57 protein-coding genes, 1 tRNA gene and 1 pseudogene (1 of these 59 running past the window's edge) are annotated in these 54,692 nt (G+C 69.9%); 21 read left to right on the forward strand and 38 right to left on the reverse strand.

Going from position 1 to position 54,692, the window contains the following annotated elements; translation table 11 throughout:
- The first annotated feature begins 50 nt into the window (after positions 1–50).
- The gene (locus ACF1AJ_RS07750; protein ID WP_391506810.1) at positions 51–2,612 is read left to right on the forward strand and encodes a DUF4062 domain-containing protein; all 2,562 of its coding nucleotides are present in this window, start codon (positions 51–53) and stop codon (positions 2,610–2,612) included.
- A 102-nt stretch (positions 2,613–2,714) separates the two neighbouring features.
- Here ACF1AJ_RS07750 and ACF1AJ_RS07755 read toward each other — a convergent pair whose 3' ends face one another.
- Positions 2,715–2,972: a hypothetical protein gene (locus tag ACF1AJ_RS07755; protein WP_391506811.1), complete on the reverse strand. Its 258-nt coding sequence runs from the start codon at positions 2,970–2,972 to the stop codon at positions 2,715–2,717.
- Positions 2,973–3,110: 138 nt separating this feature from the next.
- On the reverse strand, positions 3,111–3,425 hold the full coding sequence (locus ACF1AJ_RS07760) for a hypothetical protein (RefSeq protein WP_089875077.1): 315 nt from the start codon (positions 3,423–3,425) through the stop codon (positions 3,111–3,113).
- Positions 3,426–3,550: 125 nt separating this feature from the next.
- Between ACF1AJ_RS07760 and ACF1AJ_RS07765 the strand changes: the two genes are divergently transcribed.
- On the forward strand, positions 3,551–3,808 hold the full coding sequence (locus ACF1AJ_RS07765) for a hypothetical protein (RefSeq protein WP_018190251.1): 258 nt from the start codon (positions 3,551–3,553) through the stop codon (positions 3,806–3,808).
- A 95-nt stretch (positions 3,809–3,903) separates the two neighbouring features.
- Here the strand turns inward: ACF1AJ_RS07765 and ACF1AJ_RS07770 are convergent, their stop codons facing one another.
- From ACF1AJ_RS07770 to ACF1AJ_RS07785, 4 genes are all read right to left on the reverse strand, one after another.
- On the reverse strand, positions 3,904–4,686 hold the full coding sequence (locus ACF1AJ_RS07770; protein WP_391506812.1) for an EAL domain-containing protein: 783 nt from the start codon (positions 4,684–4,686) through the stop codon (positions 3,904–3,906).
- Positions 4,687–4,742: 56 nt separating this feature from the next.
- Positions 4,743–4,946, reverse strand: coding sequence for a hypothetical protein (locus ACF1AJ_RS07775; RefSeq protein ID WP_391506813.1), 204 nt, complete (start codon positions 4,944–4,946; stop codon positions 4,743–4,745).
- A gap of 87 nt (positions 4,947–5,033) precedes the next feature.
- Positions 5,034–6,377, reverse strand: coding sequence for an MFS transporter (locus ACF1AJ_RS07780; RefSeq protein WP_391506814.1), 1,344 nt, complete (start codon positions 6,375–6,377; stop codon positions 5,034–5,036).
- Between the two features lie 120 nt (positions 6,378–6,497).
- On the reverse strand, positions 6,498–7,361 hold the full coding sequence (locus ACF1AJ_RS07785; protein ID WP_391506815.1) for an SDR family NAD(P)-dependent oxidoreductase: 864 nt from the start codon (positions 7,359–7,361) through the stop codon (positions 6,498–6,500).
- Between the two features lie 59 nt (positions 7,362–7,420).
- Here ACF1AJ_RS07785 and ACF1AJ_RS07790 point away from each other — a divergent pair, with 59 nt between their 5' ends.
- From ACF1AJ_RS07790 to ACF1AJ_RS07805, 4 genes are all read left to right on the forward strand, one after another.
- Complete coding sequence (locus ACF1AJ_RS07790) at positions 7,421–8,086, forward strand: TetR/AcrR family transcriptional regulator (protein WP_391506816.1); 666 nt, start codon at positions 7,421–7,423, stop codon at positions 8,084–8,086.
- 20 nt (positions 8,087–8,106) lie between these two features.
- Complete coding sequence (locus ACF1AJ_RS07795) at positions 8,107–9,621, forward strand: MFS transporter (protein ID WP_391506817.1); 1,515 nt, start codon at positions 8,107–8,109, stop codon at positions 9,619–9,621.
- Positions 9,622–9,748: 127 nt separating this feature from the next.
- Positions 9,749–10,267, forward strand: a complete 519-nt coding sequence (locus ACF1AJ_RS07800; protein WP_391506818.1) for a hypothetical protein — start codon at positions 9,749–9,751, stop codon at positions 10,265–10,267.
- A gap of 1 nt (position 10,268) precedes the next feature.
- Positions 10,269–10,985 carry a hypothetical protein gene (locus tag ACF1AJ_RS07805; RefSeq protein WP_391506819.1) on the forward strand — a complete coding sequence of 239 codons (717 nt, stop codon included), beginning with the start codon at positions 10,269–10,271 and terminating at the stop codon, positions 10,983–10,985.
- Between the two features lie 27 nt (positions 10,986–11,012).
- On the opposite strand, the gene ACF1AJ_RS07810 is transcribed toward ACF1AJ_RS07805, so the two are convergent.
- From ACF1AJ_RS07810 to ACF1AJ_RS07840, 7 genes are all read right to left on the reverse strand, one after another.
- Positions 11,013–12,053 carry a cupin domain-containing protein gene (locus ACF1AJ_RS07810; RefSeq protein ID WP_391506820.1) on the reverse strand — a complete coding sequence of 347 codons (1,041 nt, stop codon included), beginning with the start codon at positions 12,051–12,053 and terminating at the stop codon, positions 11,013–11,015.
- Between the two features lie 82 nt (positions 12,054–12,135).
- On the reverse strand, positions 12,136–12,732 hold the full coding sequence (locus ACF1AJ_RS07815; protein WP_391506821.1) for a YdeI family protein: 597 nt from the start codon (positions 12,730–12,732) through the stop codon (positions 12,136–12,138).
- Positions 12,733–12,969: 237 nt separating this feature from the next.
- Positions 12,970–14,862, reverse strand: a complete 1,893-nt coding sequence (gene nhaA / locus ACF1AJ_RS07820) for a Na+/H+ antiporter NhaA (protein ID WP_391506822.1) — start codon at positions 14,860–14,862, stop codon at positions 12,970–12,972.
- Between the two features lie 79 nt (positions 14,863–14,941).
- Positions 14,942–15,235: a hypothetical protein gene (locus ACF1AJ_RS07825; protein ID WP_391506823.1), complete on the reverse strand. Its 294-nt coding sequence runs from the start codon at positions 15,233–15,235 to the stop codon at positions 14,942–14,944.
- Positions 15,236–15,310: 75 nt separating this feature from the next.
- Positions 15,311–16,486 carry an alcohol dehydrogenase catalytic domain-containing protein gene (locus ACF1AJ_RS07830; RefSeq protein ID WP_391506824.1) on the reverse strand — a complete coding sequence of 392 codons (1,176 nt, stop codon included), beginning with the start codon at positions 16,484–16,486 and terminating at the stop codon, positions 15,311–15,313.
- 81 nt (positions 16,487–16,567) lie between these two features.
- Positions 16,568–17,476, reverse strand: a complete 909-nt coding sequence (locus tag ACF1AJ_RS07835) for an SRPBCC family protein (RefSeq protein ID WP_391506825.1) — start codon at positions 17,474–17,476, stop codon at positions 16,568–16,570.
- The gene (locus tag ACF1AJ_RS07840; RefSeq protein ID WP_391506826.1) at positions 17,476–17,844 is read right to left on the reverse strand and encodes an ArsR/SmtB family transcription factor; all 369 of its coding nucleotides are present in this window, start codon (positions 17,842–17,844) and stop codon (positions 17,476–17,478) included. Before ACF1AJ_RS07840 ends, ACF1AJ_RS07835 begins: the two co-directional genes overlap by 1 nt.
- A 102-nt stretch (positions 17,845–17,946) precedes the next feature.
- On the opposite strand from ACF1AJ_RS07840, the gene ACF1AJ_RS07845 reads away from it, so the two are divergent.
- Both ACF1AJ_RS07845 and treS read left to right on the forward strand, forming a co-directional pair.
- Positions 17,947–18,378, forward strand: a complete 432-nt coding sequence (locus ACF1AJ_RS07845) for a Rho termination factor N-terminal domain-containing protein (RefSeq protein ID WP_391506827.1) — start codon at positions 17,947–17,949, stop codon at positions 18,376–18,378.
- 78 nt (positions 18,379–18,456) lie between these two features.
- Positions 18,457–20,736 carry a maltose alpha-D-glucosyltransferase gene (gene treS / locus ACF1AJ_RS07850; protein WP_391506828.1) on the forward strand — a complete coding sequence of 760 codons (2,280 nt, stop codon included), beginning with the start codon at positions 18,457–18,459 and terminating at the stop codon, positions 20,734–20,736.
- A 108-nt stretch (positions 20,737–20,844) separates the two neighbouring features.
- On the opposite strand, the gene ACF1AJ_RS07855 is transcribed toward treS, so the two are convergent.
- The 4 genes from ACF1AJ_RS07855 to ACF1AJ_RS07870 all read right to left on the reverse strand — a co-directional run bounded on the left by ACF1AJ_RS07855 (position 20,845) and on the right by ACF1AJ_RS07870 (position 23,903).
- Positions 20,845–21,504 carry a hypothetical protein gene (locus ACF1AJ_RS07855; protein ID WP_391506829.1) on the reverse strand — a complete coding sequence of 220 codons (660 nt, stop codon included), beginning with the start codon at positions 21,502–21,504 and terminating at the stop codon, positions 20,845–20,847.
- 134 nt (positions 21,505–21,638) lie between these two features.
- A complete protein-coding gene (locus tag ACF1AJ_RS07860) occupies positions 21,639–22,685 on the reverse strand; it encodes an LLM class flavin-dependent oxidoreductase (protein ID WP_391506830.1) in 1,047 nt (348 codons plus the stop codon).
- Positions 22,686–22,737: 52 nt separating this feature from the next.
- Complete coding sequence (locus ACF1AJ_RS07865) at positions 22,738–23,424, reverse strand: NADPH-dependent F420 reductase (RefSeq protein WP_391506831.1); 687 nt, start codon at positions 23,422–23,424, stop codon at positions 22,738–22,740.
- A complete protein-coding gene (locus tag ACF1AJ_RS07870) occupies positions 23,421–23,903 on the reverse strand; it encodes a MarR family winged helix-turn-helix transcriptional regulator (protein ID WP_391506832.1) in 483 nt (160 codons plus the stop codon). The genes ACF1AJ_RS07865 and ACF1AJ_RS07870 overlap by 4 nt, the downstream gene beginning before the upstream one ends.
- A 104-nt stretch (positions 23,904–24,007) precedes the next feature.
- Here ACF1AJ_RS07870 and ACF1AJ_RS07875 point away from each other — a divergent pair, with 104 nt between their 5' ends.
- Positions 24,008–24,301: a hypothetical protein gene (locus tag ACF1AJ_RS07875; protein WP_391506833.1), complete on the forward strand. Its 294-nt coding sequence runs from the start codon at positions 24,008–24,010 to the stop codon at positions 24,299–24,301.
- Positions 24,302–24,513: 212 nt separating this feature from the next.
- Here the strand turns inward: ACF1AJ_RS07875 and ACF1AJ_RS07880 are convergent.
- Together ACF1AJ_RS07880 and ACF1AJ_RS07885 are read right to left on the reverse strand one after the other, a co-directional pair.
- A pseudogene (locus ACF1AJ_RS07880) lies at positions 24,514–24,783 on the reverse strand (alpha-hydroxy-acid oxidizing protein); the annotation flags it as partial.
- A gap of 203 nt (positions 24,784–24,986) precedes the next feature.
- Positions 24,987–25,649 (reverse strand): ABC transporter substrate-binding protein, encoded by a 663-nt coding sequence (locus ACF1AJ_RS07885; RefSeq protein WP_391506834.1) that lies wholly within the window; start codon positions 25,647–25,649, stop codon positions 24,987–24,989.
- A gap of 199 nt (positions 25,650–25,848) precedes the next feature.
- On the opposite strand from ACF1AJ_RS07885, the gene ACF1AJ_RS07890 reads away from it, so the two are divergent.
- The 4 genes from ACF1AJ_RS07890 to ACF1AJ_RS07905 all read left to right on the forward strand — a co-directional run bounded on the left by ACF1AJ_RS07890 (position 25,849) and on the right by ACF1AJ_RS07905 (position 28,396).
- A complete protein-coding gene (locus ACF1AJ_RS07890) occupies positions 25,849–26,868 on the forward strand; it encodes a LacI family DNA-binding transcriptional regulator (protein WP_391506835.1) in 1,020 nt (339 codons plus the stop codon).
- Between the two features lie 82 nt (positions 26,869–26,950).
- Positions 26,951–27,259 carry a hypothetical protein gene (locus ACF1AJ_RS07895; RefSeq protein ID WP_391506836.1) on the forward strand — a complete coding sequence of 103 codons (309 nt, stop codon included), beginning with the start codon at positions 26,951–26,953 and terminating at the stop codon, positions 27,257–27,259.
- Position 27,260: 1 nt separating this feature from the next.
- The gene (locus tag ACF1AJ_RS07900) at positions 27,261–27,416 is read left to right on the forward strand and encodes a hypothetical protein (protein WP_391506837.1); all 156 of its coding nucleotides are present in this window, start codon (positions 27,261–27,263) and stop codon (positions 27,414–27,416) included.
- Positions 27,413–28,396, forward strand: a complete 984-nt coding sequence (locus tag ACF1AJ_RS07905; protein ID WP_391506838.1) for a hypothetical protein — start codon at positions 27,413–27,415, stop codon at positions 28,394–28,396. The genes ACF1AJ_RS07900 and ACF1AJ_RS07905 overlap by 4 nt, the downstream gene beginning before the upstream one ends.
- 272 nt (positions 28,397–28,668) lie before the next feature.
- Here the strand turns inward: ACF1AJ_RS07905 and trxA are convergent, their stop codons facing one another.
- The 4 genes from trxA to ACF1AJ_RS07925 form a co-directional block, all read right to left on the reverse strand.
- Positions 28,669–29,043 carry a thioredoxin gene (trxA, locus tag ACF1AJ_RS07910; RefSeq protein ID WP_391506839.1) on the reverse strand — a complete coding sequence of 125 codons (375 nt, stop codon included), beginning with the start codon at positions 29,041–29,043 and terminating at the stop codon, positions 28,669–28,671.
- 38 nt (positions 29,044–29,081) lie between these two features.
- A complete protein-coding gene (locus ACF1AJ_RS07915) occupies positions 29,082–30,800 on the reverse strand; it encodes an ABC1 kinase family protein (RefSeq protein WP_391506840.1) in 1,719 nt (572 codons plus the stop codon).
- Positions 30,801–30,805: 5 nt separating this feature from the next.
- Positions 30,806–31,363, reverse strand: coding sequence for a PadR family transcriptional regulator (locus ACF1AJ_RS07920; protein WP_391506841.1), 558 nt, complete (start codon positions 31,361–31,363; stop codon positions 30,806–30,808).
- Positions 31,364–31,473: 110 nt separating this feature from the next.
- Positions 31,474–31,923 carry a GNAT family N-acetyltransferase gene (locus tag ACF1AJ_RS07925; RefSeq protein WP_391506842.1) on the reverse strand — a complete coding sequence of 150 codons (450 nt, stop codon included), beginning with the start codon at positions 31,921–31,923 and terminating at the stop codon, positions 31,474–31,476.
- A 102-nt stretch (positions 31,924–32,025) separates the two neighbouring features.
- On the opposite strand from ACF1AJ_RS07925, the gene ACF1AJ_RS07930 reads away from it, so the two are divergent.
- Positions 32,026–32,244, forward strand: a complete 219-nt coding sequence (locus ACF1AJ_RS07930; RefSeq protein ID WP_391506843.1) for a hypothetical protein — start codon at positions 32,026–32,028, stop codon at positions 32,242–32,244.
- 30 nt (positions 32,245–32,274) lie between these two features.
- On the opposite strand, the gene ACF1AJ_RS07935 is transcribed toward ACF1AJ_RS07930, so the two are convergent.
- The gene (locus ACF1AJ_RS07935) at positions 32,275–32,865 is read right to left on the reverse strand and encodes a TetR/AcrR family transcriptional regulator (RefSeq protein ID WP_391506844.1); all 591 of its coding nucleotides are present in this window, start codon (positions 32,863–32,865) and stop codon (positions 32,275–32,277) included.
- 85 nt (positions 32,866–32,950) lie between these two features.
- Between ACF1AJ_RS07935 and ACF1AJ_RS07940 the strand changes: the two genes are divergently transcribed.
- From ACF1AJ_RS07940 to ACF1AJ_RS07960, 5 genes are all read left to right on the forward strand, one after another.
- Positions 32,951–33,874 carry a ketopantoate reductase family protein gene (locus ACF1AJ_RS07940; protein WP_391506845.1) on the forward strand — a complete coding sequence of 308 codons (924 nt, stop codon included), beginning with the start codon at positions 32,951–32,953 and terminating at the stop codon, positions 33,872–33,874.
- Between the two features lie 178 nt (positions 33,875–34,052).
- Positions 34,053–34,334, forward strand: coding sequence for a DUF4242 domain-containing protein (locus ACF1AJ_RS07945; RefSeq protein WP_391506846.1), 282 nt, complete (start codon positions 34,053–34,055; stop codon positions 34,332–34,334).
- An 8-nt stretch (positions 34,335–34,342) separates the two neighbouring features.
- Positions 34,343–34,576, forward strand: coding sequence for a hypothetical protein (locus ACF1AJ_RS07950; RefSeq protein ID WP_391506847.1), 234 nt, complete (start codon positions 34,343–34,345; stop codon positions 34,574–34,576).
- Positions 34,577–34,671: 95 nt separating this feature from the next.
- Positions 34,672–37,275: a LuxR C-terminal-related transcriptional regulator gene (locus tag ACF1AJ_RS07955; RefSeq protein WP_391506848.1), complete on the forward strand. Its 2,604-nt coding sequence runs from the start codon at positions 34,672–34,674 to the stop codon at positions 37,273–37,275.
- 382 nt (positions 37,276–37,657) lie between these two features.
- The gene (locus tag ACF1AJ_RS07960; RefSeq protein WP_391506849.1) at positions 37,658–38,251 is read left to right on the forward strand and encodes a hypothetical protein; all 594 of its coding nucleotides are present in this window, start codon (positions 37,658–37,660) and stop codon (positions 38,249–38,251) included.
- 514 nt (positions 38,252–38,765) lie between these two features.
- Here ACF1AJ_RS07960 and ACF1AJ_RS07965 read toward each other — a convergent pair.
- From ACF1AJ_RS07965 to ACF1AJ_RS07980, 4 genes are all read right to left on the reverse strand, one after another.
- Positions 38,766–38,839 (reverse strand) — tRNA-Pro (locus ACF1AJ_RS07965).
- A gap of 81 nt (positions 38,840–38,920) precedes the next feature.
- Entirely contained in the window at positions 38,921–39,094 is a 174-nt protein-coding gene (locus ACF1AJ_RS07970) for a hypothetical protein (protein ID WP_391506850.1), read from the reverse strand.
- A 208-nt stretch (positions 39,095–39,302) separates the two neighbouring features.
- Positions 39,303–40,913: a chitinase gene (locus tag ACF1AJ_RS07975; RefSeq protein ID WP_391506851.1), complete on the reverse strand. Its 1,611-nt coding sequence runs from the start codon at positions 40,911–40,913 to the stop codon at positions 39,303–39,305.
- Positions 40,913–43,354 (reverse strand): glycosyltransferase family 2 protein, encoded by a 2,442-nt coding sequence (locus ACF1AJ_RS07980; RefSeq protein ID WP_391506852.1) that lies wholly within the window; start codon positions 43,352–43,354, stop codon positions 40,913–40,915. Before ACF1AJ_RS07980 ends, ACF1AJ_RS07975 begins: the two co-directional genes overlap by 1 nt.
- A 252-nt stretch (positions 43,355–43,606) precedes the next feature.
- On the opposite strand from ACF1AJ_RS07980, the gene ACF1AJ_RS07985 reads away from it, so the two are divergent.
- Positions 43,607–45,532, forward strand: coding sequence for a hypothetical protein (locus ACF1AJ_RS07985; RefSeq protein ID WP_391506853.1), 1,926 nt, complete (start codon positions 43,607–43,609; stop codon positions 45,530–45,532).
- 125 nt (positions 45,533–45,657) lie between these two features.
- On the opposite strand, the gene der is transcribed toward ACF1AJ_RS07985, so the two are convergent.
- From der to ACF1AJ_RS08020, 7 genes are all read right to left on the reverse strand, one after another.
- On the reverse strand, positions 45,658–47,163 hold the full coding sequence (der, locus tag ACF1AJ_RS07990; protein ID WP_309857501.1) for a ribosome biogenesis GTPase Der: 1,506 nt from the start codon (positions 47,161–47,163) through the stop codon (positions 45,658–45,660).
- Positions 47,156–47,827: a (d)CMP kinase gene (gene cmk, locus ACF1AJ_RS07995; RefSeq protein WP_391506854.1), complete on the reverse strand. Its 672-nt coding sequence runs from the start codon at positions 47,825–47,827 to the stop codon at positions 47,156–47,158. The genes der and cmk overlap by 8 nt, the downstream gene beginning before the upstream one ends.
- Positions 47,824–48,912 carry a prephenate dehydrogenase gene (locus tag ACF1AJ_RS08000; RefSeq protein WP_089874980.1) on the reverse strand — a complete coding sequence of 363 codons (1,089 nt, stop codon included), beginning with the start codon at positions 48,910–48,912 and terminating at the stop codon, positions 47,824–47,826. The genes cmk and ACF1AJ_RS08000 overlap by 4 nt, the downstream gene beginning before the upstream one ends.
- Positions 48,913–49,192: 280 nt before the next feature.
- On the reverse strand, positions 49,193–49,945 hold the full coding sequence (locus tag ACF1AJ_RS08005) for a pseudouridine synthase (protein WP_309857492.1): 753 nt from the start codon (positions 49,943–49,945) through the stop codon (positions 49,193–49,195).
- A complete protein-coding gene (gene scpB, locus ACF1AJ_RS08010) occupies positions 49,935–50,573 on the reverse strand; it encodes an SMC-Scp complex subunit ScpB (protein WP_391506855.1) in 639 nt (212 codons plus the stop codon). The genes ACF1AJ_RS08005 and scpB overlap by 11 nt, the downstream gene beginning before the upstream one ends.
- Positions 50,563–51,414 carry a segregation and condensation protein A gene (locus tag ACF1AJ_RS08015; protein ID WP_391506856.1) on the reverse strand — a complete coding sequence of 284 codons (852 nt, stop codon included), beginning with the start codon at positions 51,412–51,414 and terminating at the stop codon, positions 50,563–50,565. The genes scpB and ACF1AJ_RS08015 overlap by 11 nt, the downstream gene beginning before the upstream one ends.
- Positions 51,398–52,297, reverse strand: a complete 900-nt coding sequence (locus ACF1AJ_RS08020; RefSeq protein ID WP_391506857.1) for a ParA family protein — start codon at positions 52,295–52,297, stop codon at positions 51,398–51,400. Before ACF1AJ_RS08020 ends, ACF1AJ_RS08015 begins: the two co-directional genes overlap by 17 nt.
- 115 nt (positions 52,298–52,412) lie before the next feature.
- On the opposite strand from ACF1AJ_RS08020, the gene ACF1AJ_RS08025 reads away from it, so the two are divergent.
- On the forward strand, positions 52,413–52,931 hold the full coding sequence (locus ACF1AJ_RS08025; RefSeq protein ID WP_391507453.1) for a GNAT family N-acetyltransferase: 519 nt from the start codon (positions 52,413–52,415) through the stop codon (positions 52,929–52,931).
- A 75-nt stretch (positions 52,932–53,006) separates the two neighbouring features.
- Here the strand turns inward: ACF1AJ_RS08025 and xerD are convergent, their stop codons facing one another.
- The 3 genes in view from xerD to ACF1AJ_RS08040 are tightly spaced (each overlapping or abutting the next) and all read right to left on the reverse strand, a layout consistent with a single transcriptional unit that may run on beyond the window.
- Positions 53,007–53,912, reverse strand: a complete 906-nt coding sequence (gene xerD, locus ACF1AJ_RS08030) for a site-specific tyrosine recombinase XerD (RefSeq protein ID WP_391506858.1) — start codon at positions 53,910–53,912, stop codon at positions 53,007–53,009.
- A complete protein-coding gene (locus ACF1AJ_RS08035; RefSeq protein ID WP_391506859.1) occupies positions 53,909–54,568 on the reverse strand; it encodes an NUDIX domain-containing protein in 660 nt (219 codons plus the stop codon). Before ACF1AJ_RS08035 ends, xerD begins: the two co-directional genes overlap by 4 nt.
- Positions 54,568–54,692, reverse strand: the 3' portion of a protein-coding gene (locus tag ACF1AJ_RS08040; RefSeq protein WP_081626597.1) for a CTP synthase. The gene runs 1,603 nt beyond the window's last position; the window shows 125 of its 1,728 coding nt (coding positions 1,604–1,728); the start codon falls outside the window, past its right edge; the stop codon is at positions 54,568–54,570. Before ACF1AJ_RS08040 ends, ACF1AJ_RS08035 begins: the two co-directional genes overlap by 1 nt.

The following is a 54,692-nucleotide window of genomic DNA, read 5'->3' on the forward strand; positions in this document are numbered from 1 at the left end:
ACGGCACGCCCTCTGTACATTTCTCGACGGAGGCAACACAATGACGTGACATGAGCCACCCTCATGTAATCCGGACGCCGGACCAGCGGCTCCGGATCTTCGTCTCCTCCACGCTGCAGGAGCTCGCCGCTGAGCGCCGCGCAGCGCGGACCGCCATCGAGCGGTTGCATCTCGCCCCCGTCATGTTCGAGCTGGGCGCTCGTCCGCATCCCCCGCGCGAGCTTTACCGCGCCTACCTGGAGCAGAGCGACGTCTTCCTCGGGCTGTACTGGGAGCGCTACGGCTGGGTCGCGCCGGACGAGGAGGTCTCCGGACTCGAGGACGAGTACAACCTCTGCCCGGCCGAGCTGCCGCGCCTCCTCTACGTCAAGAGCCCGGCCGACAACCGCGAGCCGCGTCTCGCCACACTGCTGGCGCGCATCCGCGACGACGACCGTGCCGCCTACAAGTACTTCGAGTCGCCGAAGGAGCTCGCGCAGCTGATCGAGAACGACCTCGCCACGCTGCTCGCCGAGCGCTTCGACCAGAGCCGCACCCTCATCACCGCGGATGTGGCGAGCGATGCCGACCGCGTCGTGGAGCCGGTGCGCTTGCCGGTCCCGCTGACCGGGCTGGTCGGACGCGACGCGGATATCGCGGCGATCGGCGACCGGCTCGCGCGGGGCACTCGTCTGGTGACGCTGGTCGGCCCCGGCGGCATCGGGAAGAGCCGGCTCGCCATCGCGGCGGCGCGCGCCGCGGCCCAGCACTTCGACGACGGCGCGGTGTTCGTCGACCTCTCGGCCGTGCACGACCCGCAGCGGGTTCCGAACCGCATCGCGCAGGCCCTCGGCGTGCGCGACACCGGAGACGCGCCCATCCTCGACAATCTGGCGACGGCGTTGCGCGACCGCAGCATCCTTCTCGTTCTCGACAACTTCGAGCAGGTGCTGGAGGCGGCGCCCCTGCTGACCGGACTGCTCGCGGCCGCGCCCGGGGTCGCCCTGCTGGTGACCAGCAGGACGCTGCTGCGGGTGAGCGCCGAGCAGAGCTACGACGTCGGGCCGCTCGCCGAGGACTCCTCCGTCAACCTTTTCGTCGAGCGGGCCCATGCCGTCAAGCCCGACTTCGAGATCACTGCGGAGAACGCCGACGCCGTCGCCCGCGTCTGCACGTCGCTCGACGGCGTTCCGCTCGCGATCGAGCTCGCGGCCGCCCGCATCCGCGTGCTCTCCCCCGCCGAACTGCTGGACCGCCTCGACCGGCGCCTCTCGGTGCTCGTCGGCGGCTCGCGCGACCTCCCGGAGCGCCAGCAGACCATCCGCCGCACCATCGAGTGGAGCACGCAGCTGCTGGCGCCGGAGCAGCGCCGCCTGCTCGCCCGGCTGGGGGTCTTCGAGGGCGGTTTCACGCTGGAAGCGGCGGAGTTCGTAGGCGCAGACGGCGACGATGCGGCCGACGTGCTGTCCGACCTCGCCGTGCTCGTCGACTCCAGCCTCGTCGCCCAGCACGACAGCGACGACCGGCCGCGCTTCACGATGCAGGCGATCGTCCGCGAGTATGCCAGGGAGCAGCTGCACGGCGACGGAGAGCTCGAGAGCGCCCGCGACGCGCACGCCCGGTACTTCATCGACCTCGGCGCCCGGGCCCGGCTGCCGCTCAAGGGCGGAGGGCAGCGCGAGTGGATGCAGCGGCTCGGCGACGAGCGCGACAACCTGCGCGCCGCCGAGCGCTACCTGCTGGACGCCCGCGACTGGGATCGCGCCGCGGAGCTCGCCTTCAACCTGTTCCTCTACTTCTGGGTGATCGGGCTGCTCGGCGAGGTGCGGACGTGGATGGACGAACCGCTCGAGTCCGGCGACGCCCTCCACGACCGCACCCGCGCGGTGGCGCTCTACTTCACGCGGACCATCCGGTTCTGGAAGGACCCGGACGGACGCGTCGCCGCCGACCTCGCGGAGAGCGCCGACCTGTTCGGCCGCTGCGCCGACCGCTCCGGTGAGGCGATGGCGCAGATCTCGCTCGCTCTCGCGCTCCTCGCCGGCGAGAAGCCGGACACCGCGCGCGCATCGGAGGTCATGGAGCGGAGCCTCCAGCTGTTCCGCGAGACCGGCGACGTGTGGGGCGAGGCCATGGCCCTCGTACTGCTCGGCCGGGTGGCCCTGCTGCGCCAGGAGCTGCATGCCGCTTTCGAGCGGTTCGACGAGTCCCTCGCCCTCACGCAGCGAGCCGGCGACGCCGTAGGAGGGCGGATCGCCTCCTACCACCTCGGCTGGGCGCATCTCCTGCTCGGTTCGCCCGAGGACGCCAGGAAGGACTTCTCCCTGAGCGTGACCCTCTCCACGTCGCTCGGGCACATCGAGGGCATCGCGTACGGACTGGAAGGCTTGGCGGCCGTGGCCGCCCTCGCCGGCGACGTCGATCGCGCCGGGCGGCTCGCGGGCGCCGCGCACGCCCTGCGGGAGCGGTCGGGAACCCACAACGGGCCCACGTTCACCTTCCACCAGCGGTACCTGGATCGCCTCGCCGCTGTCGCGCCGGCCGGGCGGCTGGCCGCGGCGGTGTCCGAAGGCCGCGAGCTCAGCGTCGAGCAGGCCGTGGCCGAGGCGCTCGCGGAGCCGAGCCTGAACTGAGCGCTCCTTAACGATGGGAGCCCCGGCACCTGAAGAGGTGCCGGGGCTCCGTCGAATCCCGGTTGGCGCACCCGAAACGCCGGCCGGGATGGTTCAGGGAGGTCAGGCGATGAGCGCCTGCTCCTCGGTTGGTGCCGGTGCGACCCAGGCGCCGTAGACGGCGACGCGTGCGGACTCCAGCGTCCCGTAGACGCCCAGCTCACGGCCCGTGCAGTCGGTGGCGACGAAACCGTCGTGGTTGCGGTCCACCATGCCCACGTACGCCGTCGGCGTCGAGGCGACCCAGAGGGCGGCCGCCGGCGAGTGCCACGAGACGTACTCAGTGGGCAGGTCGACGATTTCTGCGAGGGACTCGGCCATGGTTCTTTCCTTACTTCTCTTCCGTCGTGGTGCGCTTCGAAGATCTAGTTAGATGATCGAACTACCCGCTCGGGGAAGCAAGAAAATCGGGGGGCCTTGTTTTCGCCAAACGCTTCCGCTATAAGCGCTGGGCCAGCCTCAACCCCGCGGGTTCGGGCGGATCTCGGACTCCTCCATCACGATCATCCCGGAGGCCCGGCTGGCGGTCTGGATCATGGCCTCGATCCAGTCCTTGTTGAGGGTCGGCACCTTGGAGCCGGAGAAGAAGATGTGCAGGGGGACGCCGTTGTCCACCCAGACGGTGTGACGCCCGCTGCCCAGCTCGGCCGGCACCGGCCAGGTGAGGAAGAAGTTCTCCCCGCGGCGGAGCTTGGTGCTGATCGCGATCTGCATGTGGAAGAGCAGGCGATCGTCGAGTTCGTAGCTTTCGCCGTCGTAGCGGAGTGTGCCCACGGATACCTTTCCTCTGGTCGTTCGTGACGCCTTTCGGCGCTGCTGCGAGCTTACCCGTCCGGAATACAGGTGTATCGTGACCGCGCGATAGTCTTCTACATCATCCCCACGGAAAGGATCACCGCATGATCGTTCACCGCCTCACGGTCGACGGAAAGGACTACTTCCTCCCCGATCCGGTGGACGACCTGCGCGGGAAGATCCTGGAGGCCGTTCGAGCCGGCGGCGGCTACGTCACGATCCCGCCGCTGCGGGGCGGCCCCGGCGTGGACGTGCTGTTCTCCCCGGGCATGCCGGTCACCTGGGCGCAGATCGAGGTCGACCCGCCCGCTCCCCGCCAGGAGGAGTCGCGCGTCGACATCGACTCGTTCGACGCGCTCTGAGCGCCGCTCACCGACCATTCCGGACGCGCCCGGCCTGACCACGGGCCGGGCGCGTTCTGCGTATCGGGACCCGCGCCGAGCATGCGCCGGTCAGGTCAGCGCGTGCGCATCCGGTACCACGACAGAAGCTCAGGAGCAGGTTGCGGCTTCGCGATCCAGTAGCCCTGGGCGCGGTCGCACCCCGCGTCCGCCAGCCGATCGAGCTGACCGCGGCTCTCGACGCCCTCGCCGACGACACGGAGTCCCCGGCGGTGCGCTTCACTGATGATCTGCGCGACCTCGCGTACCCGGTCGTCCGCCTGTACCAGGCTCTTGTCGAGCTTCAGCTCGCTGGCATGCAGGGACTCCACCCGAGCGAACGACGAGTGGCCGGTGCCGAAGTCATCGACCGAGATCGTGACTCCCGCTGCGGCGAGCGCCTCCAGCGGAGCAGCGACCCGCTCGGGGTGCTCGATGCTGTAGCTCTCGGTCACTTCGACGGTGAGCGTCTCCGGGTCGCAGCGACCGGTCGCGAACGCCCCCTCGAACATGTCGTAGAGGGAGGGATCCTCGAGCTGGGTCGCCGAGACGTTGACCGCCACGTCGATGGTGCACCCCGGGATGTACTGCGCCGTCACATCAGAGATGATGCGAGCGGTCAGCAGAGGCAGGAGGCCGGTCTTCTGGGCGATGTCGACGAAGACATCCGGCGCGACCGAGCCGTGCTCCGGATGCGTCCAGCGAGCCAGTGCCTCCACGCCGACGACGGAGCCGTCCGTCACGTCGATCTGGGGTTGGTAAGCAGCCGTGACCTGACGCTGCGCCAACGCGATCTCGAAATCGCGGGCGAAGTCCTCGAGGGTCCCGTCCACCAACGTCACCCTGGTGATGATTCCCACGGTTCGAAACGTTGTCAACTTTTGAGGGACCCCTTGCGGAGAACACGAAGGTGGCGCTAGCGCACCCTACGCCGCCTGTGGCGTTGACCTCCCGCGATGCTCAAGAACGTCGCTGCGGCCGCCCCCGCGACCCCGGCGACCACCAGATCCACCGCCTGGACGACCGGCGACACCGCCTCGCCCACGGGCGCGAGCAGCAGGACGATCGCTGCAACAGCGACCGCCGCGGCGAATGCTCCCGCCGATGACAGACCGTACATGGCCCTTCCCCCTCCGGATGGCCTTCCCCCGAATGATCCGAAGCATAGCCAGTCCACAGCTCACGGGGCAGACCCGACTCGGCCTGTTCACCGAATCGTCATCACCGCATCCGTGGCGCTTCCCCGGTATTCGTCGGAGAGGAGACGGTAGGAACGGGTGAGGAAGGCTCCGAGCGCGAGTCCGACCATGATGAGACCCGAGATCAGGAACACCAGGGCGATCCCGCGTGCACTGCCGTCGCCGAGGAGCCAGCCCCAGGTGGCGGAGCCGGCCTCGGACGCCATGTACGGGATGATGAGGAACTGCGCGACAGGAGCGATCAAGAATGCGGTGATCGGGGCGGCGGCCGACTCCAGCGCCTGGGCGAAACCGAAAACGCGACCCTGCCGGGCGAACGGCACGATCTTCTGGATGACGGTCTGCTCCGACGCCTCCACGGCCGGGATGAGCGCCATGTACGCCCAGATGCCCGCCGCGTACAGCAGCCACCATTCGCGGAGCGTGAAGGTCGCGCCGAGCAGCCCCATGACGGCGACCAGGATCAGCATGGTGCGGATGGGGTTCTTGCCGAGCCCGAACTTCGCGACCACGAGCCCGCCGATGATGAAGCCGGTGGAGGCGACGCCGAGGACGATGCCCCACAGCTCCACCGCGAAGAGTTCCAGGCCGTACGGGTCCATCAGGGCGAGGTAGACGCCGCCGATCAGGTTGTTGAACGTCGAGAAGATGATGAGGGCGAAGAGCCCGGGAGCCTGGCGGATGGCTGCGATGCTCCCGCGCAGGTCGACGGCCGACGCGGAGGCGTCGCGCTCCGGGAGCTCCTCGGGGATGCGCAGCAGGAGCAGGTGGAAGGCGGCCAGCCCGGTGAGGACGATCGCAATGACCAGCGTCCACCCCATCCCGAGCAGTCCGATGGAGAGACCGCTGAAGACGCTGGTGACGATGAACGCGAGGCCTTGAACGGTGCCGACGAGCCCGTTGGCATTGGCGTGCCGCTCGACCGGGACGAGCAGGGTCACTGTGGTGGACAGGGCGATGTTGCGCAGGTTCTCGACGACGGCGCCGAAGAGGATGATGCCCGCGAAGATCCAGAACATCGGGCCGCCCAGGTCGAGCAGCGCCTCCTCGGGGAAGATCAGGTAGAGCACACCCGCGATCGAGAAGGCGGCGAGCGTCAGCAGAGAGGCGAGCATCATCACGTGCTGCTTGCGATGCCGATCGACGATGGTGCCGAACAGGATCGAGAACACGGCCACCAGGAGCATGTAGGCGCCACCCACGATGCCCGTCGCGAGCACCGACCGGGTCTCGAGGTAGACCCAGAAGGTCAGGGCGAACCAGAGGTAGCTCGTCGTGACGTTGGCCACAGCCGTGTTGACGAGCACCTGTGCGAACGTGCGCATGCCCCGCTCCGGTGACGCCGTCGTCATACGCGAACCCTACCGGCCCCTCCGCCCACCGTCGAGTACGCACAAATTGCACGCGACGCGGCGCGGCGATGTGCAAAGTTTGCGGACTCGACGGTGGGGGGGGGGTGAGGGGCAGGAGGGTCAGGCGGCGGGCGGGAAGGGGACGGGGTAGGGCTCGGCCGCGTCGGCTGAGCGCGAGACGGGAGCCCAGGCGAGGTCGGAGGCCAGGAGGCGGCGGTCCTGCGCGACACTCATCTCGGTGGCGTTCACCCCGAGCGGGAGGTTCTGCGGGATGTCGTCGCTCTTGGCGAGGCGGACGAGGATCTCGGCCGCGCGGTCGGGGTCGCCGGCCGGGCCCTCGTCGGACTGACGGACCCGGCGGTTCATCGCGCCGACGGTGCTCTCGTATCCCTCGGGGATCTCGCGCACCTCCATCGACGACCCCGCCCAGTCGGTGCGGAAGCCGCTCGGCTCGACGACGAGGACCTTCACGCCGAACGGAGCCGCCTCCGTCCGCAGCACGCGGCTGAAGCCGTCGATCGCGAACTTCGCGGCCTGGTAGGACGCGATGCCGGGCGACCCGCCGACGCGCCCGCCGACTGAGGAGAACTGGATGACGAGCCCGCCGCCCTGGGCCCGCAGCAGCGGGATGGCCGCCTTGCTGATGTTGTACACGCCCCAGAAGTTGGTCTCGAACTGCGTGCGGAAGTCGGCGTCGTCCGTGGTCTCGATCGGCGACACGTTCGCATAGCCGGCGTTGTTGACGATCACGTCGAGCCGGCCGAAGCGGTCGTGCGCCTCGTGGAGCGCCTCGGCCGCGCGGGCGGGGTCTGTCACATCGAGCCGGAGCGGCAGGATGCGGTCGCCGAACTCGGCGACGAGGTCGTCCAACTGCTCCGGGCGACGGGCGGTGGCGGCGACGCGGTCGCCGGCGCGGAGCGCGGCGACGACGAGGGAGCGGCCGAAGCCGCGAGAGGAGCCTGTGATGAACCATGTCTGTTCCATGGCGTTAATGAAACACCGTTTCTTTAAATAATGCAACTCGGTTGCGCTAAACTGGCGGCATGACCCAGCAGGAGACGCGAGAGAGCGGGCAGCGACGAGCCCGCTCCCCCGAGGCGAAGGCCGCTCGCGAGCAGGCGATCCTCGACGCCGCGCGCATCCTCGGCCGCGATCGGGGCATCCGCACCGTCACCCTCACCGACATCGCCGACGCGGTCGGAATGCACAAGTCGGCCATGCTGCGGTACTTCGAGACCCGCGAGGAGATCTTCCTCCGTCTCACCGCCGAGGCATGGAGGGAGTGGACGCCCGTGCTCTGCGAGCGGGTCCGTCGCGCCTCCACGGCCGAGGGCGTCGCCGCCGCCTTCGCCTCCACCCTGGCCGCTCGCGGAGCATTCTGCGACCTGCTCGCGCAGGCGCCGCTCAACCTCGAGCGCAACGTCTCCGTCGAGGCCGTACGCAGCTACAAGCTCACGAGCGGCGAGAGTCTCGCGGCGATCAGCGACGCCGTCCGGGACGCGCTCCCGGCCCTCACGGACACGGCCGCACGCGATCTGGTCGCCGCCGCGACCTCCCTCGCGGGCACCTTCTGGCAGATCTCCACCCCGCCGCCGGAGATCGCCGAGCTCTACCGCACCGACCCGCGGCTCGGGCACGCGCTGATCGACCTGGAGCCACGGCTGCGCCGCATCCTGCGCGCCTATTTGACCGGCGCTCTGGCCGGCTGAACCAGGCGTACGGTGTCGGCGTGACCGACGTTTCGCAGGGCTCCGACGCTTCTCAGGGCTCCGACGCTTCCCCGGGTTCCTCTGGCGAGGACACCGCTCAGGGAACCCGCACCGGGCGAGGTCCCGCCTTCGCCGTCTGCATCGCGGTCGGCGCACTGACCATCCTCGATCTCTCCGGGGTGAACGTCGCACTGCCCTCCATCCAGCGCTCGCTGCACGCCGACTCGACGCAGTTGCAGCTGATCGTCGCGGGCTACGCTCTCGCCTTCGGTCTCACCCTCGTGCCCTCCGGGCGCCTCGGCGACACCCGGTCGCGCCGGGCGATGTTCGTCATCGGGCTGGTCGGCTTCAGCCTCGCGAGCGCCCTTTGCGCGCTCGCCCCGAACATCGTCTGGCTGACCATCGCGCGCTTCGTGCAGGGCGCCGCGGCGGGCGTCCAGATGCCGCAGGTGCTCGGGATGATCCAGCAGCTGTACCGCGGACCGGAGCGCGGGCGCGCGTTCGGTGTCTTCGGTGCGATGGTCGGCATCGCCACGGCGATCGGCCCGAGCCTCGCCGGCTCGCTGATCGCGATCGGCGGCGCGGAGGAGGGCTGGCGGCTGCTGTTCTGGTTCAACGTGCCGTGCGGTGCGGTCGCGCTCTTCTTCGCACTGCGGTTCCTGCCGCGCACGCAGGAGCGGCCGACGGGAGGGACACAGCTGGACCCGGTGGGGCTGATCCTCCTGGCGGGGACCATCCTCGGCCTGATGCTGCCGTTCCTGCTCACCACAGGCTCCTCAACGGACGACCCCGTCCGCTGGCTGTGGCTCATCGCGTTCGCGGCCTTCGGGTCGGCGTTCCTCCTGTGGGAGCGCCGTTACGCCAAGCGCGGGCTCTCACCGATCGTCCACCTCGACCTCTTCCGGCTGGCCTCCTACCGCAACGGCATCCTCATCGCCGCGGTGTACTTCGCCGGTCTTCCGGCCAGCTTCCTCGTCACGACGCTGTTCCTCCAGGAGGGACTGCACGCCCAACCGCTCGCGGCGGGGCTGGTGAGCGTTCCCTTCGCGCTCGGCGCCGCCGTGTCGGCGTTCATCGGTGGCCGTCTCGTCCAGCGCTTCGGCCGCGCCCTCGTCGTCGTCGGGCTCGTCATCGTGATCGTCGGCATCGGCGCACTGCTCGCCTCGGCGACCCTGGCACCGCCGGCGGCGGCGGAATGGCTGATGGCCGCATCCACTCTGGTCGGCGGCATCGGCGGCGGGTTCGTCATCTCCCCCAATCAGACGCTGACCCTCTCGGAGGTGCCGCCGGAGGAGGGCAGCGCGGCCGGGTCGATCGCGCAGCTGGGCCAGCGGGTCGGAACGGCCGTCGGCGTCGCGCTCGTGACAGCCGTCTTCTTCGCGACCGTCCCGGGCGGCGGGAACCATCCGGTCGATCAGTACCACCAGGCGGTGAGGGACGGGTACCTCGTCACCCTCGCGCTGCTCACGGTCGCCCTCGTCGTCGGGCTGGTCGACCTCCGCGCCCGGAAGAAGGCGGGAAAGACGGGCGTCTGATCGGCGTCCGCGTGGGCCTTCGTCCGGCAGCCGTTCCCGGCAGAGCGCGCGTCACTCCCCCGATCGGCGCGACCGACCCCGTAGCCTATGCACGTATTTACGCCCGTTCGGGGATGGGGTGGTTCCGATGGTCTCGCAGCTCGGGCGCGTGCGCGCGCTCACCGTGGCGGCGGCCGTGCTCGCGCTAGCGCTGGCCGGATGCGCGCCGAAGTCCGGCGCAGACACCGGAACGCAGACGCCGTTCCCCACTCCGACGCTGACCACGAGCCCCACGCCGACGCCGACGGTCCCCGCGACGCAGACTCCCGCGCCGACCACGGGCCCAGGGACCACGGAGGCACCGGACGCACCCCCGCCCACAGGTGCTCCCGCCGACACCGCCGGGGCGAAGGCGCTGGCCGTGCAGGCGTGCCAGCAGGTCGCCGACGGCTTCGCCGCGAGCCGGGTGGCCGCCGCGACGCCTCTCGCTGCCGCTGCCGCCGCGAAAGACGGCGTCTGGAAGCCGCTGGCCGCGAACCTCGCGTTCATCAATGCCAACCCCATCAACCCGGAGACCGGTGCGGGCCCGCAGAAGACGGTGGAGGACTCCTCCGCCGTCGCACGCGACTGCTTCACCCTCGCCGGCGTCACCGTGAGTCAGGACTGACATGCGCCGCCTCCGTCGAACGTCCCTCCGCGCCGCCTTCGCCCTCATCGCGGTACTCGTGGTCGCCGGCTTCTCGGCCGCCGCGCCCGCGCCGTCCGCACGGGCCGCCCTGGCGCAGCCGGCGGAGAGCACCTGCGTAGAGACCTGCGTCGATGTGCCCGCCACGGCGCAGGCCGCTGCGCAGAAGCTGCTCGAGGACTACAACCAGGGCACCCTGATCATCGAATGGGCCGAGCGCGCCATCATCCCGAACGAGCTGCAGCCGATCGCCAACGGCACCATCGGGCAGACGCCGCAGTGCAACATCGACAAGCGGACGCTGCAGACGCTGGTGATCATCATCCGCAACTACGGCTCAGTGCAGGTCAGCGACCTCAACCGGCACTGCGCCAACGATGGCGTCGCCACCTGCGCGAGCAACCCGACCTCCCGCCACTGCACGCCGCCGGGCGCCCCCAATGCGATGGACATCACCTACATCGGCTCCGCCAGGACGCGCGGCAACGACGGGCCGACGAACATCCTGCTCCCGTTCCTCGACTCGTTCCTGCCGGCCGGATCCCGCGCCGGACAGGCCTCAGGGGCCGACGGCTGCGGGGCGTACTGGATGCCGCCGCTGCGCAACATCTCGCGCTTCGCCGACTACTGCACGCACATCCACATCGACTTCGGATCGTCGACCGGGGAACTTCGCGGCCTGACCCGGTCGGGCGGCTGAGCCGCTCGATCGGCCGCCCGGCCGCGCCTACTCCACCGGGTCGATCGGGTTGGTCCGCCCGACGATCAGCGGATCGACCGGTGTGAACGGGAACTGCGGAAGCTGGGCCTCCCGAACGCCGAACGCCGACGACAACACCTCCCGCGAGAAGGCGGATGCCGTGGCGCGATACCCGATGTCGCCCGGCGTCGGCTGGTCGAAGAAGATCAGGAAGTGGATGCCCTCGTCTCCCAGCGCCTCGATGTGATGCGGGTAGGCGCGCGGGATGAAATAGGCGTTCCCGGGCTCCAGCTCGTAGGTGTCGAGCGAGCCGTCCGGGTCGAGCACCGTCATCCGCGCGTGTCCGCTCTGCACGTAGCCGAGCTCGGCCGTCACGGGATGCCAGTGCGGCTCGCGCATGCCGGTGTTCGCGATCTCGAGGGAGTACATCGAGAGGTCGTCGAGCGCCGCCCAGAACTGCTTGCGCGCGAGCCGGGCGCTGCCGTAATCGTACGAGAGCGGCGGGTTCTGCCCCGCGACATCGAACAGGTGGGCGTTCGGGAGCCCGGCGGTGTCCGGGATGCGGGCCGGGCCCTCGCGACGCACGATCTGCTGAGCGTTGTGGCGGTCGAAGGCGGCGAACGCCGACGACGGGAGGTCGTAGGTGTTGCCGAGCACCGCATCCGTCATCGCATTGAAGCTGTTCTGCAGCGAGAAGTGCGCCGGGCGCGACGTGCGGAGGGAGGCGATGATCTCCGCGGTCTCGTCCCCTACGTTCTCGATGTGGTAGATCGCGCCCGAGGCGACGTGGTACATCTGCCCGGGCTTCACGACGAACGACGCGAACTCGTCGGCGTTGGCCAGCATCGACACCAGCACGGTCCCCCGCACCACGTAGGCGATCTGGTTCGCGTTGACGTTCCACTGCGGCTCGCGGACCCCGCCCGGTTCGAGCACGATGCGCTTCAGCGACATGCGCTTCAGGATCGGGAAGTCGTCGGCGGTGAGCTGCGAGATGCTGCCGAAGTCGTTCTCATAGGTGTTGGCGGCATCGGCGAGCGAAGCGACGTGCGGTGAGGTCGTGGGCATTCGGGTCTCCCTGTCGATGGTGTTGTGTCACCGTCACGCTAGGGGCGGCCAGACTGTCAGGACAACGCTTGTGTCAGCGCGCCTACTGCGGGTATGGCGTCTCGCCGCGCTCCAGCATCCCGATCAGCTTGGACAGCCGGTTGCCGCGGGTGGTGGCGTTCGGCGCGGTCACCACCCGCCACAGCACGGCGTAGCGGTTCTGCGCGTTGAGTCGCTCGAACGTCGCCGTGGCAGCCGGTGACGCCTCGAGCGCGGCGACGAGATCCTCGTGCATCTCGATCCGCCCGGCGCCTGCGTAGGCGCGGTCCCAGCGGCCGTCCGCCTTCGCCCGATCGATCTCGGCCTGCCCGGCGGGCCGCATCCGCCCCTCGGCGATCAAGGTCTCGACGATGCCGATGTTGCGCTCCGACCACAGCGAGGCCTTGCGTCGCGGCGTATACCGCTGCACGAACGTCGTCTCGTCGCGTCCACGGCGCTGGCCGTCGATCCAGCCGCTGCAGAGCGCCTCGATCAGTGCCTCCTGATAGCCGAGGGAGGTCGGATCGGTGACGCCCTTCTTCGCGAGCACCAGCCAGACACCGTCATAGGTCGTCTCGTTCTCGTCGAGCCAGGCGCGCCACGCGGTCTGGTCGGCGACGACCAGCGGCTCGGGTGACGTTCGGTGCGGGTCGTCGGCCATGCACCGATCGTAGGGGAGGCCGCCGACGTTGCCCGGCGCGGTGGCCGCTGGGGAGCGTGAGCGGCTGAATGCATCCACTCGTCGTCCCGCCAGCGTCGGAGAAAGTGGCTCAGATCTCCGACGGACCGCGGCCGGGATGGAGATTCGGGGCGCTTGGTGGGAAATCTCCGACCGTGGCCTGGCGCGGGGAGGGCGGAGGGAGGGAGGGAGGGAGGGAGGGAGGGAGGGAGGCGCGCGCTACGGCTGGGTGGTCGCCGCGGTGCCCGTGTCCTCCGGCGCCTGCATCGCCCGGATCAGCGACTGGGCGTCGTACGGTCCGACGTGACGGCGGCCGTTGATGAAGAAGGTGGGGACCGCATTGATGTCCATCGCCTCCGCGTCCAGCATGTCGTCGCGCACCCGCGCGGCGACCTCGGGCGAGCTCAGGTCGGCCTCGAAGCGGTCGAGGTCGAGGCCGAGCTCCTCGGCACGGCGCAGGATGTCGGAGGGCAGCTGGTGCTCCTGGTCGGCGAAGAGTGCGCGCTCGAACTCGAAGAACTTGCCCTGGCGCGACGCCGCCTCCGACGCCTCGGCCGCGGCGAGCGCGTTCGGGTGGTAGCGCGTCAGCGGCGCGTGGCGCCACACGTAGCGGAGCCGGTCGCCGAGCTCGCGCTGCACCTCGAACACCGAACCCGTCGCCTTCAGGCAGAAGCCGCACTGGAAGTCGCCGTACTCGACGATCTCGTAGGGCGCATCCAGCGACCCGAAGATGTGGTCGCGGGCCGGGTCGACAGGGCGCACGAGGGTGAGGCCCGCCTCGTCCTTCGGCCGCCGGGCGTCGGAGATCCGGAAGACGATGGTCGCCACGACGAACGCCACGATCGTCGCCGCGAGCACGCCGACGCGCGCGGCGTTCTGGGCCGCCTCGTCCGGCACGCCCAGGTCGACGATGAAGAGCGAGATGGTGAAGCCGATGCCGCACAGCGCCGCTCCCCCGGCCAGACGGTCGAGGGTGAGGCCGGGACCGAAGTCCCCGATCTTGAGCAGCCGCAGCACAGCGGCCGAACCGAAGACGCCGACGAACTTGCCGACGACGAGGCCCGCGAGCACACCCCAGGCGATGGGCGAGACGAGCGCTCCGGCGAGGATGTCGCCGTCCAGTCGCACGCCGGCGTTCGCGAGCGCGAACAGCGGCAGCACCACGTATGCCACGTACGGCCCCCAGGCCGACTGCAGCCGCTCATTGATGGAGATGGACTCGCGCAGGCTGTTCGCGGCGGCCCGCGCATACTCCGTGTTCGGTGACTGCCGGAACGTCCGGGCGAGATCGAGGGCGTGTTCCACATCCCGCCGATTGGGCCGGTAGACCGGAACGAGGAGGGCGATCGCGACGCCCGCCAGCGTCGGGTGAACGCCCGACGCGAGGAACGCGAGCCAGACGATGATGGCGAGCGTCGCGTAGACCGGCCCGCGGCCCCCGCGCAGATACCGGGTGAAGTAGACCCCGACCAGCCCGATCGCAGCGATGATCAGCGGATACGGGTTGAAGTTCTCGGTGTACACCAGGGCGATGATGCTCAGTGCACCGATGTCGTCCACGACGGCGAGCGCCAGCAGGAACACCCGAAGGCGGCCGGATGCGCGCGGGCCGATGAGGGCGAGGGCACCGACCAGGAACGCGGTGTCGGTGGAGATGACGACCCCCCACGCGTGCTCCATGCCCGTCCCGAGCGTGAACAGCACGAAGATGACCGCGGGGACCGCGAGCCCGAAGACGGCGGCGACCACCGGGACGACGGCGCGCGACCAGCTCGTCAGCTCGCCGATCGCGAACTCGCGCCGCACCTCCAAGCCGACGGTGAAGAAGAAGATCGCCATCAGCGCGTCGTTGACCAGCGCATGCAGGGTGAAGTCGAGGTGGAGGTCGCCGACCCCGATGATCAGGTGGGTGTCCCAGAACTGCTCGTACCCCGTGAACGAGATGTTCGCCCACACGATCGCGACGAGCGTCGCCGCGACGAGCAGCAGCGCGCCGATGCGGCTCCGGCCCATCGAGCGGAAGCGCTCGGCGATGCTCGGCCGGCGGTCGCGTGACTGCCCGACGGACTCCGGGTCGGGGGAACGCTGGATGAGCGTGAGCGGGGTGGTCACGGGAAGAACTCTAGCGAGTCCCGGGCCCGGGGTCACTCGGCCGCGTCAGCCCTCTCGGCTGTCGGTGCGGGACTGCGCTTCAGCGCCGCACCTCCGACGTGGCGCCGGGCTCGAGGTCGCGCGACGGACCGGCGTGACGCTCGGACTTCCGGCGACGCCCGCGCACGAACCCGGTGGCGAGCAGCAGGATGCCGACCCCGATCAGGATCGCCGCGCCGACCGTGAAGCCGACGTTCCAGACGACGTACTGGCCGGTGTCGTTGGCCCCCGGCGTCTCCACCCCGTACCGCGTCAGGCAGAGGGCGCCGGCGATCACCAGCACCGCGCCGATCACGTAGAACACCGCCGACTTGCCCGCGCTGAACATCCCCATCTCCGTCACTCCTCACCTCGGTCCGTTCGTCCACCCTCACCCGGCGACCGAACCGCTCCCAGGCCTTGACACGGTTCAGGGAGTGAGCACGACCTTGATGCAGCCGTCCTCCTTGTCGCGGAACACGTCGTACATGCGCGCCGCCTCCTCCAGCGGGACCTTGTGGGTGACGAGGTCCTCGGTGCCGAGAGGGTCGGACGGGTCCTCCACCAGCGGCAGGAGCTCGTCACGCCAGGCGTGGACGTTGCACTGCCCCATCCGCAGGGTCACCTGCTTGTCGAACAGGTTCATGAACGGCACCGGGTCGGCGACGCCTGCGTAGACACCGCTGAGCGAAACGGTGCCCCCGCGGCGCACGGCGTCGAACGCCAGAGTCATCGCGGCCATCCGGTCCACCCCGACCGTCGTCATCAGCTTCTGAGCGACCGCATCGGGCAGCAGTCCGACCGCCGACTGCACGGCGGCCGTGCCCGGGTTGCCGTGCGCCTCCATCCCGACCGCGTCGACGATCGCGTCCGGCCCGCGCCCGTCCGTCGCCTCGCGGAACCAGACGGCGACGTCGTCGCTCAGGTCGAACGTGTCGACGCCGTGGCGCTCCGCCATCGCCCGCCGCTCCGGCACCGGGTCGACCGCGACGACGCGGTGGCCGAGGTGCACGCCGATCCTGCTGACGAACTGCCCGACCGGGCCGAGACCGATGACCCCGAGCACGCCGCGCTCCGGCAGCTGCGCGTACTGCACGCCCTGCCACGCGGTCGGCAGGATGTCGCTGAGGAACAGGTAGCGCTCGTCCGGCAGCTCCGACCCCACCTTGTAGGCGTTGAAGTCCGCCAGCGGCACGCGGAGCCGCTCCGCCTGACCGCCCGGCACCGAGCCGTACAGCTCCGTGTAGCCGTACAGCGTCGCGCCGGTCCCGTGGTCGTAGTTCTGTGTCGTCTCGCACTGCGTCGTGAGCCCACGGCGACACATGAAGCACTCGCCGCACGCGATCACGAACGGGATGACGACGCGGTCGCCGACGCGGACGTTGCGCACCGCGGATCCCACCTCCTCGACGATGCCCATCGGCTCGTGGCCGAGCACGTCGCCTTTCGCGAGGAACGGCCCGAGGACGTCGTACAGGTGCAGGTCGCTTCCGCAGATCGCGGACGACGTGATCCGCACGATCACATCCGTCGGCTCCTGGATGACGGGATCGGGGACGTCGACGACCTCGACCTTCTTGGTGGCTTGCCAGGTGAGTGCTCTCATGGACCGTTCATACGCCCGGTCGGCGTCCCCTGCTACCGGTTGCGCGCATCCCCTCGGGCGTCCCGTGGGCGCCGAGGCGGCTCAGCCCGCGAGGACGGCCGTGAGCTCCCCCAGGGTGAACTCCCAGCCCTGCCGGTACGACTCGGCGGGTGACCCATCCGCCCACGGTCCGGTATGGCGCACGACGAGACGCGTGCCGGCGCCGGCGTCGGTCAGCCGGAACTCCACGGCCTCGTCGGCGCTCGGCCCGTCGTCGTCGATCCACCGCCACTCGAACGCGAGCCGCTCGAACGGCTCGACCGCGAGATAGCGCCCCTCGACCACGATGCCCGCTGCCGGTGCGGCGATCCGGTAGAGACCTCCGACCCTCACGTCCGCGACGATCGACACGTCGTGCCAGTGCCGCCACCACCACGTCTGCAACCCATCGGCCGAGGCGATGGCGTTCCAGACGCGGGATCGCTCCGCGTCGATCGTGCGTGCCAGTTCGAGGGGATGCGCGGCGAGCGTCCGCCAGACGCCTCCGTCGCCTGCGCGCGCGGCGGAGGCGTCTCCGTCGTCCGAGCGCCCGGAGAGCACCCCGTCGAGTGCCGAGAGCGCGTCATCCCATCCACTGCCCGCCGTGACGATGTCGTCGCGTCCGGCGAGCCGGTGACGCAGGGTGAGCTCCGCTCGACCGTTCGCGGTATCCGTCCACTCGGCCATCAGGATGCTCGGCGGCTCACCGTCGACCGACCAGGACACGCTCAGCGCGTCGGCGTCGCACTGGAGCACCCGACCCCGCGCGCACGTAACCTCATCGAGCTGCACGGTGAACTCCGATCCGACGCCCGACGGGTCGCCGCTCACCACGCCGAACCAGCGGGCCAGCCGCTCGGGAGCTGTGCAGGCGTCCCGCACCTCGGCGGCGGTCGACCGGTACTCGCGCCGCAGGATGAGTTCGGGGTCTTCGCTCGTGCCGACCAGGGCGCGGATCGTGCGCGCATCCATCAGCGGCCTCCTCCGGGTCGGGCGCTTCGGGCGTTTCCGCGGCTGCCGTTTCCGTGGCTGCCGCGGGCGAGCTCGGTCTCCAGCGCGTCGAGCCGCTGAGACCACAGCCGCCCGTACCGGTCGACCCAGGCGGCGATGTCGTGCAGAGCGCCGGGGACGATGCGATAAATGCGCTGCGATCCGCGGCGCTCGGCCGAGACGACCTCGGCCTCACGGAGTACCCGCAGCTGGTTGGAGACGGCCGGCTGGCCGATTCCGAACTCCTCCATCACGACGGCACCGATCCGACCGGCCGGCGCCTCCTCCTCAGTGAGGAGTTCGACCATGCGGCGACGGACCGGGTCGGCGAGCACGGCGAAGGAGTTCATAATCGGATGATATCATCGAGCACTGATATGACAAGAGTGCGCCTTGCTCCCTCGCCGGTCCCGTGGCAGCGTGCACGGTGAACGCAACGGAACGGAGCGCGCATGGCCAAGCAGAAGAAGCTCGAGAAGGCAGCGAAGAAGGCGTTCGAGCGGGCAGAGGCGGCCGTCGCCGACGCCCGTCGGGCGGCCGAGAAGCTCGACAAGAAGAAGGCGAAGAAGCGCGCACGTGCGCTGGAGAAGGAGCTGGCGGCGCTGACCGGCGGCGTGCAGGACGCGAGCGCAGGCACCACCTCCCGCGACGACGGCGTCACGGACGCGGCCAGCCTCGACCTCACTCCGCCCCTCCCCTCCGTCCGCGACGAGACCGTGGAGGCAACGGTCGAGTTCGCCGGATCGGTCACCACAACCGTCGCCCACGACCCCGAACTCGACCAGCTGACCGTGCAGGCGCTGCGCGATGCGGCCCGCGCCCGCGGCCTCCTGAACGTCTCCCGGCTGACCAAAGGGCAGCTCATCGAGCGCCTCAGCGAATGACCTGGTGAATCCGGCCGCGCCGTTCGGCAGACGCCGACCGTTTCCGGGGTTACGTTGGCAGTCACGGAAGGAGACCAGGTGGACGACGAGGCACTCGAGGTGACGGGGCAGGACGCGGTGACGGCACCCGACGACGCCGCTGCAGAAGAGCAGGCGGCGCCGGAGGAGATCACCTACGACGAACAGCTCTACCCCGCCCGGCCCCGGCGGCTGCGTCCGCGCGCCAACCTGCGCGGCGGCAGCATCCGCCGCACCTTCTCCGACCCCCGGGCGGCCAACGGTCAGAACCCGGCCTACGTCGAGTGGCTGGTGCGCCAATCCATGCTGAAGGATGCGGACGTGCTCAGCCGGCAGCTGTCCGGCTCCCCCAGCATGTGGCGCAACCCCTACGCCCGGCCGGACGCCCGCCGCGCCGTGTCCACCTCGGACGTGTGGTTCACCGCCTACCCGATCTCCCTGATCACGCGGCCGGGCGAGTCGTTCCTCACGGCGCTCGCCGACCCGGAACTGTGGCGCGCGTTCCAGCGGATCGGGATCAACGGCATCCACACCGGTCCGGTCAAGCGGGCCGGCGGCATCCGCGGCTGGCAGGAGACCCCGAGCGTCGACGGCCACTTCGACCGCATCGGCACGCAGATCGACCCCGCGTTCGGCGACGAGGAGACGTTCCGGCGGCTGACCGACGTCGCCGAGGAGCACGGCGGCAGCGTCATCGACGACATCGTGCCGGGCCACACCGGCAAAGGCGCCGACTTCCGCCTCGCCGAGATGGCCTACAAGGACTACCCGGGGATCTACCACATGGTCGAGATCCCGCCGGACGAGTGGCACCTGCTGCCGGAGGTGCCCGAGGGCCGCGACTCCGTCAACCTCGACGAGTCGACCGAGGCGGCGCTCGCCGAGCGTGGCTACATCATCGGCGAGCTGCAGCGGGTCATCTTCTACGCCCCCGGGGTGAAGGAGACGAACTGGAGCGCCACCGCGCCCGTCATCGGTGTCGACGGCATCACCCGGCGCTGGGTCTACCTCCACTACTTCAAGGAGGGCCAGCCGTCGGTGAATTGGCTCGACCCGACGTTCTCGGGCATGCGGCTGGTCATCGGCGACGCCCTGCACTCGCTCGGCGACCTGGGCACGAGCGCCCTGCGACTGGATGCGAACGGCTTCCTGGGTGTCGAGAAGAGCGCGGAGGGGATGCCGGCCTGGTCGGAGGGGCACCCGCTGTCGCACGCGGCGAACCACATCATCGCCGGCATGGTGCGCAAGGTCGGCGGGTTCACCTTCCAGGAGCTCAACCTGACCGTGGAGGACATCCGCGACACCGGCGCGGTCGGCGCGGACCTCTCCTACGACTTCATCAACCGCCCGGCGTACCACCACGCCCTCGCGACCGGCGACACCGAGTTCCTGCGCCTCACGCTGCGCACCTCACTGGAGCTGGGCGTCGAGCCAGTGAGCCTGGTACACGGGATGCAGAACCACGACGAGCTGACCTACGAGCTCGTGCACTGGGCGACGCTGCACCAGAACGACCTCTACACGTTCCGCGGCGAGGAGATCAGCGGCGGGGAGCTCGCCCAGCGCATCCGTGCCGACCTCGTCGAGGCGATCACCGAGCCGACGGCGGACTACAACCTCGTGTTCACGACCAACGGGATCGCCTGCACGTCGGCCTCCCTCATCGCCGCCACGCAGGGGCACGCAACGCTCGACTCGATCGCGGAGGACGACATCCCGGCGATCCGCGACGCGCACCTGCTGCTCGCCGCGTTCAACGCGTGGCAGCCGGGCGTTTTCGCCCTGTCGGGATGGGACCTGCTGGGTGCCCTGACGGTGCCCCGCGGCGAGGTGGCCGATCTGATCGCGGAGGGCGACACGCGCTGGGTCGAGCGAGGAGCGCACGACCTATTGGGGTCGGCTCCCGAAGCGGAGCGCTCCGCCTACGGGATGCCGCGGGCGCGCTCGCTGTACGGGCCGCTCCCGGAGCAGCTGCGCAACCGCGACTCGTTCGCGAACCGGCTGCGCGAGCTGCTGCGCATCCGCGACCGCTGGGGCATCGCGAGCGCGCGCCAGGTCGACGTTCCGGATGTCGCGCATCCGGGCATGCTCGTGATGGTGCACGAGCTGGAGACGCTCGACGAGCAGGAGTTGCCCGTGGTGCAGCTGACCGTCCTGAACATGACGGATACCGCCGTCGACGGCACTGTCCGTTCGGAGGCGCTCCCCCATCGGGCGACGGTGACGGACGCGGCCGACGGCAGCGAGGTCGGCACGGTGGACGACCTGGCCAGCTTCCCGGTCAGCGTCCCCGCCTACGGCGCCCGCTTCCTCATCCTGAAGCGCACTCCTCTCGAGTAGCCGCCTCCCCCATCCCCCACCGTCGAGTCCGCGATCTTTGCACGCTCTGGCAGCGCGTCGCGTGCAAAGTGTGCGGACTCGACGGCGGGAGGGGACGCGATGCGCGCGCTAGAGGCGGACAGCCGCTTGGGCGGCGGCCTCGATGTCGGCGTCGCTCGCCGCACTCAGGTCGAGCTCGGTGAGCGCGGTCACGCGAGCCGCGACATCCGCCTGGGCCGCCCGCAGCCGCTCAATGAACTCGGCCGCGACATCCGCCTTCCCCGACCCGTGGCCGATCACGACGAACGAGCGCTCCGGGGCGGTCGACCGGAGCGCGTCGGCGACGGCGTCGAAGTAATGGTTCAGGTCGCGCTCGTCGTCGTGACCGGTGTGCCGCTCCACAGTACGCAGGTGGTGGGCGCGGCGGTCCTCGTCGGCGACCGTGTGCTCCGTGTCGCTGACGGTGCGCGCATCCAGGTCGAAGTCGAAGATGCGGGCGTGCTCGGCGTCGATCGCGACCGCGAGCAGGTCGCCGTGGCCCTTCGGCTCCGGGGTCGCCGCCAGCAGGTGGCGTGCGCGCTCGATGTCCTCGATGGAGACGCGACCGTCGTGCTGACGCCGGAAGACCTCGCGATGGCCGTTGAGCTTCACGGCCAGACGATCGCCGGTCTCCTGCTCCACCTGGTCGGCGCGGTCCTGCCAGAAGCTGATGAACTCGGTCCACTCCAGGTCCCGCGGCGCCGGCGAGCCGGTGATGCGGGCGTAGGTCTTCTCGGCGTGCGTCGTCATGCGTCCTCCTGAGCTCGGTGTGTCGGTTGGGTGCAGGCTAGCAGCCGTCGAGTCCGCGAACTTTGCACACGACGCGCCGTCGGAGTCTGCAAAAAGTGCGGACTCGACGGTGAGCGGATCCGCGAGGGAGACGGTCAGGCGAGGAGGGCGCGGACGCGCGGGACGACCTCGGTGCCGTAGAGGCGGATGGCCTCGAGGAGCGAGTCGTTCGTCATTCCGGGGATGCCGTACTTGAGGTCGAAGCGGTTGGCGCCGACCACGCGCAGATTAGCGGCGATCTTCGCGGCGACGGTCTCCGGCGAGCCCACGTAGAGGCTGCCCTCTGGGCCCAGCTCGCGCTGGAACGACGCCTCGGTCGGGACGGCGAAGCCACGCGTCGCGCTGACCTTGGTGATCATGTCGCGGTAGTGCGGCCAGAACTCCTCGCGCGCCTGCTCGTCCGTGGCCGCCACGTGGCCGGGCGAGTGCAGGCCGATCTGCTGCGGCTCACGGCCGAACTGCTCCAGCGCCTTGTGGAAGAGCTCGCTGTACGGCGCGAAGCGCGAGGCCGGTCCGCCGATCACGGCCAGCATGAGCGAGAAGCCGTAGTGGGCGGTGCGGATGACGGACTCCGGGCTGCCGCCGACGCCGATCCACGTCGGCAGCGGTGTCTCGAGGTGCGGCACCACATCCTGCTCGCGGAGTCCGCTGCGGGTGCTCCCTTCCCAGGTGACCGGCCCGCCCTCGCGGAGGTGCGCGAACAGGTTGGTCTTCTCCTCGAACAGCTGCTCGTAGTCGGACAGGTCGAAGCCGAACAGCGGGAACGAGTCGACGCTAGAACCGCGGCCGAGGATGATCTCGGCGCGACCGTCCGACACGGCGTTGAGCGTGGAGTAGCGCTGGAAAACGCGCACCGGGTCGTCGGAGCTCAGCACGGTGACGGCCGAGCCGACGTGGATGCGCTCGGTGCGCGCCGCGATCGCGCTCAGCACGATGTCGGCCGCCGAGAGGGGCATGTCGTCGACGTGGTGCTCGCCGATGCCGAAGAAATCGAGCCCTGCCTGGTCGGCGGCGACGCCGTGGTCGATGAGGTCGCGGATGGTCTGAGCGTGCGAGATGGGACGGCCGTCGGCGTCGCTCGTGACGTCACCGAAGGTGTTCAGGCCGAAGGTGAGCGGGAAGCTCTGGGGTGCGGTGTTCATTTGTGTGCTTTCGGGTGTGGATGCGAGGAAAAGAGATGCGGTCGCCGCCGGGTCAGGCGGCGGCCTCGGCGGAGACGAGCTCCGGCGTGCTCTCGCCCGCGACGGCGGCCCGGAAGCCGCCCGCGTCGAGGCGCGCACCGAAGACCGGGCCGCCCGGCTCGAACGCGACCCCGTCACGAAGACTCTCGACGAGGACGGTGTCGTAGCCGACGTCCTGGATGAGGGAGGCGACGAGCGCGGCGGCTTCCGGGTCGTCCGAGGCCACGCCGAGAGCGCGGCGGTCCGGCTCGCCGGCGAGGCGGCGGTCCTCCTCCATCTCGTGGTAGCCGATGTGGTTGAACGTCTTCACGACGGTGGAGTTCGGAAGTTCTCGCTGGACGATCTCGCTGCTGGTGAGGGACGTGTCCTCGAACAGCGGCTGCACGCCGTCGGTCGGCGCCCAGTAGTTCATGGAGTCGATGACGAGCTTGCCGTCGAGCATCCCGCGGTCGAGTCCGGCGAACCGGTGCAGCGGGATGGCGAGGATGACGATGTCTGCGCCGGCGACGGCCTCCGCGGCCCACGCCGGACGGGCACCCGGCATGATGACCGAGGCGATGAGCTGGATGCGCTGCGGGTCGCCCGAGGCCGCCACATCCACCTCGTAGCCGGCGTCGAGCAGGATGCGCGCGAGCGCCGAGCCGACGTGTCCGACGCCGAGGATCGCGACGCGGGGTCGCGCGGAAACGGTGGTGGTCATGGACGGTGTCCTTCCGTCGTGTCGGCGAGGTGGTTCTGGATGCTCTCGAGAGCTCCGGCGAGGGCGTCGAGCTGGTCGGGGCGGAGCGCGTCGGCGAAGAGCCGCTTCACGGCCCGCAGGTGCGGTCCCGATGCCCGGCGGATCGCCTCGTAGCCGTCCTCGGTGAGGACGACGAGCGCCCCGCGGTTGTCGCCGGGACACTCGGTGCGGCGAATGAGGCCGCGCTTCTCCATCCGCCCCAGGTGGTGCGACACCCGGCTGCGCTCCCAGTCGATCGCGTCGGCCAGCTCGGACGACCGGAGGGTCCGCTCGGGCGCCTCGGTGAGGGCGAGCAGCACCGCAAAGTCGCCGGGAGAGAGTTCCACGCGCTGCAGCTCGGTCGCCAGCAGCCGGCGAAGGTCGCCCGTGGTGTCGAGCAGCGACCGCCACACGGCGAGCTCACGGTCGGTGAGTCGCTCGGGGGTTTCGGTGGGGGTCATGCGGTCCTCGTTCTCGATCACGCCAGCCGGATAGCTGACGTGTCAATCAACCGCCGGCCGGATGGATTTGTTCCCGCCTCCGACGCGTGCCTTACCGTTGCACCATGAGCGAGTTGCCCGACGCCCTCCCCGCCGACTATGACCCCGCCCACGTCTTCCGTGTGGTCGCCATGCCGGTCGCGCAGGGCTGGGGCGTGTGGTTGCGCGCGGCGGACGACAGTATCATCCACAGCTTCGGCCTCGGCTTCCCGGCAGGCACCCCGTTCCAGCCGGACGTGCTCGACGTGCTCGGTCCGCTGCTCAACGTGCAGTACCGGCTGGCGTTCCACGGCCCCGAGTCCTGGGACGAGCTCGGCGACCACTGGTCCGCTGTCGTCTACGAGTACACCCCGCGCTGACGCCCCGCGATTCGTGCCGAATGTGCGGAATGCGGCGCGCAAAGCGCACATTCGGCACGAATGTTGGCGCCCTTCGCGGCGTTCGCCCCGCTCCGCGGCGTGAGATTTGCGCCAAATCGCGGTCCTGCGCGTCACGTCCCCGCGCGATTTGCGCCAAATCGCGGTTTTGGGCGCCGCATTCCCGCGATGTGGCGCAAATCTCACGCGGGTGGTTACGCGTCGTCGGGGACGGGATGGCGGTCGGGGCGGAGGGGGTGCAGGCGCGTGAGTTGGGTGACGTGCTGGGGGCCGAGCTCCGCCAGCGAGGTGACTTGGAGGAGTTTCATGGTGCGGGTGAGTTGGTCGGTGAGGATCTGGATGGTGCGGTCAACCCCGGCACGGCCCCCGGCCATCAGCCCGTAGAGGTAGGCGCGTCCGATCAGGGTGAACTTCGCGCCGAGGGCGTAGGCGGCGATGATGTCGGCGCCGTTCATGATGCCGGTGTGCTCTGCAGCACGTTGCTGATGACCGTGGTGATCATCGGGTACTGCGCACCCTCGCCGGTCGCCAGCATCTTCAACGCGTTCACGTTGGTGAGCGACGCGTAGTCCTTGTTCAGCAGGTCCTTCTCGAAGACCTCCTGGGTGTGCTCGAATCCGGCGAACGCCGGCTCCTTCGAGTACTTGGCGTCGGCCTTGTTGGCCGTCTAGTCCTTCGCCCAGTTCGGGTCCTGCGCGCTCACGTTGGCGAAGTCGCCGAGCACGAAGAGCTGGCTGGTCCAGGTGTCGCCGTACGACTGGATGATCGGCGCGATGCCCGCCGCCTTGATCTTCTCGCTGTTCGAGATGAACTCGCTCCAGGTCTTCGGCACGGTCAGCCCGAGCTTCTCGTAGACCTTCTTGTTGTACATGATGCCGCCGTCGAAGGTGGTGCCGGTCGGCGCTCCGTAGAGCCCCTTGTCGGTGCTGACCGAGTTCTTGAAGTCCTCCGTCGGGCCCTTCGCCCACGACTCGTCGGTGAGGGGCTGGAGCTGGCTGTCGGGGCGAAGTGCCTGGAACAGCGAACCGGAGTTGTACAGGAAGACGTCGTTCATGTCTCCCGTCGACAGGCGCGTCTCCACCAGGTTGTCGCCGTCGGTGCCGCCGGGGCGGGTCTCGACCTTGACGGTGATGGACGGGTCGGCCTTGTGGAACGCCTTGGACAGGTCTTTCGCGAAGCTGGTGCTCGCCGGGTCGTTGCCCGCGGCAAGCAGGGAGATGGTGGTGCTGCCGGACCCGCCGGACGAGCTGCATCCAGCCAGAGCAGCGCCGATGAGCGCGACGCCGCCGAGCGTGGCGGCGACCCGTGTGACCGTTCTCCGAGAGAACATCAAATACCTCCTTGTATTGAGTGAGCGTCGGCGCCCCGGGGGAATTTCCGGGTGGGCTTGAAACGCTTCACTGACCACAAATGCATTCGGCGATCGCCGTCAAGCGCGGAATATAACGATTCAAGACAGGCTTGCGAATTTTGCCGGATTGATCGATTCAACTCCTCCATCCGCTACGCTCGCAGCCAGGAGGGATCGCATGGCTTCCGCGAGCGTGAAGGACGTCGCCGCACTGGCGCAGGTCTCCGTCGGCACCGTCTCGAACGTGCTCAACCGGCCGGAGATCGTCGCGCCCGAAACCGTCGAACGCGTCATGTCGGCCATGCAGAAGCTGTCCTACGTTCGCAACGAGGCGGCACGCCAATTGCGTCTGGGCCACAGCCAGGCGCTCGGGCTCGTCACCCTGAGCGGCGGCAACCCCTTCTTCACCGACCTCGCCACCGCGGCGGAGGACGCCGCCGCCGATGCCGGCTACAGCGTCATCGTCGGGAACAGCAACGAGAGCACGACCCGCGAGTCGGGGTACCTGAACCTGTTCGAGGAGCTGCGCGTGCGCGGCGTGCTGCTCTCCCCCGTCGGCGATCCCGCACGCCGGCTGCGGCAGCTGCGGGATCGCGGCATCGCGGCGGTCCTGGTCGACCGCGTGAGCAGCGACGACTCGTTCAGCTCCGTCTCGGTCGACGACGTGGCCGGAGGCGCCCTCGCAGCGGCCCACCTCATCCGATCGGGGCGGACCCGGCTCGCGTTCGTCGGCGGCCCGTTGCAGATCCGCCAGGTGAGCGACCGTCTCGCCGGCGCCCGACAGGAAGTGGGGAAGCATCCCGGCGTCTCCCTCGAGGTCATTCCCGTCGAGGCCCTCACCGTGCTGGAGGGCCGACGCGCTGCAGAAGAGCTGGTTCAGCGGAGCGCTGCTCGCCGCCCGGACGCCGTCTTCGCCGCCAACGACCTCGTCGCCGTCGGCCTCCTGCAGGGGCTCTACATCAACGGCCGCATCCGCATCCCGGAGGACATCTCGCTCGTCGGCTACGACGACATCATGTTCGCGAGCGCGTCCGTCGTGCCGCTCACGTCCATCCGGCAGCCCAGCGCGCTGATCGGTCGCACCGGCGTCGAGATCCTCATCGAGGAGGCGCAGGATCCGGAGCGCGAGCCCCGCCACGTGCTCTACCAGCCGGAACTCGTCGTGCGCGGAAGCAGCTCGGCGGACGCGGTCGAGTAGCGCGATCGTCTCCGCGGTTCTGCCACCACATGCGCGTGGCCCGCTAGTCTCGACGTGGACACCGCGACGAAGGGGGACGCTCGTGACCGAATCCAGGCTCCGGCCGAAAGTGGTGCTGTGGTGGGGCATCGGCCTCGCGGTGGCCGGACTGCTCCTGAACATGCTGCTGCCGCAGGTCGGCTATGCGCTCACCGTGCAGGCGAATGCATCGACCCCTGTGGACCAGGGGATGCTCGCGGCGTTGACTGTGGTGCTCGACCTCATCCGGCAGACGCTGCTGCCGCTCGGGATCGCCCTGATCGCCGCCTCGGTGGTGATGGCGTACATCGCCCGCCTGCTCGGGGTGCCAGCGGATGTGGAACCCGACGAGACCGGCGTCGCGGAGAGCTGACGTGGATGCGTTCAGCGCTCTCGCCCTGACCGTCGTCCTCTCGGGCGCTGCTCTTTATGCGCTGTACTGGGTGGTCCGCCGCGGGGTCGCGGATGGCATCCGGGATGTGCGGGGCGCGTCCGGCGATTCGCCTGCGAGCGACAGGGTGGTCGAGTGAGGGACGACACGGCCCCGCAGATCGGCTCCTACGATGTCGACGCGGGTGCGCTCGTCGGCAAGGGTGAACCGCTCGCCGACGTGCTCGCGCGGCTCGCGGTGGGCACGTCCGAGCCCGGGGATGTCGTGCCGGACGGCTGGCGCGTTCTCGGGCCGCCGCCTGTCGAGGAGGCCCCTCTGCTGATCGGCGCACCGGTCTCGGGCGACCATCGGTCGTGGGCGGTGGGGCAGGTGTATTCCGCCCGGGATGGGGCTCTGGCGCGAGTCTCGTTCTACCCGCGTGCGCTGCCGGTGCGCCCGAGTGTCGCGGAACGCCGCGGCGGCCTGGTGCTCCGCTGGCCGGCAGTGACGCGCGAGCTTGCCGACGTCGATCGCCTGTCGATCGACATCGTCAACGAGGGGTCGACCCGCTGGCTGCCCACCGGAGACACATTCAACACATTCGCGTCGATCGTGCCCGTCGGCGGCGGGCTCCGCGACCTGTACTTCGGCTGGATAGGTGACGGCGGCACCGTACCGCTCGATCCCGGCGACTACGCGCGGGTGACCGCGCGCATCGAGAGCGGCCGGTGGCGCGACCTGAAGCCCGGTCTGCACGACATCGTGGCGCACACCCCCGATCTTCGGCTCACGTCCGAGCCGCTGCGGGTCGACCTCACGTCCGGGGTGATCGCGGCGCACCGCCCGCCGCTTCCCCATCCCCCGCCCGCGCCGCACGACCTTCGTCATGCGGCGGCCGATCGCCTGCGCGTGCTGCATGCGTTGCGGGCCGGGCGTGATGCGATCGGGGAGGTCATCGCCGCCATCACGGACGCCCCCGACGACGCGACCGCACTCTCCCGCATCGCCACCCTGTTGGAGTGCGACATCGACGCCGCCGGCGCCGTCTACGCAATGCAGCTCCGACGCCTGCGTGTCGGCAAGACCGACGTCCTCGTCGGCGAGATCGAAGCCCTCGAGCGCACCCTTTCGGAGGAGTGACCAGGAACGCACCGGCCCGACCGCCGCGAACGGAGGACTTCCGGGTCGCTCGGTCCGCCGACTCCTCCCTTTCGCGCTCCCGCCCGGCGTGTCGCCCGCCACCTCCTCCCTTTCCCACTGCGATGGAGACGGAGGAGTTCCGACCCGACATGCCGCTGTCGAGCGAAGAACGGAGGCGTTCCGCATCCCGTGGTGCGCGGATCGCCTCCGGAAACGACGAAGGCGCGGCGCCCGTCGGATGACGAGGCCGCGCCCTGGTGCTGTCGCTGCGCTCAGCTCTGCTGCTGCGCCGCCTTCAGCTCGTCGTACTGCTTCCGGACCTCGGTCATGTCGAGGGCGCGGATCTGCTCGATGAGGTTCTCGACCGCCTCGCCCGGGAGGGCGCCGGCCTGCGAGAACAGCGGGATGCCGTCGCGGTATGCGACGAGGGTCGGGATCGACTGGATGCCGTACGAGGCGGCGAGGGCCTGCTGGGCCTCGGTGTCGATCTTGCCGAACGTGATGTCGGAGTGCTGCTCGGACGCCTTCTCGAAGATCGGAGCGAACATGTGACACGGGCCGCACCAGTCGGCCCAGAAGTCGAGAAGCACGATGCCGTCGGCGACGGTCTGGTCGTGGTTGGTCGACGTGATCTCTGTGGTTGCCATAGTGGATGAAACGCAAGCTCACCAGGCAGTATTCCGGCTCAGCTCCCCCGCCGTCCTGTGAAGACGGTGAACGCGAGAGGCACGACCGACGCGATCATCAGCACCGATCCGAGCACCGCGTCCGACGCGTGCACGATCGCTCCGGCGATGATGGCGCCGCCGAAGACGACCGCCGCGACGAGCCGCCGCGCCGCACGTTCCAGCCGGCCGACCCGCTGCTCGAGGCGCGGCGAGGTGACCGCCACCGTGCCGTCCTCGACCCGGGTGACCAACGCATCCAATCGTTTCGGCAGCCGCCAGGCGATCCCGGCGATCTCGAGCGCCTGCTGGCCGAGATCCTGCACCAGGTTGCCGCGCTCATCGCGCAGCAGCTGCGCGGCGTATGGCTCCACCGAGTCCCACAGGTTGAACGCGGGATCGAGCGCGCTGCACACGCCCGAGGTCAGCGACATCGCCCGGATGATGAGCAGGAAGTTCTCGGGCAGCTGGAACGGCAACGAGCGGACGACGTCGCCGAACTCGACCGCGAACTCCCGGAACTCGCGGGGGTCGACCTCGCGCAGCTCGGCGAACCCCATTCCTCCGAACCGGGCGAACAGGTGGGTCATCGCGCGCTCGAGCTCGGCCGTGTCGGCGGTCGGAAGGAGCACGCCCACGTCGCGGATCGCATCCACGAGGCCCTTCCCGTCGCGCGAGGCGGCGGCGATGAGCAGCTTGCGGAGCCCGCTGCGCGTTCCCGCCGGGACCTCGCCCATCATCCCGAAGTCCACGAACGTGAGCAGCCAGGGCCGCTCCCCCGCCACAGCGGGCCGGGGCGTCACGAAGATGTTGCCCGGGTGCGGGTCGGCGTGGAAGAACCCGTTCGTGAAGAGCTGGTCGAACATCACCTCGGCGAATACCGGCGCCACGTCGGCGGCGTCGATGCCCGCGGCGCGCAATGCTTCGGCGTCAGTGATCTTGATCGCCGTGACGTCCTGGAGGGTGAGGACACGGCGGGTGGTCCGCTCCCAGACCACCGCGGGCACAGCGACGCGGTCGTCTCCCGCGAACTCTTCGGCGAACCGCTCGGAGTTGCCCGCCTCGTGCAGGTAGTCGATCTCCTGCAGGCTGGTGCGCGCGAACTCTTCCACCAGGCCCGGTGCGTCGACGCGGTCGGAGACCAGCCGGACGTGGCTGAGCCAGCGGCCGACCCTGCGCAGGGCAGCGAGGTCGACATCCACGATGGTGTCGATGCCGGGACGCTGCACCTTGAGCACCACAGCGTCCTGTCCGGTCTCCGCCGCCACCTCGGCGGTGAGCCGCCCGCGGTGCGCCTGTCCCAGGGATGCGGCCGCCACCGGCGTCTCGTCGATGAACGCGAACGCGCTCGCAAGCGGCACGCCGAGTTCCGCCTCCGCCAGCGCTCGGATCGCCGGGAACGGGACGGCCGGTACCTCGTCTTGCAGCCCTTCCAGCTCGCTGGTGATCTCGGGCGGCAGCACGTCCAGCCGTGAGGACATGAACTGGCCGACCTTGATCATCAGCCCGCCCAGCTCGACGGCGAGCCCGTGGAACCGCTGCGCGAACCGCCGCATGCGCCGCGACCGGCTGCGCGCGGCGACGCCGGCGAGCCCGATGCGCGGAAGGAACAGCTCGTACCACCAGGTCACGGCGAGGTTCCAGCCGGCGAACCGGAGGATGCGGCGGTAGCGCGCACGCGTGGCCGGCGTCCCCGCCGGCGCCTTCGACGGCGCGGCGGGCGCCTGGTCCGACGTCACCCCGGTCAGCCCTGGGCGAGGATCGCGTACAGCTTCCGGCGTGCCTCGTCGAGCACGTCGGCGGCTTCCTTGACCTGCTCGGGTGTCCCGCTGCGGTGCACCTGCGCGGCCGCCTGAGCGAGTTCGACGCCGGCCTTGGGGAGGTTGGCGCCGCGGCGGTCTCCGGTGGTCGCTCGGGAGTCGCTCGTGCCGGTCTGCCACGGGGTGGATGCCTCAGCGGCGGCGACCTCGCGCCCCGCCTCGGTCAGCGCGTACGTCTTGCGCCCGTTCGACTCCTCGGCCGAGATGAGTCCTTCGTCGGCGAGCAGCTGGAGAGTCGGGTAGACGGAGCCGGCGCTCGGCTTCCAGCTGCCGCCGCTGCGCTCCTCGATCTCGCGGATGATCTGGTAGCCGTGCATCGGCTTCTCACTGAGGAGCGAGAGGACGGCCGCGCGGACATCGCCGCGGCCCATGCGGGTGCCGACCTTCTTCTCGAACGTCGACCGCAGTTGTTCGAACGCCTGCCACATGGCGTCCGGATCCATGCGGGCGCCGAACCCGCCGGTGGGGAATGAGTTGGACATGAGTGCCTCCTCGATCAGGTAGCGATAGTCAACGATATATCGCTGACTTAACGGTGAGAAGAGATCGGCTCTGCTTCCAAGCGAACGTTCAGCAGGCTGCCCCGGCGGCCTCAGCCCATCGCGAGCCCACCGACGACCTCGCCGAACAGCTCCTCCCCGGTCGGGACGAACCCGCAGGCGAGGTAGAAGTTTTCAGGCCCCCCGTCGCCGCGCTCACAGAGCACCGTGAGGCGAGAAACGCCGCGTCGTCGCGCCTCCGCTGCGACCTCATTCACGACGAACCGACCGACTCCGCGGCCTTGCGCCTTCTCGTCGACGTTGAGCCGCCAGATGCCCGCGCGGAACGCCTCCCGTTCGCTGTCCGGATCCCAGTTCGCCATCACCAAGCCGACCACCTCGCCGTTGCCGACGATCGCGCGCGGCCACGTCGTTGGGGTCACATACGCCTCGGCGATCGACTCGAGGACCGGCGCGACGAACCGTTCCTGGCCGGGCGCGAGCCGCAGGTCGCGCAGCCCGCGCAGGTTCGACGTCGACAGCTCTTCGATGCGCAGGTCCATGCGTGGACGGCAGCGCGATCCACCGACATAGGGCTCACCCCCGTCATCGTCTCTTCTTCAACGCGCAACGCTGCCGAAATACCCCCTCCGTAGCGTGGTCTCATGACCTCGTTCACGTTCAGGGAATGCGCACACTGCGGCGAGCAGCACCCGGTGCTCGCGGACGGCCGGACGGCGATCCACTTCACCGGAAACGGCGACCGCTGCGCCGGCTCCGAGCGCCGCAGCCAGAACGAGAACGTGACGTCGCAGCAGGCCCGCGTCATCGAGGCGCAATTGCGCCGGGCGTTGCGTCAGGTGATGCGGGAGCAGGCGTCGTAGGGAGCGTTACGACCCGAGTCCTCCGGCTGCTCAGCCCGGAGGGATGTGGTGGCGAGCGCGAGCGTCAGGAGCCGGCAGAGCCCTGAGCCCGGCAAGCAGCAGTTCGACGGCCGCGCGCGACTCTGCAACCCAGTGCGGACGGTCGGTGGCAGATCCGATTCCGTGCAGCACGACCATCACCGCCCCCGCATTCGCATCGTCACGCACGCTCCCCTCCGCGGCTGCCTGCGCCAGAAGATCAGTCACGGTCCGCTCAAGCCGGGCGCCCCCGACGGCCTGAACGGACGGGTCGACGACGGCCGCGAGCGTCCGCGCGAGGCCGCCGTGCGTCACGACGTACTCCACGAACCCGCGCAAGAAGGCGCCGATGTTCTCGTCGGCGGATCGCCCCGGGTCGCTCGCCTCATCGCACAGTGCGGCCACTTCGCCCTCGTACACCGCCGCCGCCAATGCCTCCCTGGTCGGGAAGTGCCGGTAAAGCGTCCCCACTCCGACGCCGGCCCGCGCCGCGAAGTCGTCGAAGCGCAACTGCTCGTCGCGATCGAACACCTCGCGGGCGGCTGCGACGATCGCGTCCCTGTTGCGGCGTGCGTCCGCTCGGAGAGCCCGGACTTCGCCCACGGCATGACCTTTCGTTGACAAAACGGAGATCGTCTCCATATTCTCCTAAGTGGAGACAGGCTCCATATTACGAAGGAACACCGCCATGCGCATTCTGATGTTCGGTCGCGGAGTGATCGCGACGATCTACGGCCACGCACTGCAGGCCGCCGGGCATCAGGTCGAGTTCTACGTGCGTCCCGGGCGGATCGCGCAGTACGGCGACACGGTGCGGTTGGATGTGATCGACGGGCGCCGCAAGCCGTTCGGCCGACGAGTGCGCGAGCCGTACCGGACTCCGTTGCGGGAGACCCTCGACGCGACCGACGGCTTCGACCTGATCGTGCTCAGCGTCGGGCACCACCACCTCGCCGAAGCGGCCGCCTTCCTGGCGCCGCGGCTCGGCGCGGCGACGGTACTCGTTCTCGGCAACGTCTGGGAGGAGCCCCTCGCCGCCGTCGCCCCGCTTCCGGCCGATCGCGTCGTGTTGGGGTTCTCGCAAGCGGGCGGCGGTTTCGACGAGGACGGTGTGCTCCGGGGCGCGATGATGTCGTCCATCATCATCGGCACGACGGAGACCACTCCGACGCCGCGGGAGAGGGAGGTCTTCGCGGCCTTCGAGCTGGCGGACCTGACCATCCGACAGGAGAAGGACATCCGCGGGTGGCTCTGGCTCCACTTCATCGCCGACGCCGGGATGTTCGACCAGGCACTTCGGAGCGGGTCATTGGCGGACATGATCGGAGACCGCCGAGCGTTCCACGACGCCTTGCTCACGACGCGCGAACTGCTTCCTCTCGTGGAAGCTCGCGGCGTCGACCTCGGCCGGCACCGCACCGGGACGATTCCCTTTCGGCGACCGCGCCTCGTCGCCACGGCGATGGCATGGGCGACGAAGCTGGTTCCGATCGCGCGGAGGAGCCTTGCTGCGCACACCGACCCTCACGCCCCGGAGGCGCGAGCCGTGCTCGACGACACGATGCGCGAAGCCCGCCGGCTCGGCATCCCCACTCCGCGACTCGAACGCTGAACCAGCGAGATGCGGTCAATCGTCGGCGACCCGCCGGACCCCCACCGCTGATCTGCGTCCAGAAGATAGGGATGCGGCCCTCGGAACATAGGGAATCCCCTCCGATGTGACGGCAGGGCGGCGCGCATGAGCATGGATCCACTCCGGTGAACACCGGTCCAAAAGAAATGGATCCCTCATGAAAACCTTCCTCATCGAACGCGAAGTGCCCGGCGCCTCGACCCTCAGCCACGACGAGCTCGTCGAGATCGCGTGCACCTCGAACGCCGCGGTCGAGTCCCTCGGCGTCCCATACCGGTGGATCACGACCTACGTCGCGGGCGACAAGCTCTACTGCCTGCATGCGACCGACAGCGCCGAACTCGTCCGCGAGCACGCACGGCGCGGAGGCTTCCCGGCGAACCTGGTCGCCGAGGTCGTCGCCGAGTTCGGCCCGCAGACCGCGGAGGACGCCGCGTGAACGCCGCAATGTCAGCTTTCGCCTCGTCCGGCGCGCGCATCGAGCACCGCCCGGCAGGCCCAGGCCGGATGCGCGCCTCGCTCGGCCGCGTACTGCGCGAGCGGATCAGAGCGCTTCGTCCCTCGCGTCCGCTGATGACGCACGAGACGGCCGGAATCCTGCGCGAAGAAGCCCGCGCACGCGACGCGCTCCGAGTGAGCACGGAGCGGGCACGCGTCCTCGTGGCGCGGCAGGTGCTCTGAGCCGGACGGTGAGTGCTGCCACCCGGCCATCGAGGAGCGATGCGCTCGCGAAGGCGACCGGCCCGCAACAGCCCCATGGCGTCTACCATGCTGCCATGGGGCTGTTCGAGCGCGGGCTCGAGGCCGAAGCGCTGCGCAGAGAACTCGCCGGACTGTACGAGGCCGGCCGTGTCGTCACGCTGACCGGAGACGCCGGATCGGGCAAGACGGCCCTCCTCGCCGCCGTCCTCGGCGGCGACGAAGGACCGTCTGGTGCCGGTGCGCTGCTGGGCGGCGACGGACCGAGGGTGCTTCGCGGATTGTGCGACCCGCTCGGCACGCCACGGCCGCTCGGACCGATCCGTGACATCCTCGCGGACCTCGACGGCGTCTCCAGGCCGAACCTCGACGACCCCTCGGCGGTCGAGCGTCGATTCCTCGACCGTGTCGGCGAGGAGCCGACAGTCGTCGTGATCGAGGACGCGCAGTGGATCGACGCCGGATCGGTGGAGGTGCTTCGGTTCGTCACCCGAAGGATCGACCGGCTCCCGCTTCTGCTGATCCTGAGCTACCGGGACGGCGAGGCGGATGTCGGCTTCGGTCATCCGCTGCTCCCGCTCCTCGGCGAGATCGCGCGCAGCGACCATTCCGCGCATGTCGCCTTGCGCCCGCTCTCGGTCGACGGGGTCCGCGCCGCCCTGAGAGACGACGGACTGGATGCCGTGCGCGTCCACGAGGTCACTGGCGGCAATCCCTTCTTCGTCACCGAGATCGCACGGCATCCGGATGAGCGGATGCCACGGACCGTGCGGGACGCCGTCGTCGCGAGCACGTTCGGGCTGGCCGCCGAGGACGTGGAGGTCCTCCAGCTCATCGCCGCCGCCCCCGACGCCCTCGACGACCGCCTCCTGCCGAGCCTCGGCATCGATGTCCCGACTCTTCGCCGCCTGGAGTCGAGCGGCCTGCTGGTGCGCACGCGTCGCGGCATCGCCTTCCGGCATGAACTCGCCCGTCTCGCCATCGTGGACGGCACGCCGGAGGCGGTCCGCCGGCTCCTCCACGAGCGTCTGCTCGAGGCCTTCGAAGCCGTCCAATCGACCGATCACGCGGTGCTGACGCATCACGCCGTCAGCGCAGCGGATCCGGAGCGCACCCTCCGTTACGCGCGCCTCGCCGCAGGGGAGGCGATCCGCGCCGGAGCCCATTCCGAAGCGGTCGCCTTCCTCGCGCTCGCGGTCGAGCAGCTGACCGCTGACTCCGTCGATCGCGCGGAACTGCTGGCCGCGCTGAGCGAGGAGCAGTACATGGTCGGCCGCCTCGCCGATGCACGCGAGTCCGCCCGCGCAGCCCTCGACCTCCGCGAACGACTCGCCGACCCTGACGGCGTCGCCGCCGCGCACGAGCGACGCGCGATCATCGAGTACTACTCGGCGAGACGCCGAGAGGCAGAGGAACAGGCGGACCTCGCCGCGCACGCGGGCGGTGGAGCCGCCGCGGCCGCGTCCGCGCAGGCCACACGCGCCTATCTCGCCTACCGCCGGCAGGACGTCGACACGGCGCGCACGATCGCATCCGCCGCGCGTCGACTCGTGCACGATGCGGATGACGCCGGGGATGCCGCCCGCCGCCGGATCGAGATCACGGAGGCGGCGTCGGATCTGCTCGAAGGCTCAGTGGCGAGCCGTGCGCGCCTTCTCATGCAGGCGGCCGCGGCGTTCCAGGTCTCCCTCGACGAGATCGGGACGACCGCGCACTCGAACCTGTCGGCGATCGACATCGAGCATCGACGCCTCGCCGAAGCGGAGGCGGTTCTGGCGGAGTCGATTCCGGTCACGATCACGCGCGACATCCCGATCTGCAACCAGTGGCAGACAGGAATGCGCGCCCGCCTGCATTTCATTCGCGGACGCTGGACGGCTTCGGCGGAGGACGCGGCAACCGTTCTCGAGGGACACGGCGCGCCACTTGCTCTCATCTGGCCGCACATCCTGTCCGCGCTCCTCGCTATGCGGCAGGGCGGTGACCCGGCGCTGATCGACAGCCACCTGGAACTCGCGTGGGCGTACGCGAACGAGATCGGCGAGGCACCGGTGCTGCTCGCCGTGCTCTCCGCGCACGCAGAGCGCGCCTGGCTCACGGGCGACCCGGAACCCCTGCTCGACGAAGCAGCGGCCTTCGTCGCCGCCGCCGATTCTCGGCCGGGCAACGCGTGGGCCATCGGCGATCTTCTCGTCTGGCTAGACAGGCTCGACGTGCGCCTCAGCGCAGACCAGGTCGCCGACCCCTATCGGCTGGAGCTCGAGGGCCGCCACAGCGATGCGGCGCAGGCCTGGCTCCGAATCGGAGCCCCCTTCGATGCAGCCCTGGCGGGCGTGCACGACGAGTCCCCCGAGGTGGCGGTTCCCGCCCTTGCGCGCCTGCACCAACTCCAAGTGGATGCCACTGCCGCGCGGGCGCGAGCCCTTCTGCTCCAGCGAGGCATCCGATCCATCCCCGCTCCCCCGCGGCGCACGACACGCACCAACCCGGCCGGCCTCACCAACCGGCAGCTCGACGTCGCACGCCTCATCGCCCAGGGCTTCACGAACGGAGAACTCGCCGAGCGCCTCTACATCTCCCCCAAGACGGCCGACCACCACGTCTCGGCCGTGCTCGGCAAGCTCGGAGTCTCCAGCCGCCGCGACGTCGTGAGGGCCGCGGGTGAGTTGGGGCTGATCTGACCGCGCGTCCGCGCGCATTGTGATCTGCGAGGGCGCGGTCCGTCGATGAGTTGAATGATGTCGTCGGCATTCCCGCCGCTCAGAGGCGGCTACGGTGCGGTTCGGGTGCGGTCACCCCGGGAGCGAGGTGCGCGCCTGTGACTGGAGCGTGACGCCGTCACGATCTCGCGGCTGCGGCGTCTCCGTAAGTGAAGGGGCGCTGCGCCCTCGCGAGTAGTGGACGACGACCGTTCCGGCTTGCCCGGGTGATGGACATGTCCACTTCGTTCTGTTTTCGGAACGAAAGGGAGACCTCAGTGAAGAAGTCTCGTGCATTGGTGTCAGCGGCAACGCTGGCAGGGGCCTGCATCATCGGTGCGAGCCTGACTGGTCCGACGGCACCGTGCAGATCAACACGGTGATCGACAACGCCAGCGTCCCTAAGCGGTACGAGTACCCGATAGACGTACCCGAGGGAGCATCACTTACGCAGGACGCGAACGGAACGCTTGCTGTGGTCGCGGCGGACGGATCGCCGCTGCGTGTCTTCGGTGAGGCCTGGGCGAAGGACGCCAACGGGGACGCCGTACCGACACACTACGAGGTGCACGGGAACACTCTCACGCAGGTGGTCGACTTCACCGATGTGGCAGCGTTTCCCGTGGTCGCAGACCCTTCAACAGGCCAGTACTCCTACAACTGCATCCTTCAAAACGGAAACAACTACTGGCTTGCGCCGGGCGCTCTGCTAGGTACGTGCAAAGGCAGCTACTTGAAGAAGTACATCAACGGGGTGGTGGTGCAGTCGGTCCCGCTGACTGGATATGGCAAGCCCGGAAACCCTGCAGCCTTTGGCACGGTGGCCTGTCTTTACGCCGTCGGGTGGGCAACCCTGTCGATCTACGGGCCGGGCAAAATCGTCAAGTTCGCTTCGGGCATCTTCGGGTATGTAGCCTCCCAGCTTGTTCCGGCCAACCTGACCGCATGCCGTGGGTGACAATCGAAAGGTCGCAAGCAACATGAGCGCACGCGAGCATTGGTTTCGGTTGGCGTTCGGCCGCCCTCGGATTGTGCATGCAGTGCTCTGGGGAATCCTCGGCGTGGGAGGGATCGCGCTCTGCGTGGGTTACGCGCTACGGGGCGTTCCTAACTGGTGGGTGATGATCCTGGCTGCTGCCTGGGCGTGGGTGGTCGCTGCGGTCTACCTCATCGTCGCGCTGCGGGATCGCCGGAGCGGGACCGGTGCTTACGGGCCGTCACGCCCTCACCGAACGGGCGACGATTAGACGGCCGGGCGGCATCGTCCAGCATCGATACCAGCGATCGGGACTCTGCGTTCCGCGTCGAGCTGCGCCCCACGCGCTCCCCCAGACGCCGGCCCTCGCTGCGCTCGGGACGGCGCCCGGGGCCCCTCGCGCGCGGGGACCCCAATAGACAGCAGCGAGCAACGAAAGAGCCGGTGGGCACGTGGTCGCTTTGCGACCTTCGTGCCCACCGGCTCTTTCGTTGCGTCGGGCTGACAGGATTTGAACCTGCGACCCCTTGACCCCCAGTCAAGTGCGCTACCAAGCTGCGCCACAGCCCGTTGTCGCCGCCCGAGCCGAGGCTCCGCGCGGGGCAACTCGACCATCCTACCGTGTCGGAGAGGTGCCCCGCGCACGCCGGGTCAGATGTCCTTCGTCGCCCAGTCGATCAGCTTCGGCGAGCCCAGGGTGCCGCCGAGTCGACAGATGACGTCCACGCTGCCTGCGCCCTCGACGGGCGGGTCGATCGGGTAGCCGATCATCACCTCGCGTCGAGCGGGTCGTCGGGCGACGCGGTGGCCGGCGCCGGGTGTCACGGTTCGATCACGCCTGTCTTTCGTGCCGGCAGGGATGCGGTGCGCCACCCGAAGGCACACTCATCCCCGCCGGCACTGCGCCGTCGCACTGGCCGAATGACCTGGGCAGACGGGCGCCCGGACCGCCCCGCCCCGCAGCGGGTGTCCAGGTGGGAGTCGGCGACGGGACGCGAGTGGGGGGAGTCAGCGTCCCGCCGCCGAGCTGGGTTCAGCGGCTGGAGCCGCCGATGATCTGGTCGACCTCGTCTTGGCTGAGCGGGGTCCAGGGCGACGAGTCGGGGTTTGCGCTGGCGGCCTCGGGACTGTCGCCCTGCGTCCACCACTTCGCCTCGTAGGGTACGCCGTCGAAGAGGACGCGCTGACCCTTGTCGTAGGCGCTGGTCCCGGCCCAGGTCGGGTACGTCCCGGCGGGCAGGGTCGGCTGCGGGATGGGCGTCTCGCCCGGGAGCACCGGGCCGACGAGCTCCCACGGCGTCTCCCATGCGTTCAGCACGGGGTTGTCGGGAACGTCGCCCTTCGTCCACCACTTCGCCTGGTACACGTTGTGGTGCCAGACGACCTTCGTGCCCTTGAGGTACGAGTTCTTCGACGCCCACACCGGGTACGGCGAGTGGGCCGGGTCGTCCGCGGTCGCCGTGGAGGTCGGCTCGGCCGTCGTGACGGCGCCCTCCCCCAGTGCGATGTGCCCGTCGAAGCCCTTCGCGAGGACGGTCGCGAACGACTTCTTGCCCTGGTCGACGCCGCTGCAGGCATCCGAGACGACGGTCACATCCACGTAGTTCGAGCCACAGGTCTTGTCGCGGTTCGCCGACCACATCGACATGCGCCCCAGGCCGTTCGACACGGCCCAGCTGTTGAAGGAGGCCGCGTCCGCGAGAGTGAACACCTCGCCCTCGATGTCGTTCTGGCCGATCATCGGGGTGGCCCCGAGCTTCGCCCAGAGGCTGGGGTCGCTCTGGTGCAGCTTCGCGCGGTCGTAGAGGATGCCGAGCTGGCGCTGGGCGGCGGACACGGCGGACTCCGCGGTCTTCGCCATCGAGGTCTTCGCGTCCTTGGCGTCGCCGAAGTCCATGGTCATCACGTTGACGCCGGCGATATCGACCTTCGCCTTCAGCATGGCGGCGATCGCATCCGTGCCGTCCGAGGTCATGCCGGTGGGCGCCACGGGCAGGGTCAGCCACACGGCGAGGCTCTTGCCCGCGGCACGGCGCTCCTGCTGCAGTGCGGCGATCGCCTCGGCGCGGCGAGCGGCGGCGTCCTTGTCGGCGAGTCCGTCGCCTTCGAGGTCGAGGTCGATCGTTCCGATCTTGTAGCGGTCGACGACGGACGCGTACGCGCTCTTCAGTGCGGACGGGTCGACGCAGTGCACTGCAAGCTCGTCGTTCCGCTGGCCGCCGAACGACACCGCGACGGTGCCGCCCTGCTGCTGGAGGCGCGCGATGCGACGGTCCAGATCCAGGGAGCCGCGGGCCTGATCGAGCGAGTAGGCACCGCCCCAGCTGGGCGCGCACGGATCGGACGGCGACGACACGACGAACGAGAGGACGGCATCCTTCGTCGTCGTGCCGCCCAGGTTCTCGAAGGCGAACCGGGGCGTCGCCGTCACATCCACGTAGGAGGCGAACCACGGCTTCGCGTCGACCGCCGCGCGGGCGCTCCACCACTGCAGGCCGACCGCGCCGACGGACACGACCACGATCGCGACGAGGGCGGCGCCGATCACACGCCACGGCGACAGGCGGCGGCCGGATGCGGACTCGGGAGCCTGTGCGCGCTCGACGGCGTCCGCCGAGATCTGCTTCTGGGATGCGCGAGCCATCAGGCGGCCTGCCTCTCGCTCGAGACGGACTCGGCCGGAGCGGATCCGTTCGCGGCGGCCGCCGCCTCGGAGCCCTCCGCGCCGGAGGACTCCGCCGCGCCCGCGGCAGCGCCATCGACGGCGACGTCCGAGCCCGACAGCGACACCTCGGCGTCCCCGGCCCGGACGTCGACGACAGCGCCGACCCGAGCGAGGTGCGGCACCTCGCCGCCCGCGTGGCCGTGGTAGAGCACAGAACGCCAGTCGATGGATGCGGTCTGCGGTGCGGCCTCCTCGGTCGAACGGCGGCGCGACTTGTCCACGTACAGCGGCTTCGTCATCCCGATCCAGATGTCGACGATGGTGTTCCAGATGCCGATGTAGGCGACGATCGCCCAGATCGCCAGGGTGGCGTTGAACGCGGCGAACGCGGCGTTGCCCCAGTTGTGCGCGTTGACGTCACGCCACAGCGTGAACAGCGAGAAGGCGACGATCGCGAGCGGCGCGATCACGTACAGCAGCGGCGAGGCCGTGCGGTTCTTGACCTTCGGCGTGCGGGCGAACGGGATCTTCTTGCCGGTCAGCGACTGCTGGATCGACTTCAGCACCCCGGCCAGGTTCACCGGCAGCAGGATGAGGTTGAAGCCGTAGATCCGGAAGATGTCGGTGGCCTTGTACCCGCTGTAGCGGAGGTCGGCCGCCTGGCTGATGAAGTACGGCAGCGCGGCGAGGAGCACCATCGGGCTGAGCAGGCGGCCGTCGTACGGGTAGGCCAGCAGGAAGATCAGGCCGAAGCTGGCCCAGCTGATCGACGCCATGTAGTTGACGCGCAGGAGCAGCTCGATGCGGGAGACGGTCTCGCCGCGGCGCTTGCGCTCCTTCACCTGACGCCACAGCTTCGGGAGGATGAGCAGACCGCCGTTCGCCCAGCGGCGACGCTGCACGATCAGCGAACCGAAGTCCGGCGGGGTCGCGGAGTAGCTGAGGCGTTCCGGGTAGTTGGACAGCGTCCAGCCGTGGGTGCCGAGGTCGATGCTCGACTCGGTGTCCTCGATGACGGTGCGGTCCTGGATGTAGCGGCGCACCTCGAAGCCGCCGACGAACTCGGTCTCGACGATGTCGTCCAGCGCGCTCTTGCGGATCACCGCGTTCGCGCCCACCCAGAACGTCGCGCCGTAGTACGACTTGCCCTGGTGCAGGATGTGCTGGATGTCGGTGGTCGCACCGGCGAGACGCTCGATGCGGGTGCCGGCGCCGCGGAAGGACGAGTACGGCGTCTGGGTCACCGCCACACGGGCGTTGTCGGGCTGCTGCAGGAAGTAGGTGAGCCGGAGGCAGTACTCGCGCAGCAGGATGGAGTCGGCATCCAGCGTCAGCAGGAAGTCGCTGTCGGGGATTTCGATGTCACCGGGGCGGCGCTGGCCGGCGGCGACCGGGGTGAGGATCTGTCCCTCCGGCGTCTCCTCGACGCGGTAGGTGCCGCCCATCAGTCCGATGTAGGCGTTCAGGTTCATCGCCTTGTTCGCCTCGTGCGAGAGGGACGCCCACTTCTTGCGCTCGAAGACGGCGAGGTCGGCGTCGAACGTCCACGACAGGCGACGGTACAGTTGCGCGACGCGCTTGCTGGTGAGGGAGGCGCCCTCGGCGATCGCGGCCGAGACGGCCTCGCCGGTGAGCGCCAGGTCGTCGCCGAGAGCGCGGAGCACCTGGTCGGCGAAGAACACGTCGACGTGGTCCTCGACGGTGTGGGCGTCAGCCTGGGCGTACAGCCACTGGGCGGCCCAACGGTAGTGGTCGGCGAGCTCCTGCGCGGCCTCCTCCGTCGCGTACACGCCGGTGTCGCCGAGTTCGTAGCGCATCAGCGCGTCGGAGAACCGGAACCGCGGCTCGGCCAGCGTCGCGCTGATGTCGTGCGCGAGGTCGCGGGTCGCGTCGAGGCGCTCGCGAACATCCGGGTCGCTCGGGTCGGGGTTGTCGTCGAGGAGCAGCACGACCCGCTTGGACGGGAACTCCTGCAGGGCGGCGGAGAGCAGCGTCATCCGCACCACCTCGGGCTCCTCGGCGTACGACGGGACGAGCACGGTGATCGACGGCTGGTTGTCGGCGAAGTGGCGGTCGAGCTCGGCACGCGGCACGCGGACGTGCTTCTGGAAGCGCTGGAGCGCTCCCTGCCGTGCCACCAGATACATGAGGGCGGAGAAGGTGAGGAAGGTGACGACGACGGTGTAGCCGATGGCCTCCATCGTGAAGCGGAAGTTCTGGCTGCCGCTGTCGATGAACTGGCGGATGATCGTGGTCACCACGTAGATCGCCCAGAAGAGGACGGTCAGCACGATGGCGACGCGGCTCCAGGTGATCTTCCGGTCGGAGGGCTTCGGGTGGACCGTCGGAAGCGGTTCTGTGCGCTTCTCGGAGCCGAGCTGGCGCTTTCGGGCAGGGGTGTATGCGGTTGTAGAACTCATGATCGGGTATGCGTCCTTCAGAAGACGGGAGCCCGGCCCTCGGGTGGGCACGGTCGGGTGGCTCCCGGTTGTCCACACTAGTGAGGACAATCCGGGGTACAAATACCCCTTTTAGGGTCGCCCCCTCTTTGGGGTGGGGTGTCTGTCGTCTTTCTCAGAAACGCGGGGTGTGTCGCGCTTGCGTCGACCGCTCTCCATGCATATGCATCGAACGTCCGGAGCGTGTCGGAGGGGGCGGTCTAGGCTGGCGGCATGCCGTCGCAGCCGTCACCACAGCTGTGGCGAGGGCGCAGTCCGGTCCTGACGGCGCTCCTGATCGTGGGCCTGGTGGCCGGAATCCCCGTGGCCCTGCTGTTCGGGATGCTGCTGCTCGCTCTCAGTGTGGTCGGCGGCGTCCTCGCGGCGATCGGCTGGCTGCTCTCCGTCGCGGCGGCGTGGGTCTGGTACGCAGTGCAGCGCTCGCGGCGCATCCCGTACCCCTTCGGCGCACCGCCGCCCACGACCCGGCGCAGCAGACGCGTCGCCCTCAGCGGCCTGTACCTGTCGCTCGTGCCGCGGACCGTCGGCGGCGTCGCCCGTGTCGCCGCGTGGCTGCTCGCGCCACTCGCGCTGCTCGTGTCGCTGATCGGGATCTTCCTCCTCCGCTGGCGCGCGAAGCCCTACTTCGCGGTCTTCACGCTTCCCGCGCTGCTGCGCAAGGTGGTCAATCTCGGCCGTCGGCGCGGCCTGCTGCGTGACGGCCACGACGCGGTGCTGACCGGCTACGACGACTTCCTCGGGCGTGCGTTCCCGCTCATCCGCGACGTGCTCGACTGGTGGAACGACCCGCTCGCCGGCGACGACTACACGCCGACGCCCGGGTTGCCCGACGTCCCCGCGGGACTGCTGGGACTGCCGCTCGGGCCCTCCCCCGATCCGCTCGGGCAGCCGGGCATCGCCGCCGGGGCGATGCGACGGCGGTCGATCCGCTCGCTGCGGGATGTGCTCCTCAGCCAGCGCGAGATCGACGACTTGTGCGACCCGGACCTCGACGACCGTGCCGACGTAGGGACGGTGCGGATCGTGGAGGTGCCACGGACCGGGGATTCCGGCCGACACTGGATCGTGCAGTTCGCGAGCACGAAATCCTGGCACCCGAGAGCCGGCGCGGCGCCCAACGACCTCACGGCGGACTTGCTGATCGGGGCCGGCGACGAGCCGACGGTCGCGCGCGCCGGGCTGGCGGCGATGCGGGAGGCGGGCATCCGGCCCGGCGAGCCGGTGCTGCTCGCCGGGTTCAGCCTGGGTGGGATGGTCGCCGCGCAGATCGCCGCCTCAGCTGTCGCCGACGGGCTCGACGTCACGCACCTGGTGGTCGCAGGCTCGCCGCTCGGGCGGATCGCCGTGCCGCCGACGGTGAGCGTCCTGGCACTGGAGCATGTGCTCGACCCGGTTCCCCGGATCGAAGGGCGCGAGAATCCCCTCCGCGCGGAGCCCGGCGCACCCTTCCTGACGGTGAAGGCGCGGCCGCCGCTGTCCCTCGGCTTCCGGATCGGAGCGCTGCATCAGTCGACGGCCTACGCGGACACGGCGGCGATGGTGGAGGCGGACCCGCCGGATCCGTCGGTCGCCCTGCTTCTCGCCGGGCTGGCGCCGTTCTTCGGGCCGGGCCAGCGCATCCACGACCGGGCAGCCGTGCGTGCGGGAGGGCTGCCGCCGCGACCGTCGGTGCCGTTGTACCTGCACAGTACGGTCGAGGAGGGCATCACGCGCGGGACGCTTCGGCAGACCGTGCGACGGCTGCCGGGCGTGATCGCGGTCGACGTCTACCAGTCGCGCAGCGGGTTCGCGACGACGATCCTGTGGAACGCCGACATCCTGGTCCGCGAGCTCGATCCATGGCTGATCGCCGCCGGACGCACTGCGGTGTACCGGGGACTGCTGTCGTTGCTCGCGCGGCGCCGCGCTGTCGGCATCCACCTGCGGCTGCAGGCGCGGTCGACGCCCGGGATCACGTGGGAGGCGACGGTGCAGCGGCTCTCGGACGGACGCTGGCGTGAGTCGATCGACATCACGGTCGACGACCGCGCCGATCCGGATGCGGTGCGCCGCCTCTTCCCGGGCGGAGCCGCCCCGGTCGTGGTCGTCCACGACCCCGACGCATTCGACCCCATCCTCGACGTGGCCCGCCAGCGCTGACGCCGTTCGCACCGCCGCGCCTGCCCCACCCGACAGCCCCACCGTCGAGTCCGCACTTTTTGCACGCCGCGGGGCGGCTTTGTGTGCAGTTTTTGCGTACTCGATGGTGGGTGGGAGGGACGGGGTCAGCGCTTGCGCTTCTCGCGGACGCGCATGTTGAGGACGATCGGGGTGCCCTCGAAACCGTAGACCTCGCGGAGCCGGCGGATGATGTACCGCCGGTAGCCCGGGTCGAGGAACCCGGTCGTGAACACCACGAATGTCGGCGGGCGGCTCGACGCCTGCGTGCCGAAGAGGATGCGCGGCTGCTTGCCGCCACGAACCGGGTGCGGGTGCGCGGCCGTGAGCTCGGCGAGGAACGCGTTGAACTTGCCGGTCGGGATGCGGGTGTCCCACGACTCCAGCGCCAGCTCCAAGGCGGGGACGAGCTTCTCGAGGTGACGGCCGGTGCGTGCGGAGATGTTGACCCGCGGCGCCCACGAGACGTGCGCCAGGTCCTGCTCGATCTCGCGCTCCAGGTAGCGGCGGCGGTCGTCGTCGAGGAGGTCCCACTTGTTGAACGCCAGCACGAGTGCGCGGCCCGACTCGAGCACGAGGTCGATGATCCGGACGTCCTGCTCGCTGATCGGCTCGCTCACGTCGAGGACGACCACAGCGACCTCCGCCTTCTCCAGTGCTGTGGATGTGCGGAGCGAGGCGTAGAAGTCGGCGCCCTGCTGCAGGTGCACGCGCCGCCGGATTCCGGCCGTGTCGACGAACCGCCAGATGCGGCCGCCGAGCTCGACCTGCTCGTCCACCGGGTCGCGCGTGGTGCCCGCGAGCTCGTTGACGACGACGCGCTCCTCCCCCGCGGTCTTGTTGAGCAGGGACGACTTGCCGACGTTGGGGCGCCCGATGATGGCGACGCGACGCGGGCCGCCGATCTCGCGCTTGGCGAAGGCGGACTCCTCAGGCAGGACCTTCAGCACTTCGTCCAACAGGTCGGCCACGCCGCGGCCGTGCAATGCCGAAACAGGATGCGGCTCGCCGAGTCCCAGCGACCACAGCTCGGTTGCGTACGGCTCCTGGCGGGCGTCGTCCACCTTGTTGGCGGCGAGGAAGACCGGCTTGTCGGTCTTGCGCAGCAGGCGGACGACGCGCTCGTCGGTGGCGGTCGCGCCGACCGTCGCATCCACGACGAAGAGCACGGCGTCGGCGAGGTCGATCGCGACCTCCGCCTGCGCGGCGACCGAGGCGTCGATCCCGCGGGCGTCGGGCTCCCAGCCGCCGGTGTCCACGAGGGTGAACCGGCGACCGTTCCACTCCGCCTGGTACGAGACGCGGTCGCGCGTCACACCGGGGGTGTCTTCGACGACGGCCTCGCGGCGGCCGAGGATGCGGTTGACGAGCGCGGACTTGCCGACGTTCGGCCGCCCCACGATCGCGAGCACCGGCAGCGCCGGCAGGTAGGTGATGCCGTCGACGTCCTCGCCGGCGACCTCGAGGATGTCGAGGTCGCTCTCGTCGAGCTCGTACTCTTCGAGACCGCTGCGCAGCGCGTTGGCGCGCTGGACGGCGAGTTCCTCGTCGAGCTCGGAAAGCCGGGTGACGAGGTCGTCGTCGCCGGTCGGCTCGTTTTCGATGTCAGACATGTGCTGCTTTCTGTACGACCTGGATGACCGCGTCGACGGTCTGGTCGAAGTCGAGGTCGGTGGAATCGACGGTGGTCACACCGTCCGCGGCGTTCATGAAGTCGACGACACGGGCGTCGGCCTCGTCGCGTCTCCGAAGTGCCTCGCCGACGTGGGCGGCGGAATGGCCGGCCAGCTCGGCGGAACGCCTGGCCATTCTAACGGCTTCATCAGCGGTCAGCAGGATGCGCACCGGCGCATCGGGGCAGACCACGGTCGTGATGTCGCGACCCTCGACCACGATCCCGTCGCGGTCGGTCGTGCGGATGATGTGCCGGAACAGCCCGGTGAGGAACTCGCGCACCTCGGGGACCCGCGCGATCGCGCTGACGACGGCGGTCACCTCCGGCGTCCGGATGGCCCCGGTCACGTCGGAGTCGCCGACGAACACGTGGTAGGTGTCGGGGTCGGTGCCGATCCGGTAATCGAAGTCGGGGAGGGAGTCGATCACCGCCGCGGCGTCCGTCGGGTCGACCTGCCGCTCCACGACGTACCAGCTGAGCGCACGGTAGGCGGCGCCGGTGTCGAGGTACGCCCAGCCGAGCCGCTTGGCGGCCGCCTTGCTCACGCTCGATTTGCCGCTGCCGGCCGGTCCGTCGACCGCGACCACGATCGTCTCGGTCATCCGGTGATCCTCCATCCACGTTCGGTCAGGTCTTCGACGGTGCGGTGCAGCACCTCGGGCAGCACCGCGATATCGGCGAGGCCGAAGGCCGCGCCGGGCGAGTGCTCCAGGCGCAGGTCCTCCATGTTCACGCCGAGTTCGCCGAGCTCGTGCAGCAGGCGCGCCAGTTCGCCCGGGCGGTCCTCCACCATCACCACGAAGCGCGAATATTTCCGGTCCTGGCCGTGCTTGCCCGGCAGCCGGGACACACCGATGTTGCCGCCCGCTATCTCCTCCGCGATGGTGCGGCGGGCTCCCGCGGCGTCGACGTCGCCGAGGGCGATGAGCACGCGGTCGAGGTCGTCGCGGTAGGCGCGGAGGATCTCTACGATGGCGGGCGCGTTCGCCCCGAGGATCTGGACCCACAGTTCCGGCTCGCTCGCGGCGATGCGCGTGACGTCGCGGACGCCCTGCCCCGCGAGCGCGAGGGCCGTGTCCGGTGAGTCCGCCAGGCGCTTCGCCATGAGGGAGGAGACGAGCTGGGGCGCGTGCGAGACGAGAGCGACGGCGGCGTCGTGCTCGGCCGCATCCATCTCGACCGGGGTGGCGCCGAGGTCGAGGATGAGCGCCTCCACCAGGCTCACGGCCGGTCGCGGGTTCTCGGGGCGCGCCGCGACCACCCAGGGCCGGCCGATGAACAGGTCGGCGCGCGCGGACGAGGGCCCACCGCGCTCACGCCCGGCGAGCGGATGGCCGCCGACGTAGCGGGCCAGGTCGACCCCGGCATCCTGCAGCTCGGCGAGCGGAGCGACCTTCACGCTGGCGACATCGGTGACGATGGCATCGGGATGCGCGGCCAGCTCTTCCGCGACGACCTTGCCGGTGAGGTCCGGCGGCACGGCGACCACGATGAGCGCGGGCTCCGCTCCCCCGTCGTCGAGCCGGCCCGCCCCATAGTCCGCCGCCAGCCGCAAGTGCGCGGGCGACGCGTCGGCGAGCAGCACGTCGACACCCCGGGCGCGCAGCCCGAGTCCGACGGACGCGCCGAGCAGCCCCGCGCCGACGACGCGGACGGGGCCGGAGAGGCGGGCGGAGATCTCAGTCACCCGTCCACCTTAGCCAGCGCGTGCCGCCCGTTTTCGCACTCGACCGGTCTGGGAGGAGGCTCCGGCGATATCCGTCACCGATCCCCTCCGTTTTCGGCGTACGCCCGGCGCGGCGCGGGAGGATTCCTCCGTTCGCCACAGCTGAGGTGGGTACGCGCGAACGGAGGAGTCCCGGGCCGACACGCCGGCGCCCGACGATCAACGGAGGCCGTTGCGGCGCGCACGCGCCGAACCTCCTCCGTTCTCGCCGAGGCTGCCGCGGGGATGAGCCGGAGAGCGCTCAGCGGTTCTCGCGCGAGATGGTCAGCAGCTGGCCCAGTTCGGCCTTCGTGAGATCGCGCAACTGGCCGGACTTCAGCGTGCCGAGGTGGAGCGGCCCGAACTGCCGGCGAACGAGCTCGACGACCGGGTGCCCGACCTCCGCGAGCATCCGCCGGACGATCCGGTTGCGGCCCGAATGCAGGGTGATCTCGACGAGCGAGTCGTCACCGCGCGGGTTCGACTGCAGCAGCTTGGCCTTATCGGCGGCGATCGGGCCGTCCTCCAGCTCGACGCCCTTCGTCAGCCGCCCGATCGTCTGCGGTGTGACGACGCCGCGCACCCGGGCGATGTAGGTCTTGGTCACCCCGAACGACGGATGCGCGAGCACGTGCGCCAGTTCGCCGTCATTGGTGAGGATGAGCAGTCCGGAGGTCTCCGCATCCAGCCTGCCGACGTTGAACAGCCGCTCCGGATAGTCCGCCGTGAAACGCGAGAGGTCGGGTCGACCCTGCTCGTCGCGCATCGAACTCACAACGCCGACGGGCTTGTTGAGCATCACGTACCGGCGGGAGGTGTCGAGCTGGACGGCCGTGCCGTCCACCGCCACCTGATCCACCTCCGGGTCGACGCGCGTTCCGAGCTCGCGGACGACCTTCCCGTTCACCGTCACGCGGCCCGCCACGATCATGTCCTCCGACACCCGGCGCGAGGCCACACCGGCGGCCGCCATCACTTTCTGCAGGCGCTCGCCCTGCATCGACTCAGCGGACATCGCCCTCGAACCCGTCCGCACCGTCCGCCAGCAGTGGCGAGATCTTGGGCAGCTCGTCGATCGAGTTGATACCCAACTGGCTGAGCAGCAGATCGGTGGTGCCGTAGTTGATCGCGCCGGTCTCGCTGTCGGTGAACAACTCGGTGATCAGGCCGCGGCCGAGCAGCGTCCGCACGACCGAGTCCACGTTCACGGCTCGAATGGATGCGATGGCGCCGCGGCTGATCGGCTGCTTGTACGCGATCACCGCGAGGGTCTCCAGTGCCGCCTGTGAGAGCTTGGTCGGGTTCTGCTGCAGCACGTAGTCGGCGACGACGTGGTCGAACTCCTCGCGCACGTAGATGCGCCATCCGCCGCCCACCTCGCGCAGCTCGAAGCCTCGGCGCACACCGCCGCCCTCGCCGTCGAAGTCGGCGACGATCGTGGCGAGCGCCGCCCGGACGCGCTTCACCGGAGCGCCGACGGCCGTTGCCAGCGTGACGACGCTCATCGGCTCGTCTGCGACCATGAGGATCGCCTCGAGGGCGCGCTCGATCTGCGCGTCCTCGACCGGCGCGGGCACTTCCGTGGTGTCGGTCACCTCGGTCGCCTCGGTCGCATCCGCGACGTCCGTGTTCTCAACCGTCATAGTCGGCTCCCAGATTCGACAGGTTCTCTTCTGACCAGTGCTCGGCGGTCCACCTCAGCGTGAGCTCGCCGAGCGGCTCCAGCTGCTCGAAGGCGATCGCCGCCCGCCGGTACAGCTCCAGCACCGCGAGGAAGCGTGCGACGACGACGCCCTTCTGCTCGGCGCCGGCCACCAGCTGCCGGAAGCTCATCGGCTCGCCGTGGCGCAGCATCCCGACGACCACGGCGGCCTGCTCTCGGATGCTGACGAGCGGTGCGTGCAGGTGGTCGAGCCCGACGACGGGCACCTCGCGCGGCGTCATCGCCAGGGTGGCCAGGGCCGCGAAGTCGTCGAGGCTCAGCGTCCAGACGAGCTCCGGGGTGCGCTGGCGGAACTTGTCCTCCAGACGCACCAGCCGGGCATGGCGGGCGCCCTCGGCCTCCAGCCGCTGGGCGAACCATGCCGATGCCTCCTTGAAGGCGCGGTACTGCAGCAGCCGGGCGAAGAGGAGGTCGCGGGCCTCGAGCAGGGCGACGTCCTCCGCATCCACCAGCTCGCCCTGCGGCAGCAGACCGGCGACCTTCAGGTCGAGCAGGGTCGCCGCCACCAGCAGGAACTCGCTGGCCTCGTCGAGGCTTTCATCCGTGTCGAGTTGGCGGAGATAGGCGATGAACTCGTCCGTCACCCGGCTCAGCGAGATCTCGGTGATGTCGAGCTCGTGCTTGGTGATCAGCGAGAGCAGCAGGTCGAACGGGCCCTCGAAGTCACCGAGGGAGACGCGGAAACCGGACGATTCCTCGGCGGGAAGGGTCGCCGCCGGTTCGGCCGTCCCCGGTTCGCTCGTATCAGGCGACGGCGCCACGGAACACCAGTTCCCGCGCCAGCTGGCGGTACGCCTCCGCCGCCTGGTGCTCGGGCGCGAACTGCGTGATCGGAGTGGCCGCGACCGACGCGTCCGGGAACTTCACGGTGCGCGAGATGACCGTCTCGAGTACGCGGTCGCCGAAAGCGTCGACGACGCGCTCCAGCACCTCGCGCGAGTGCAGCGTGCGTGAGTCGTACATGGTGGCGAGGATGCCGTCCAGCTCGATCGCGGGGTTCAGCCGCTCGCGCACCTTGTCGATCGTCTCGATGAGCAGAGCGACGCCGCGGAGGGCGAAGTACTCGCACTCGAGCGGGATGAGCACGCCGTGGCTGGCGGTGAGCGCGTTGACGGTCAGGATGCCGAGCGACGGCTGGCAGTCGACCAGGATCACGTCGTAGTCGCTGGCGACCTTGCGCAGCACGCCGGCGAGGATCTGCTCGCGGGCGACCTCGTTGACGAGGTGCACCTCGGCCGCGGACAGGTCGATGTTGGCCGGGATGATGTCGAGCCCGGGCGTCGACGTCGTCTGGATCGCTCCCTGCACGTCCGCGTTGCGGTTCAGCAGCAGGTCGTAGATGGTCGTCGCGTCGTGCGTGTGGGCGCCGAGGCCAGCGGACAGCGCGCCCTGCGGGTCGAAGTCGACGGCGAGGACACGGCGGCCGTACTCGGCGAGCGACGCGCCGAGGTTGATGCTGGTCGTCGTCTTGCCGACGCCGCCCTTCTGGTTGCAGAGGGCGATGATCTTCGCCGGGCCGTGCTGCTTGAGCGGAGCGGGCACCGGGAACGCACGAAGCGGCCGACCGGTGGGTCCGGGCTTCGGAGCGATGGATGCGGCATCCATGCCCGGCAGCTCGGTCTCGACCTCGTCGTTGCGCGTCACCTGGGTGTTCCTCGTCCCTCTCGTGGCCGGTCTTTCAAGGGGACAGTCTATCCGCGCCGTGCCCCGCTTGCGGGGCGCGCGCCCGGCGGTTCGGTACGCTGGCGGCGTGCAGCCGATGCCGTCCGCCCTCGAGACCCCGCGCCTGCGTCTGCGCCCGCGCGACGGGCGCGACGCCGAGTGGAACCTCGCACTGCTCGCCGAGCATCCCCTCGGCCGGGCTCCGGGCTCGGTGGAGGACGAGCGGGAGCGGCTGGATGCGCAGCGCGCGACGTTCGAGGAACGCGGGTTCGGGCTGTATGCGATCGAGCTCGCCGACACCGACGAGCCGGTGGGCTACTGCGGCCTGATCGTCGGCCGGGCGAGCGCGGCCCAGCCGGAACTCGCGTACGAGCTGCTGCGCGGGCAGGTCGGCGCCGGCTACGCGACCGAGGCGGCGTCCGCCGTCGCCGACGCGGCCTTCGACGCCGGCTACCCCGTGCTCTGGGCGACCGTCGAGACGTGGAACGCGCCGTCGTTCGGTGTGCTCCGCAAACTCGGCTTCACCCCGACGCGCCGGGTCAGCGGCGACGCAGGCAAGGTCCTGGTGTGGATGCGTCGCCGAGCGCCCCGCCGTCGGCACCGCACCCTCCCCTAACCCGCTCGCAGATTCGTGCCGAATGTGCGCTATGCGGCGCGCATTCCGCACATTCGGCACGAATCTGGAGCGGGGTCAGCGCGCGCGCGGGTGGGAGGCGGTGTAGACGTCGCGGAGGGTGTCCGCGGTCACCAGCGTGTAGATCTGCGTCGTCGCGACCGACGAGTGGCCGAGCAGCTCCTGCACGACCCGCACGTCCGCTCCCCCGGCCAGCAGGTGCGTGGCGAACGAGTGCCGCAGCGTGTGCGGCGAGATCTCCAGGTCGAGCTTCGCCCGCTCCGCGGCCGCCCGGATGATGAGCCACACGTTCTGCCGCGACAGCCGCGCCCCGCGCATCCCGAGGAACAATGCCGGAGTGGCGCGTCCCTTCGCAGACAGCACCGGCCGGGCGCGCACCAGGTAGGCGGAGAGCGCGGCCTGGGCGTAGCCGCCCAGCGGGACGATGCGCTGCTTGCTGCCCTTACCGGTCAGCCGGACCACATCGGTGTCGATCACGTCGTCGACGTTGAGGTCGACGGCCTCGCTGACCCGGGCGCCCGTGGCGTACATCAGCTCGAGGAGCGCCTTGTCGCGGAGCGCGGCCACGTCGTCGCCGTCCGTCGCGGCGAGCAGCGCCGCCACCTGGTCGACCGTGATCGCCTTCGGGAGGCGGCTCGGAAGCTTAGGCGGGCGCAGGTCGCGGGCGGCGTCCGCCTCCACGCGCCCCTCCTCGAGCAGGAAGCGGTGGAACCCGCGGACCGTGGACAGCATCCGGGCGAGGGATGACGCCGTCAGCGGCGACTCCTCCCGCGTCCCGAGGTGCACGGCGAACTCCGAGAGGGTCGCCGGGGTGACCACCGAGACATCCCCGATGCCCTGCTCCTCCAGCCAGGAGGCGTAGACGGCCAGATCACGGCGGTAGGCAGCCACGGTGTTCGCCGAGAGGCCGCGCTCGATGGCGACATGCCTCAGGAAGGCGTCGACATCGGCCGCGACGGTCATCTCGCGAGCTTGGGGTGGCTCGGCCAGGGCTCGTCCGCCGAGCCGAGCGTGGTCCATCCGCCGTCGCGCGCGGTGCGGGCGGCGAGCAGGGCGATGATCAGCGGAGCGTTGTGGACGCGGCGCTGCAGCACGGCATCCACCGCCTCGTCGAGGGGCACCCAGCGCACCTCGATGTCGGCCTCCTCGGCCTCGCGGGCGAACTGTGAGCCGGTCGAGCGGATGCCGCGGGCCAGGTAGATCCGGATCGCCTCGTCGTTGCCGCCGGGGCTCGTGAACACGTCGGCGAGCACGTTCCACTCGTCGGCCTGGAGGTCGGCCTCCTCGCCCAGCTCGCGCTTCGCGGCCGCCAGGGGGCTCTCGCCCGACATGTCGAGCAGCCCGGCCGGGATCTCCCAGTCGCGGTGGCGGACGGGGTGCCGGTACTGGCGGATCAGCAGCACCCGGCCGTCGTCGTCGAGGGCGAGGATGCCGACGGCGCCGGTGTGATCGACGTACTCGCGGGTGATCTCGTCGCCGTTGTACCGGAAGACATCGCGCCGGACGTTCCAGATCTTCCCCTCGAACACCGTCTCGGACGAGACGATCTCCGGGCGGAACGGCTGGTCGTTCAGCTCGGCTGCTGCGGTCTCCGCTTCGACGTCCGTGTTCTCCGTCATCAGGCTTCGGCGACCATCTCGGCGTCCGCCTCGGCGACCTCGAACAGGAGGCTGGCCTTCTGACGGTCGAGGGCGGCGCCGACGAGCCCGGCGAAGAGCGGGTGCGCGCGGTTCGGACGCGAGC

The organism is Leifsonia sp. NPDC014704 (assembly GCF_043083605.1).
Lineage (GTDB): Bacteria > Actinomycetota > Actinomycetes > Actinomycetales > Microbacteriaceae > Leifsonia.

Coding starts and splice junctions, on each gene's coding strand:
- ACF1AJ_RS07830 (WP_391506824.1), bottom strand. CDS start 16,486: ATGAGAGCACTCACCTGGCAAGCCACCAAGAAGGTCGAGGTCGTCGAC.
- ACF1AJ_RS07950 (WP_391506847.1), top strand. CDS start 34,343: ATGTCAGCTTTCGCCTCGTCCGGCGCGCGCATCGAGCACCGCCCGGCA.
- ACF1AJ_RS07955 (WP_391506848.1), top strand. CDS start 34,672: ATGGGGCTGTTCGAGCGCGGGCTCGAGGCCGAAGCGCTGCGCAGAGAA.
- ACF1AJ_RS07780 (WP_391506814.1), bottom strand. CDS start 6,377: ATGACGACGGCGTCACCGGAGCGGGGCATGCGCACGTTCGCACAGGTG.
- ACF1AJ_RS07840 (WP_391506826.1), bottom strand. CDS start 17,844: ATGAACTCCTTCGCCGTGCTCGCCGACCCGGTCCGTCGCCGCATGGTC.
- ACF1AJ_RS08035 (WP_391506859.1), bottom strand. CDS start 54,568: ATGACGGAGAACACGGACGTCGAAGCGGAGACCGCAGCAGCCGAGCTG.
- ACF1AJ_RS07800 (WP_391506818.1), top strand. CDS start 9,749: ATGGTCTCGCAGCTCGGGCGCGTGCGCGCGCTCACCGTGGCGGCGGCC.
- ACF1AJ_RS07980 (WP_391506852.1), bottom strand. CDS start 43,354: ATGAGTTCTACAACCGCATACACCCCTGCCCGAAAGCGCCAGCTCGGC.
- ACF1AJ_RS07855 (WP_391506829.1), bottom strand. CDS start 21,504: ATGACGACGCACGCCGAGAAGACCTACGCCCGCATCACCGGCTCGCCG.
- ACF1AJ_RS07860 (WP_391506830.1), bottom strand. CDS start 22,685: ATGAACACCGCACCCCAGAGCTTCCCGCTCACCTTCGGCCTGAACACC.
- ACF1AJ_RS08025 (WP_391507453.1), top strand. CDS start 52,413: ATGCCGTCCGCCCTCGAGACCCCGCGCCTGCGTCTGCGCCCGCGCGAC.
- ACF1AJ_RS07870 (WP_391506832.1), bottom strand. CDS start 23,903: ATGACCCCCACCGAAACCCCCGAGCGACTCACCGACCGTGAGCTCGCC.
- ACF1AJ_RS07940 (WP_391506845.1), top strand. CDS start 32,951: ATGCGCATTCTGATGTTCGGTCGCGGAGTGATCGCGACGATCTACGGC.
- ACF1AJ_RS07765 (WP_018190251.1), top strand. CDS start 3,551: ATGATCGTTCACCGCCTCACGGTCGACGGAAAGGACTACTTCCTCCCC.
- ACF1AJ_RS07985 (WP_391506853.1), top strand. CDS start 43,607: ATGCCGTCGCAGCCGTCACCACAGCTGTGGCGAGGGCGCAGTCCGGTC.
- ACF1AJ_RS07785 (WP_391506815.1), bottom strand. CDS start 7,361: ATGGAACAGACATGGTTCATCACAGGCTCCTCTCGCGGCTTCGGCCGC.
- ACF1AJ_RS07930 (WP_391506843.1), top strand. CDS start 32,026: ATGACCTCGTTCACGTTCAGGGAATGCGCACACTGCGGCGAGCAGCAC.
- trxA (WP_391506839.1), bottom strand. CDS start 29,043: ATGGCAACCACAGAGATCACGTCGACCAACCACGACCAGACCGTCGCC.
- ACF1AJ_RS07845 (WP_391506827.1), top strand. CDS start 17,947: ATGGCCAAGCAGAAGAAGCTCGAGAAGGCAGCGAAGAAGGCGTTCGAG.
- scpB (WP_391506855.1), bottom strand. CDS start 50,573: ATGACGGTTGAGAACACGGACGTCGCGGATGCGACCGAGGCGACCGAG.
- xerD (WP_391506858.1), bottom strand. CDS start 53,912: ATGACCGTCGCGGCCGATGTCGACGCCTTCCTGAGGCATGTCGCCATC.
- ACF1AJ_RS07885 (WP_391506834.1), bottom strand. CDS start 25,649: ATGTTCTCTCGGAGAACGGTCACACGGGTCGCCGCCACGCTCGGCGGC.
- ACF1AJ_RS07750 (WP_391506810.1), top strand. CDS start 51: ATGAGCCACCCTCATGTAATCCGGACGCCGGACCAGCGGCTCCGGATC.
- ACF1AJ_RS07755 (WP_391506811.1), bottom strand. CDS start 2,972: ATGGCCGAGTCCCTCGCAGAAATCGTCGACCTGCCCACTGAGTACGTC.
- ACF1AJ_RS07890 (WP_391506835.1), top strand. CDS start 25,849: ATGGCTTCCGCGAGCGTGAAGGACGTCGCCGCACTGGCGCAGGTCTCC.
- ACF1AJ_RS07975 (WP_391506851.1), bottom strand. CDS start 40,913: ATGGCTCGCGCATCCCAGAAGCAGATCTCGGCGGACGCCGTCGAGCGC.
- ACF1AJ_RS07920 (WP_391506841.1), bottom strand. CDS start 31,363: ATGTCCAACTCATTCCCCACCGGCGGGTTCGGCGCCCGCATGGATCCG.
- ACF1AJ_RS07945 (WP_391506846.1), top strand. CDS start 34,053: ATGAAAACCTTCCTCATCGAACGCGAAGTGCCCGGCGCCTCGACCCTC.
- der (WP_309857501.1), bottom strand. CDS start 47,163: ATGTCTGACATCGAAAACGAGCCGACCGGCGACGACGACCTCGTCACC.
- ACF1AJ_RS07875 (WP_391506833.1), top strand. CDS start 24,008: ATGAGCGAGTTGCCCGACGCCCTCCCCGCCGACTATGACCCCGCCCAC.
- ACF1AJ_RS07805 (WP_391506819.1), top strand. CDS start 10,269: ATGCGCCGCCTCCGTCGAACGTCCCTCCGCGCCGCCTTCGCCCTCATC.
- ACF1AJ_RS07815 (WP_391506821.1), bottom strand. CDS start 12,732: ATGGCCGACGACCCGCACCGAACGTCACCCGAGCCGCTGGTCGTCGCC.
- ACF1AJ_RS07775 (WP_391506813.1), bottom strand. CDS start 4,946: ATGTACGGTCTGTCATCGGCGGGAGCATTCGCCGCGGCGGTCGCTGTT.
- cmk (WP_391506854.1), bottom strand. CDS start 47,827: ATGACCGAGACGATCGTGGTCGCGGTCGACGGACCGGCCGGCAGCGGC.
- ACF1AJ_RS07835 (WP_391506825.1), bottom strand. CDS start 17,476: ATGGATGCGCGCACGATCCGCGCCCTGGTCGGCACGAGCGAAGACCCC.
- ACF1AJ_RS07825 (WP_391506823.1), bottom strand. CDS start 15,235: ATGGGGATGTTCAGCGCGGGCAAGTCGGCGGTGTTCTACGTGATCGGC.
- ACF1AJ_RS07790 (WP_391506816.1), top strand. CDS start 7,421: ATGACCCAGCAGGAGACGCGAGAGAGCGGGCAGCGACGAGCCCGCTCC.
- ACF1AJ_RS07810 (WP_391506820.1), bottom strand. CDS start 12,053: ATGCCCACGACCTCACCGCACGTCGCTTCGCTCGCCGATGCCGCCAAC.
- ACF1AJ_RS08005 (WP_309857492.1), bottom strand. CDS start 49,945: ATGTCCGCTGAGTCGATGCAGGGCGAGCGCCTGCAGAAAGTGATGGCG.
- ACF1AJ_RS07925 (WP_391506842.1), bottom strand. CDS start 31,923: ATGGACCTGCGCATCGAAGAGCTGTCGACGTCGAACCTGCGCGGGCTG.
- ACF1AJ_RS07865 (WP_391506831.1), bottom strand. CDS start 23,424: ATGACCACCACCGTTTCCGCGCGACCCCGCGTCGCGATCCTCGGCGTC.